The sequence below is a fragment of the Leifsonia sp. 71-9 genome, assembly GCF_001898805.1.
Lineage (GTDB): Bacteria > Actinomycetota > Actinomycetes > Actinomycetales > Microbacteriaceae > Leifsonia.
The window spans coordinates 67,347-124,190 of sequence record NZ_MKVJ01000019.1 but is presented as its reverse complement, the minus strand read 5'-3'; the positions used below and the strand labels follow the sequence as shown (position 1 = coordinate 124,190).

Annotated in this window: 52 protein-coding genes and 2 tRNA genes (2 of these 54 running past the window's edge); 40 read left to right on the top strand and 14 right to left on the bottom strand. The window is 71.0% G+C overall.

From position 1 onward, the window contains the following. The 3 genes from BGO91_RS14640 to BGO91_RS14630 all read left to right on the top strand — a co-directional run. Positions 1 to 369, top strand: the 3' portion of a protein-coding gene (locus tag BGO91_RS14640) for a DUF1801 domain-containing protein (RefSeq protein WP_290473471.1). The gene continues 75 nt to the left of window position 1, outside the view; the window shows 369 of its 444 coding nt (coding positions 76-444); its start codon lies off the left edge, out of view; it ends in the stop codon at positions 367 to 369. Positions 370 to 455: 86 nt separating this feature from the next. Then, positions 456 to 1,931, top strand: a complete 1,476-nt coding sequence (locus BGO91_RS14635) for a malate:quinone oxidoreductase (RefSeq protein ID WP_290473470.1) — start codon at positions 456 to 458, stop codon at positions 1,929 to 1,931. Positions 1,932 to 2,145: 214 nt separating this feature from the next. Continuing rightward, a complete protein-coding gene (locus tag BGO91_RS14630) occupies positions 2,146 to 3,768 on the top strand; it encodes an ABC-F family ATP-binding cassette domain-containing protein (RefSeq protein WP_290473469.1) in 1,623 nt (540 codons plus the stop codon). Between the two features lie 58 nt (positions 3,769 to 3,826). Here BGO91_RS14630 and BGO91_RS14625 read toward each other — a convergent pair whose 3' ends face one another. Then, on the bottom strand, positions 3,827 to 4,222 hold the full coding sequence (locus tag BGO91_RS14625) for a hypothetical protein (protein WP_290473468.1): 396 nt from the start codon (positions 4,220 to 4,222) through the stop codon (positions 3,827 to 3,829). Between the two features lie 61 nt (positions 4,223 to 4,283). On the opposite strand from BGO91_RS14625, the gene BGO91_RS14620 reads away from it, so the two are divergent. The 10 genes from BGO91_RS14620 (at position 4,284) to msuE (ending at position 15,107) form a co-directional block, all read left to right on the top strand. Then, positions 4,284 to 5,480, top strand: coding sequence for an Rv2578c family radical SAM protein (locus tag BGO91_RS14620; RefSeq protein ID WP_290473467.1), 1,197 nt, complete (start codon positions 4,284 to 4,286; stop codon positions 5,478 to 5,480). A gap of 187 nt (positions 5,481 to 5,667) precedes the next feature. Continuing rightward, positions 5,668 to 6,846: an ATP-binding protein gene (locus BGO91_RS14615; RefSeq protein ID WP_290473466.1), complete on the top strand. Its 1,179-nt coding sequence runs from the start codon at positions 5,668 to 5,670 to the stop codon at positions 6,844 to 6,846. Beyond that, entirely contained in the window at positions 6,843 to 8,072 is a 1,230-nt protein-coding gene (locus BGO91_RS14610) for a hypothetical protein (protein ID WP_290473465.1), read from the top strand. Before BGO91_RS14615 ends, BGO91_RS14610 begins: the two co-directional genes overlap by 4 nt. Then, complete coding sequence (locus BGO91_RS14605) at positions 8,069 to 8,743, top strand: response regulator (RefSeq protein WP_290473464.1); 675 nt, start codon at positions 8,069 to 8,071, stop codon at positions 8,741 to 8,743. Before BGO91_RS14610 ends, BGO91_RS14605 begins: the two co-directional genes overlap by 4 nt. A 29-nt stretch (positions 8,744 to 8,772) precedes the next feature. Next, positions 8,773 to 9,450 carry a thymidine kinase gene (locus tag BGO91_RS14600; RefSeq protein WP_290473463.1) on the top strand — a complete coding sequence of 226 codons (678 nt, stop codon included), beginning with the start codon at positions 8,773 to 8,775 and terminating at the stop codon, positions 9,448 to 9,450. A gap of 30 nt (positions 9,451 to 9,480) precedes the next feature. Further along, complete coding sequence (locus tag BGO91_RS14595) at positions 9,481 to 10,788, top strand: UDP-glucose/GDP-mannose dehydrogenase family protein (RefSeq protein WP_290473462.1); 1,308 nt, start codon at positions 9,481 to 9,483, stop codon at positions 10,786 to 10,788. 81 nt (positions 10,789 to 10,869) lie between these two features. Continuing rightward, positions 10,870 to 12,735: a DUF4012 domain-containing protein gene (locus BGO91_RS14590; RefSeq protein ID WP_290473461.1), complete on the top strand. Its 1,866-nt coding sequence runs from the start codon at positions 10,870 to 10,872 to the stop codon at positions 12,733 to 12,735. Positions 12,736 to 12,784: 49 nt separating this feature from the next. Further along, complete coding sequence (locus BGO91_RS14585) at positions 12,785 to 13,351, top strand: LPXTG cell wall anchor domain-containing protein (protein WP_290473460.1); 567 nt, start codon at positions 12,785 to 12,787, stop codon at positions 13,349 to 13,351. Positions 13,352 to 13,406: 55 nt separating this feature from the next. After that, positions 13,407 to 14,423, top strand: coding sequence for an LLM class flavin-dependent oxidoreductase (locus tag BGO91_RS14580; protein WP_290473459.1), 1,017 nt, complete (start codon positions 13,407 to 13,409; stop codon positions 14,421 to 14,423). A 90-nt stretch (positions 14,424 to 14,513) separates the two neighbouring features. Beyond that, a complete protein-coding gene (msuE, locus tag BGO91_RS14575; RefSeq protein ID WP_290473458.1) occupies positions 14,514 to 15,107 on the top strand; it encodes an FMN reductase in 594 nt (197 codons plus the stop codon). A 27-nt stretch (positions 15,108 to 15,134) separates the two neighbouring features. Here msuE and BGO91_RS14570 read toward each other — a convergent pair whose 3' ends face one another. The 5 genes from BGO91_RS14570 to BGO91_RS14550 form a co-directional block, all read right to left on the bottom strand. Next, a complete protein-coding gene (locus BGO91_RS14570) occupies positions 15,135 to 15,386 on the bottom strand; it encodes a hypothetical protein (protein ID WP_290473457.1) in 252 nt (83 codons plus the stop codon). A 9-nt stretch (positions 15,387 to 15,395) separates the two neighbouring features. Further along, a complete protein-coding gene (locus BGO91_RS14565; RefSeq protein WP_290473456.1) occupies positions 15,396 to 17,042 on the bottom strand; it encodes an MFS transporter in 1,647 nt (548 codons plus the stop codon). Between the two features lie 245 nt (positions 17,043 to 17,287). Next, a tRNA-Pro gene (locus BGO91_RS14560) sits at positions 17,288 to 17,364 on the bottom strand. A gap of 63 nt (positions 17,365 to 17,427) precedes the next feature. Next, on the bottom strand, positions 17,428 to 18,411 hold the full coding sequence (locus BGO91_RS14555) for a metallophosphoesterase (RefSeq protein WP_290473455.1): 984 nt from the start codon (positions 18,409 to 18,411) through the stop codon (positions 17,428 to 17,430). Further along, a complete protein-coding gene (locus BGO91_RS14550; protein WP_290473454.1) occupies positions 18,411 to 20,909 on the bottom strand; it encodes a transglycosylase domain-containing protein in 2,499 nt (832 codons plus the stop codon). Before BGO91_RS14550 ends, BGO91_RS14555 begins: the two co-directional genes overlap by 1 nt. 112 nt (positions 20,910 to 21,021) lie before the next feature. Here BGO91_RS14550 and BGO91_RS14545 point away from each other — a divergent pair, with 112 nt between their 5' ends. Beyond that, a complete protein-coding gene (locus BGO91_RS14545; protein ID WP_021765346.1) occupies positions 21,022 to 21,189 on the top strand; it encodes a hypothetical protein in 168 nt (55 codons plus the stop codon). After that, complete coding sequence (locus tag BGO91_RS14540) at positions 21,189 to 21,659, top strand: RidA family protein (RefSeq protein WP_290473453.1); 471 nt, start codon at positions 21,189 to 21,191, stop codon at positions 21,657 to 21,659. Before BGO91_RS14545 ends, BGO91_RS14540 begins: the two co-directional genes overlap by 1 nt. A 61-nt stretch (positions 21,660 to 21,720) precedes the next feature. On the opposite strand, the gene acs is transcribed toward BGO91_RS14540, so the two are convergent. Further along, entirely contained in the window at positions 21,721 to 23,670 is a 1,950-nt protein-coding gene (gene acs, locus BGO91_RS14535; protein ID WP_290473452.1) for an acetate--CoA ligase, read from the bottom strand. A gap of 336 nt (positions 23,671 to 24,006) precedes the next feature. Between acs and BGO91_RS14530 the strand changes: the two genes are divergently transcribed. From BGO91_RS14530 to BGO91_RS14510, 5 genes are all read left to right on the top strand, one after another. After that, positions 24,007 to 25,011, top strand: a complete 1,005-nt coding sequence (locus BGO91_RS14530; protein ID WP_290473451.1) for a TadA family conjugal transfer-associated ATPase — start codon at positions 24,007 to 24,009, stop codon at positions 25,009 to 25,011. Beyond that, a complete protein-coding gene (locus BGO91_RS14525) occupies positions 25,008 to 25,928 on the top strand; it encodes a type II secretion system F family protein (RefSeq protein ID WP_290473450.1) in 921 nt (306 codons plus the stop codon). The genes BGO91_RS14530 and BGO91_RS14525 overlap by 4 nt, the downstream gene beginning before the upstream one ends. A 114-nt stretch (positions 25,929 to 26,042) precedes the next feature. Beyond that, entirely contained in the window at positions 26,043 to 26,234 is a 192-nt protein-coding gene (locus tag BGO91_RS14520; protein ID WP_290473449.1) for a DUF4244 domain-containing protein, read from the top strand. A gap of 16 nt (positions 26,235 to 26,250) precedes the next feature. After that, entirely contained in the window at positions 26,251 to 26,592 is a 342-nt protein-coding gene (locus BGO91_RS14515) for a TadE family type IV pilus minor pilin (RefSeq protein WP_290473448.1), read from the top strand. Between the two features lie 53 nt (positions 26,593 to 26,645). After that, on the top strand, positions 26,646 to 27,017 hold the full coding sequence (locus tag BGO91_RS14510) for an Rv3654c family TadE-like protein (protein WP_290473447.1): 372 nt from the start codon (positions 26,646 to 26,648) through the stop codon (positions 27,015 to 27,017). Here the strand turns inward: BGO91_RS14510 and BGO91_RS14505 are convergent. Further along, complete coding sequence (locus BGO91_RS14505) at positions 26,993 to 27,244, bottom strand: hypothetical protein (RefSeq protein ID WP_290473446.1); 252 nt, start codon at positions 27,242 to 27,244, stop codon at positions 26,993 to 26,995. The genes BGO91_RS14510 and BGO91_RS14505 overlap by 25 nt on opposite strands. 246 nt (positions 27,245 to 27,490) lie before the next feature. On the opposite strand from BGO91_RS14505, the gene topA reads away from it, so the two are divergent. The 6 genes from topA (at position 27,491) to BGO91_RS14475 (ending at position 34,612) form a co-directional block, all read left to right on the top strand. Next, on the top strand, positions 27,491 to 30,310 hold the full coding sequence (topA, locus tag BGO91_RS14500) for a type I DNA topoisomerase (RefSeq protein WP_290473445.1): 2,820 nt from the start codon (positions 27,491 to 27,493) through the stop codon (positions 30,308 to 30,310). Next, the gene (gene tmk, locus BGO91_RS14495; RefSeq protein WP_290473444.1) at positions 30,307 to 30,924 is read left to right on the top strand and encodes a dTMP kinase; all 618 of its coding nucleotides are present in this window, start codon (positions 30,307 to 30,309) and stop codon (positions 30,922 to 30,924) included. Before topA ends, tmk begins: the two co-directional genes overlap by 4 nt. Before the next feature lie 38 nt (positions 30,925 to 30,962). Then, positions 30,963 to 32,129, top strand: a complete 1,167-nt coding sequence (locus BGO91_RS14490) for a DNA polymerase III subunit delta' (protein WP_290473443.1) — start codon at positions 30,963 to 30,965, stop codon at positions 32,127 to 32,129. Continuing rightward, a complete protein-coding gene (locus BGO91_RS14485) occupies positions 32,126 to 33,685 on the top strand; it encodes an alpha/beta hydrolase (RefSeq protein ID WP_290473442.1) in 1,560 nt (519 codons plus the stop codon). The genes BGO91_RS14490 and BGO91_RS14485 overlap by 4 nt, the downstream gene beginning before the upstream one ends. A 68-nt stretch (positions 33,686 to 33,753) precedes the next feature. Beyond that, a complete protein-coding gene (locus tag BGO91_RS14480) occupies positions 33,754 to 34,449 on the top strand; it encodes a TetR family transcriptional regulator (RefSeq protein ID WP_290473441.1) in 696 nt (231 codons plus the stop codon). A gap of 90 nt (positions 34,450 to 34,539) precedes the next feature. Next, positions 34,540 to 34,612: transfer RNA gene (locus tag BGO91_RS14475), tRNA-Thr, on the top strand. Positions 34,613 to 34,668: 56 nt separating this feature from the next. Here the strand turns inward: BGO91_RS14475 and BGO91_RS14470 are convergent. The 4 genes from BGO91_RS14470 to BGO91_RS14455 form a co-directional block, all read right to left on the bottom strand. Continuing rightward, positions 34,669 to 36,285, bottom strand: coding sequence for a PQQ-binding-like beta-propeller repeat protein (locus BGO91_RS14470; protein ID WP_290473440.1), 1,617 nt, complete (start codon positions 36,283 to 36,285; stop codon positions 34,669 to 34,671). Next, a complete protein-coding gene (locus BGO91_RS14465; protein WP_290473439.1) occupies positions 36,282 to 36,899 on the bottom strand; it encodes a sigma-70 family RNA polymerase sigma factor in 618 nt (205 codons plus the stop codon). Before BGO91_RS14465 ends, BGO91_RS14470 begins: the two co-directional genes overlap by 4 nt. Before the next feature lie 64 nt (positions 36,900 to 36,963). After that, on the bottom strand, positions 36,964 to 38,016 hold the full coding sequence (locus tag BGO91_RS14460; RefSeq protein ID WP_290473438.1) for an oligopeptide/dipeptide ABC transporter ATP-binding protein: 1,053 nt from the start codon (positions 38,014 to 38,016) through the stop codon (positions 36,964 to 36,966). Continuing rightward, a complete protein-coding gene (locus tag BGO91_RS14455; RefSeq protein WP_290473437.1) occupies positions 38,003 to 39,007 on the bottom strand; it encodes an ABC transporter ATP-binding protein in 1,005 nt (334 codons plus the stop codon). Before BGO91_RS14455 ends, BGO91_RS14460 begins: the two co-directional genes overlap by 14 nt. A gap of 167 nt (positions 39,008 to 39,174) precedes the next feature. Here BGO91_RS14455 and BGO91_RS14450 point away from each other — a divergent pair, with 167 nt between their 5' ends. Genes BGO91_RS14450 through BGO91_RS14420 form a run of 7 tightly spaced genes read left to right on the top strand, consistent with a single transcriptional unit; the run spans position 39,175 to position 47,045 of the window. Beyond that, positions 39,175 to 40,383 carry a membrane dipeptidase gene (locus BGO91_RS14450; RefSeq protein WP_290473436.1) on the top strand — a complete coding sequence of 403 codons (1,209 nt, stop codon included), beginning with the start codon at positions 39,175 to 39,177 and terminating at the stop codon, positions 40,381 to 40,383. Beyond that, on the top strand, positions 40,383 to 41,999 hold the full coding sequence (locus BGO91_RS14445; RefSeq protein ID WP_290473435.1) for an ABC transporter substrate-binding protein: 1,617 nt from the start codon (positions 40,383 to 40,385) through the stop codon (positions 41,997 to 41,999). Before BGO91_RS14450 ends, BGO91_RS14445 begins: the two co-directional genes overlap by 1 nt. A gap of 20 nt (positions 42,000 to 42,019) precedes the next feature. Continuing rightward, complete coding sequence (locus BGO91_RS14440) at positions 42,020 to 42,982, top strand: ABC transporter permease (RefSeq protein ID WP_021759300.1); 963 nt, start codon at positions 42,020 to 42,022, stop codon at positions 42,980 to 42,982. Beyond that, the gene (locus BGO91_RS14435) at positions 42,979 to 43,896 is read left to right on the top strand and encodes an ABC transporter permease (RefSeq protein WP_290473434.1); all 918 of its coding nucleotides are present in this window, start codon (positions 42,979 to 42,981) and stop codon (positions 43,894 to 43,896) included. Before BGO91_RS14440 ends, BGO91_RS14435 begins: the two co-directional genes overlap by 4 nt. Positions 43,897 to 43,930: 34 nt before the next feature. Further along, a complete protein-coding gene (locus tag BGO91_RS14430) occupies positions 43,931 to 45,103 on the top strand; it encodes a Xaa-Pro peptidase family protein (RefSeq protein WP_290473433.1) in 1,173 nt (390 codons plus the stop codon). Positions 45,104 to 45,117: 14 nt separating this feature from the next. Further along, on the top strand, positions 45,118 to 46,029 hold the full coding sequence (locus BGO91_RS14425; RefSeq protein WP_290473432.1) for an alpha/beta hydrolase: 912 nt from the start codon (positions 45,118 to 45,120) through the stop codon (positions 46,027 to 46,029). Continuing rightward, positions 45,963 to 47,045, top strand: coding sequence for an Lrp/AsnC family transcriptional regulator (locus BGO91_RS14420; protein ID WP_290473431.1), 1,083 nt, complete (start codon positions 45,963 to 45,965; stop codon positions 47,043 to 47,045). Before BGO91_RS14425 ends, BGO91_RS14420 begins: the two co-directional genes overlap by 67 nt. 82 nt (positions 47,046 to 47,127) lie before the next feature. Here the strand turns inward: BGO91_RS14420 and BGO91_RS14415 are convergent, their stop codons facing one another. Continuing rightward, a complete protein-coding gene (locus BGO91_RS14415) occupies positions 47,128 to 48,735 on the bottom strand; it encodes a hypothetical protein (RefSeq protein ID WP_290473430.1) in 1,608 nt (535 codons plus the stop codon). Beyond that, positions 48,732 to 49,325: a sigma-70 family RNA polymerase sigma factor gene (locus BGO91_RS14410; protein ID WP_290473429.1), complete on the bottom strand. Its 594-nt coding sequence runs from the start codon at positions 49,323 to 49,325 to the stop codon at positions 48,732 to 48,734. Before BGO91_RS14410 ends, BGO91_RS14415 begins: the two co-directional genes overlap by 4 nt. Positions 49,326 to 49,478: 153 nt before the next feature. Between BGO91_RS14410 and BGO91_RS14405 the strand changes: the two genes are divergently transcribed. The 7 genes from BGO91_RS14405 to BGO91_RS14375 all read left to right on the top strand — a co-directional run. Continuing rightward, positions 49,479 to 51,158 (top strand): D-alanyl-D-alanine carboxypeptidase, encoded by a 1,680-nt coding sequence (locus BGO91_RS14405; RefSeq protein ID WP_290473428.1) that lies wholly within the window; start codon positions 49,479 to 49,481, stop codon positions 51,156 to 51,158. A gap of 39 nt (positions 51,159 to 51,197) precedes the next feature. Continuing rightward, on the top strand, positions 51,198 to 51,779 hold the full coding sequence (locus BGO91_RS14400) for an isochorismatase family protein (RefSeq protein WP_290473427.1): 582 nt from the start codon (positions 51,198 to 51,200) through the stop codon (positions 51,777 to 51,779). Positions 51,780 to 51,894: 115 nt separating this feature from the next. Beyond that, complete coding sequence (locus tag BGO91_RS14395; RefSeq protein WP_290473426.1) at positions 51,895 to 54,096, top strand: efflux RND transporter permease subunit; 2,202 nt, start codon at positions 51,895 to 51,897, stop codon at positions 54,094 to 54,096. Between the two features lie 68 nt (positions 54,097 to 54,164). Further along, positions 54,165 to 54,938, top strand: coding sequence for a thiamine pyrophosphate-dependent enzyme (locus BGO91_RS14390; protein ID WP_290473425.1), 774 nt, complete (start codon positions 54,165 to 54,167; stop codon positions 54,936 to 54,938). Positions 54,939 to 54,972: 34 nt separating this feature from the next. Then, positions 54,973 to 55,725 carry an alpha/beta fold hydrolase gene (locus BGO91_RS14385; RefSeq protein WP_290473424.1) on the top strand — a complete coding sequence of 251 codons (753 nt, stop codon included), beginning with the start codon at positions 54,973 to 54,975 and terminating at the stop codon, positions 55,723 to 55,725. Positions 55,726 to 55,773: 48 nt separating this feature from the next. Further along, positions 55,774 to 56,268 (top strand): Lrp/AsnC family transcriptional regulator, encoded by a 495-nt coding sequence (locus BGO91_RS14380; protein ID WP_290473423.1) that lies wholly within the window; start codon positions 55,774 to 55,776, stop codon positions 56,266 to 56,268. Next, positions 56,261 to 56,844: the 5' end (the start) of an NAD-dependent succinate-semialdehyde dehydrogenase gene (locus BGO91_RS14375; protein WP_290473422.1), read on the top strand. It continues 880 nt past the right edge of the window; the window shows 584 of its 1,464 coding nt (coding positions 1-584); its start codon is at positions 56,261 to 56,263; its stop codon lies beyond the right edge, outside the window. The genes BGO91_RS14380 and BGO91_RS14375 overlap by 8 nt, the downstream gene beginning before the upstream one ends.

Sequence of the window (56,844 nt, the reverse complement as noted above, 5' to 3'; positions counted from 1 at the left end):
CAGCCCGTGTTCGACACCGTCGCCGCGGCCATGCCCGACGGCTACCGGCTCGGGGTCCAGTGGCGGATGCCCGGCTGGGTGGTCCCGCTGGAGACGTTCCCCGACACCTACAACCGGCAGCCGCTGGCCTACGTGAGTCTCGCCGCCCAGAAGCACTACACGTCGCTGTACCTGATGGCGCTCTACAGCGACTCGGCCGAGGAGCGCAGCTTCCGGAAGGAGTGGACGCGTGGCGGGAGGAGACTCGACATGGGCAAGAGCTGCGTGCGGTTCCGCACGCTCGCCGACGTCGACCTCCCGCTCGTCGCGAAGACGGTGGCCGCCTTCCCGGTCGCCCGGTTCGTCGCCATCTACGAGCGGGTGAACTGAGGCCGCCACCTGCTGATTGTCTCGACATCGAGATACTTTCCCCCGGGAAACCCGGGGATGCGCCGGGGGCACCGTAAGATCGTACGGTGAGCAACTCTCCCATCGACGTGGTCCTCATCGGCGGCGGCATCATGAGCGCGACGCTCGGAGCACTCCTGCAGCGTGTGCAGCCCGACTGGAGCATCCGCATCTACGAGAACCTGGGCGAAGTCGCCCAGGAGAGCTCGAACCCCTGGAACAACGCCGGAACCGGTCACGCCGCCCTCTGCGAGCTGAACTACATGCCCGAGGCGGCCGACGGCTCCGTCGACCCCGCGAAGGCGATCAGCATCAACGAGCAGTTCCAGCTCAGCCGCCAGTTCTGGGCGAGCCTGGTCGAGGCCGGCGACCTGCCCGCTCCCGAGACCTTCATCAACCCGACCCCGCACATGACGTTCGTGCGCGGCCGCGACAACGTGCGCTACCTGCGCCGCCGCTTCGAGGCCCTCAAGAAGCAGCCCCTGTTCTCCGACATGGAGTACTCGGAGGACCCGGCCGTCATCGGCGAGTGGACCCCGCTGCTCACCAAGAAGCGCAGCGCGAAGCAGCGCATCGCGGCGACGCGATCCACCTCCGGCACCGACGTCGACTTCGGCGCGCTGACCCGCGCCCTGGTCGACAACCTCGTCGCGAACGGCGCCGAGCTCGCCCTCAACAACCGCGTGCGGAGCATCAAGCGCACCAAGGACGGCCTGTGGCGCATCAAGGTGCGGCACGAGGTCGGCCACACCCCTCACGAGGTGCAGGCGCGCTTCGTGTTCGTCGGCGCGGGCGGCGGTGCGCTCCACCTGCTGCAGAAGGCCGGCATCCCCGAGATCAAGGGGTTCGGCGGCTTCCCGATCTCCGGTCAGTTCCTGCGCACCAGCGACCCGAAGATCGTCGCCCAGCACCAGGCGAAGGTCTACGGCAAGGCCGCCGTCGGCGCCCCGCCGATGTCGGTGCCGCACCTCGACACCCGTGTCGTCGACGGCCAGGCCTCGCTGCTGTTCGGCCCGTACGCCGGATTCAGCCCCAAGTTCCTCAAGACCGGCTCCTGGTTCGACCTGCCCGGCTCCGTCCGCGCCGGCAACCTCGGGCCGATGCTCGCGGTCGCCCGCGACAACGTCGACCTGATGAAGTACCTTGCGGGCGAGCTGCTCGCCAACCGCGCCAAGAAGCTCAAGGCGCTGCAGGAGTTCATGCCGACGGCGAAGGGCGAGGACTGGGAGCTCATCACCGCCGGCCAGCGCGTCCAGGTCATGAAGAAGGACGCGAAGAAGGGCGGCGTGCTGCAGTTCGGCACCGAGGTCGTCGCGGCCCAGGACGGCTCGATCGCCGGCCTGCTCGGCGCGTCCCCGGGCGCCTCCACGGCCGTCCCGATCATGGTCGACCTGCTGAAGCGCTGCTTCCCCGACCGCTACGACGGCTGGCTGCCGACCATCGAGAAGCTGATCCCGACGGTCGGGACCACGCTCAACGACCGGCCGGATGACGCCGCGCGCGTGCTGGCGGAGACCGCGGCGACGCTGAATCTCGTCCGGTAGTTCCCTGCGAGGGTAGACGGCGGCGCCGACGGCCTGTTAGGGTCGTCAGCGCTATGAAGTGATCACCTCCTTTCGTCCCGCGCCCGAGGCGCCGTCGACAGAGTGGGTGACCCTTCGATTCAGGTCATCGCGTTCATAGCGCTCGCGCGCCGCTCACGACGGACAACGCCCGGCGGGAATCCGGTACACCGGAGCGCTCGGAAGGCGGTTATCCATGCCTGCATCCACCACACTCACTCCGCTTCGCGCGGACGGCGTCTCGCTCAGCTACGGCGCGCGCCGCATCCTCTCCGATGTCTCCCTCACCGTCGCCCCCGGCTCGCGCCTCGGGTTGATCGGCGAGAACGGCGCCGGCAAATCCACTCTGCTGCGGCTGCTCGCCGGGGTGGAGTCGCCCGACGGCGGCACCATCCACCGTCCCGCACGGGTCGGCTTCCTGTGGCAGGAGGTCCGGTTCCGGCCGGACGACTCGCTCGAATCGCTCGTCGAAGACGCCCTCTCGGGCGTGCGGGAGATCGAACGGGAGCTGGAGGCCGCCGCCGCTGCCCTCACCGACGGCAACGACGGCGCCGCCGCTCGCTACGACCGGGCTCTCGAGGCCGCCGAGCGGGCGGAGATCTGGACGATCGAGGCTCGCCGCGACGAGCTCCTGGCCGGGCTCGGCGTCAGCGGCATCCCGCTGGCCCGGCGCCTCTCGGAGGTCTCGGGAGGCCAGCGCAGCCGGTTCGCCCTAGCGGCGCTCCTGCTCGGCAAGCCGGACGCGCTGCTGCTCGACGAGCCGACGAACCACCTCGACGACGCGGCCGCCGCGTTCCTCGAACGACGGCTGCGCGAGTGGCACGGGCCGGTGCTGTTCGCCAGTCACGACCGGGCGTTCCTCGACGCGGTGGCGACGGGCCTGCTCGACATCGATCCGGCGCGCGGCGGCCCCGTCGCGTTCGGCGGGGGCTACAGCGACTACCTCGCCGCGAAAGCGGCGGAGCGGGAGCGCTGGGAGAAGCAGTTCGCCGACGAGCAGGACGAGCTGGCTGCGCTGCGTTTCGCCGCCGACGTCACGGCGCGCTCGATCTCCTGGTCGGGCAAGGTGCGCGACAACGACAAGTTCGCCAAGTCGTTCAAGGGCGGCACGCTCGACAAGCAGATCAGCCGCCGGATCAAGAACGCGACGGGGCGCCGCGAGGAGCTCGAACGCACCCAGGTGCGCAAGCCGCCGCCGGTGCTCCGCTTCGGCGGGATCCCGTCCGGCTTCCAGCCGCTCGCCGAGGACGGCGGCCTGCTCGTGCACGCGCGCGGGCTCCGCATCCCGGGCCGGCTCGACGTCCCGTCGTTCGACGTGGCGCCGCAGTCGCGGGTGCTGGTCACCGGAGCGAACGGGGCGGGCAAGTCGACGCTCCTCGCTGCGGTGGCCGGCCGCCTCGAGCCGACGGACGGCTCGGTCGGGCGCCGGCGCGGGCTGCGCGTCGGACTGCTCGAGCAGGACGTGCGCTTCCCGGACCCGTCGGCCTCGCCCCGCGCCGTCTACGAGGCGGTGCTGGGGGAGCGACGGGCCGAGAGCATCCCGCTCGTCGGCCTCGGACTGATCGCCCCGCGCGATCTGGACCGGCCGGTCGGCGCGCTCTCCGTCGGTCAGCAGCGCCGGCTCGCGCTCGCGCTCATCCTCGCCCGGCCGCCCCACCTCTTCCTGCTCGACGAGCCCACGAACCACCTCTCGCTGGGGCTCGCGACGGAGCTGGAGGAGGCGCTGGGCGGGTATCCCGGCGCCGTCGTGGTCGCCAGCCACGACCGCTGGCTGCGTGCGCGGTGGGACGGGGAGGAGGTCGCCCTGCGCGCGGCGTGACGAGCACGGTCGTCCGAACCGGCTCCGGCCGGCCCACGGCGCGGCGGAGGTGCGCTCCTCAGAGCGTCTTCGCCGCGCCGTGGATCAGCGCACCTTGCAGGGCGACGCTCAGCGCGACGACGAACAGCAGCAGGCTCGCCACGAGACCGTAGGTGCTCGACCCCAGTGCGCTCACGACCGCTGTGATGCCGTTGCCGACGAAACCGATCGCGACGGTGAGGATCGTGAGCAGCAGGACAGGTCCCGCCGCCGCTCGGGGCGACGCGCTCCGTGCGACGTGGACGCCGAATCCACCGAGGAGGAACGCGATCAGCCCGAGGGCCACGGCGACGAGACCGGATCCCACCAGCGTGGGCTCGTACCGGGCTCCCCAGAACGCGGCGCCGCCGAGCGCGAGCAGGAGGACGCCGAAGGCGATGCACGGCGCGTCGTCACTCGACCGCCACCGTATCATCGCGCTGCACTCGTCCAGCGGAAGGCTTGACGATCATTCGAACATATGTTCGAATGAGGTCATGAGATGGAGCGGGCAGGAACTCACGGCGGAAGCACCGGCGGCGCTGCCCGGGCTCGCGCGGCTCAACAACCTCGTGCGCTCGGTGCGCACGCCCGACTTCGCGGGCATCACCTTCCACGAGGTGCTCGCGAAATCGGCGCTCAACAAGATCCCGGGCGGTGGCGGTCCGATGCCCTTCGGCTGGACGATCAACCCGTACCGGGGGTGCTCGCACGCGTGCGTCTACTGCTTCGCCCGCCCGACGCACACCTATCTGGAGCTCGACCAGGGCAAGGACTTCGACCAGGAGATCATCGTCAAGGTCAACGTGGCCGAGGTGCTGCGCAAGGAGCTGTCCCGGCCCAGCTGGGGGAGGCATCCCGTGGCGCTCGGCACCAACACCGACCCGTACCAGCGCGCCGAGGGCCGGTACTCCCTGATGCCCGGCATCATCGACGCGCTCGCCGACACGGGAACCCCCTTCAGCATCCTCACCAAGGGGTCGCTCATGCGTCGCGATCTCGACCACCTGGCGGAGGCGGCGAAGCGGGTCCCCGTCGATCTCGCGATGTCCATCGCGGTGTACGACGACGAGCTGCAGCAGTCGGTCGAGCCGGGCACGCCGACCACGAAGGCCCGGCTCGCGACCGTCACCGCGGTGCGCGAGCACGGTCTCGACTGCGCGGTGTTCCTGATGCCGATCCTGCCGTACCTCACCGACACTCGCGCGCACCTGGATGAGGCCCTGCGCCAGGCGAAGGAGGCCGGTGCGACGTCCGTGCTCTACACCGCCCTCCACCTCAAGCCGGGCGTGAAGGAGTGGTACTACCTCTGGCTCTCGAAGGAGCATCCCGAGCTGCTCCCGCGCTACCGGAGCATGTACGGTCGCGGCACCTACGCGCCCGCCGAGTACCGCAAGTGGCTGGCCGCACGGATCAAGCCGCTGATCCGGGCACACGGGCTCGAGCGGGGCGAGGAGGATCCGCTGACGGGCGGCGTGCGATCGTCGGCCCTCGGGATGCTGCGGGACACCGAGGGTGAGCGGCGCGTCGTGGGCGCGGCCAACGGTCGGGGCGCCGGCGCCGGCGGCGGCACCGCCGGCACCGGCAGCGGCTCGGTCGGCGGGGCACCCGCGTCGCACGGCGGGGCCCCGGATGCGGAGTCCCTCGTGGGGGCGTCGCTGCTGGCCGCGGGATTGCAGCCGACGCTGTTCTGAGCGCCGGGAGGGGAGGGCGCCCGGATGGGGTACAAGATTGGGGGACGTGCGGGGTACACGCGATGCCCGGCGGATGCCATAATTCCCGAGGGAGCCGGGACGATCCGACCCCTCCGGCCGGCGCCGGACCGCCCGCTCTCGCGAAAGGCATCGCGTGTCCCTCGGCCTACCCACCCACCTCTCGAGGGTGGCCAACTCGCGAGCACTCGCGACGGCGGCCCGCTGGGCGGGCCTCGTCTGCCTGGTGGCGGCGCTCGGGAACGCCCTCTTCTCGGGCTTCGGGCAGGGTGTGAGCGGAGCCTCATGGCTGACACTCGTGATGCTCCTGCCGATGGTCGCCCTGCTGGCGGTCCTCGCACTGCTCGCGCGCGGGCGCACCGTCGCCCTGACGATCGCCTACCTGGCCGTCGGGACGGTGTGCACCTACTTCTACGTGGTGGCGATCTTCCTCGGCACACCGGCCTACCGGGACACGAACCTGTTCGTCGTCGCCCTGCCGGTCGTCGCGATGACCCTGGTCGGGGGCACCGGCACCGGGGCCCTCGCCGGGATCCTCTGGGCCTCGCTCGGCTTCGCGCTCGCCGAAGCCGCGGTCCTGCTCGCCGCCGTCACGACGGACCGGGTGTTCACGACGGATGCGATCTCGCTCGGCGCGTACCTGCTCCTGGTGGGCGTCCTGGCCTTCGACGGACTCACCCGGGGCTCGCGGGGCCGCCCCCAGTCCGCCATCCACCGCGCCGTCCGCGACGTGCGCCTGGTGGAGCTGAGACGCTCGCTCATCGCCGACCTCGCCGCCGACACCCACGACACGGTGCTCAGCGAGCTGCTGGCCGTCTCGCGATCGGAACCGGGCCCGCTCCAGGAGCGCCTGCGCGAGCGCATCGCGGCGGACCTGGACGCGATCGGCCGCGGCCTCCCCTCTCTGAAGGAGTCGACCACCGCCGAGCCGATCGGCGACGACCCCTGGTACCGGAGCGACCTGCACCGTGCCATCGAGGACGCGCGCGACGAAGGGCTCGCGATCGACGTCTCGGGCGAGCGCGCCTCGATCGCGCGCCTCGACGAGACGACCCTCCGCGCCATCGGGCTGGCCGTCCGGCAGTGCCTCGTCAACGTCATCCGACACTCCGGCAGTGCCACGGCGGAGGTCGCACTCAGCATCTGCGACGACTCGCTCTCGGTGATGGTCGTCGACGGCGGTCGCGGCTTCGCGCCCGACTCCACCGCCGGCGACCGGCTCGGGCTGCGGCAATCGGTGCACGACCGCATCTCGCGCGTCGGCGGGACGGTGACCGTCTACTCCAGCGCCGACGTCGGGACGACGGTCATCATGGTCGTCCCGTGCGCTCCGGAGGTGGTGGCATGAGCGCCCCGCGCGGCATCGCCTCCGAGACCATCGTGCGCCTGCGCTCGGTGCCGGTCGAGCGGACGCCGCAGCGCCTGGATCCGCTGGGCGTGCAATCGGCCTGGCTCCTCGTCCCGCTGATCGGGGCGACCGCGATCGGCTACGCCATCACCTCGACGATCTGGCACCTCGACCAGCTCCGCTCCCCGACGCTCGCCGTGACGGCCATCGCCATCCTGGTGCTTGCCGTGGCCGTGGCCGCGGTGCGGACGCACCCCGGACTCGCACCGTTCGGGCGCTGGTCGCACGTGGCCGTGATCGGCCTGGCGATCGTCGCCGCCTGCCTCTTCGACGCATCCGTCTGGGGCCGCAACCTGCGCATCCAGGACGACTGGGGGCAGATCGCGATCGCCCTCCTGCTGATCGCGATGCCGCTCTACCGACCGGTGCTCGAGGTGCTCGCCGTCGCCCTGGCGGGTGCGGTGGTGGTCGGCGCCCTCGCCGCCCTGCAGGCCGGGACCCTCGCGATCCACACCGGACCGATCGTCTACGCCACCGTCGCCGCGACGCCGGTCCTGGCGCTCGCCGCCGGGGGAGCGGGCTACGCCTGGACCATGACCGGCGAGACCCTCCGTTGGCGGGAGGTCGCCCGCGCCGGCCAGGAACGCCTCGAGGGCGAGCTGCGGGAGACGGCGCAGCGCCAGGTCGCCCAGGAGAGCGCGGCGTCGTTCGAGGAGATCGTCCCCTTCCTCAGCGGCCTCCTCGCCCGCGGCGAGATCACCGGGGCCGACCGCGACCGGGCGACCGCGCTCGCGTCCGGGCTCCGTGCGCTGGCGGTGTCGTCGATCGAGCGCACCTGGCTCGACGAGACCGTCGAGCTCGCCTTCGCCGGTCGGGACCACGCAGACGGCGCGGCCGCCGCGAGCCGCGTCCACGACCGCGTGCACGACCCGGACCGGCTGGACCGAGTGCTCACGGATGAGCAGCGGGCCATCGTCTCCGCGCTCGTCGCGACCGTCTCGGAGCTCCCCGGCCTCGACCCCGCGAGCTTCCGGATCGACGTCGCCGACCCCGAGCACCCCTCCTTCCTGCTCACCGCGCGCGTCGCGCAGCAGCGGCGCGAGATCCGGCGCGAGCTCGTCCCCTATCTCAGCGCCCTCCGCTCCGTCTCGATGGAGACGGGCCTGCGCGTGCGCGCGGGCGAGCTGGCGCTCCGATTCGCCTATCCTGGAAGCCGCAGATCATGAGCACCACCCCCGCATCCCCCGTCCCCGCGCCAGCACGGCTGGCGATCCTCGACGACCACGAGATCCTCCTCGACAGCCTCGCCACCTGGATCGAGAAGAACGCCCCCGAGTTCGACCTCGTCCTGCGGGCGGGCAGCTGGATCGAGCTCGTGCACAGCGACGCGTTCCCCACGGACCTCGTGATCATGGACCTCCAGCTGCGCGAGTCCGTCTCGATCGGCGCGCGCGTGCGCACCTGCCGGGCGGCGGGTGCCAAGGTCATCGTCCTGAGCGCGGTCGACACACAGGAGGACCGCGACGCGGCCCTCGCGGCCGGCGCCCTCGCCTACGTGACGAAGTCCCAGCCGATGAGCGAGTTGCTCGCCGCCGCCCTGGCCGCCATCGGCCGCGGCGGAGACCGGGGGACCCCGGCGCCCGAGCTGGTCTGGCGCCCGCGCCCGATCATCCCGGAGGCCGCCCGTCCCCGCCTGAGCGACGGCGAACGGCAGGCCCTGGTGCTCTACGCCGACGGCCGCACGACCTCCGAGGTCGCGAAGGCGATGAACGTGCAGTACGAGACGGCCAAGACCTACCTGCGCCGCGTCCGCGAGAAGTACGGCAAGGCCGGGCGCCCGACGAGCTCGCGCGCCGACCTCATCCGCCGCGCCGCCGAAGACGGGTACCTCACCTGACACTCGTCGGCGCCGTCTAGGATCGATCCGTGGCAAAACTGTATTTCCGCTACGGCGCGATGAACAGCGGCAAGAGCACGGCGATGCTTCAGGCGGCCTACAACTACGAAGAGCGTGGTCACCGTGTGCTGCTCGCGAAGCCGGCGATCGACACGAAGGGCGACATGGGCATCCTGTCGCGCCTCGGGGTCACCCGCGACGTCGACTTCCTGATCGCGCCCGAGACCGACGCGTACGGCAAGTTCCAGCAGCTTCGCGAGCGCACGATCAAGCGCTACGACACGGATGTGAGCGCGCTCCTCGTCGACGAGGCGCAGTTCCTGACCGAGACCCAGGTCGACGACCTGCTGCGGATCGCCCTGCTCGAGGGCATCCCGGTGCTCGCGTACGGCATCCGGACCGACTTCCAGACGGTCGCGTTCCCCGGCAGCAGACGCCTGCTCGAGGTCGCGCACAGCCTCGAGGAGCTGAAGACGATCTGCCGGTGCGGGCGCAAGGCGATCTTCAACGCGCGCACCGTCGACGGCGTCTTCGTCTTCGACGGCGCGCAGGTCGCGATCGACGGCGTGGACGTCGGCTACGAGTCCCTCTGCGGCAACTGCTACCTGCAGGAGAGCCGGGGCGTGCTCAACAACGGTCGGCGCCACTGGCCGGTGGGCACGTCGGCGACCGTGTACGACAGCGAACCCGACCCCGATTTCACCTGAGCGACCGCACGCGCGGCGAGAAGAGGCGACATGCGTATTTCCGTGATCGGCTGCGGCTACCTGGGCGCGGTCCACGCCGCATCGATGGCCGACCTCGGGCACGAGGTCGTCGGCATCGACGTCGATGAGGCGAAGATCGCCGAGCTGTCGGCGGGGAGGGCCCCCTTCTTCGAGCCGGGGCTGCCCGAGGTGCTGACGTCGGCGACGGCGAGCGGCCGGCTGCGCTTCACCACCGACCTGGCCGCCGCGGAGGACGCGGACGTGCACTTCGTCGCCGTCGGGACGCCGCAGAGCGCGGACGGCGACGCCGCCGACCTCCGCTTCGTCGACGCGGCCTTCACGGCGCTGCTCGACCATGTGAAGCCCGGCGACGTGCTGGTCGGCAAGTCCACCGTTCCCGTCGGGACGGCGACGCGGCTGGCGGCCCTCGTCTCCGAACGCGCCCCCGAGGTCACGCTCACCTGGAACCCCGAGTTCCTGCGCGAGGGCTTCGCCGTCCAGGACACCGTGAGCCCCGACCGCCTGGTCTACGGCGTGCCGTCCGGTCCGGCGGGGGAGCGCGCGGCCGGCATCCTCGACGAGGTGTACGCGAAGGCCGTCGCGGCCGGAACGCCGGTCATCGTGACGGACTACGCGACCGCCGAGCTCGTCAAGGTGGCGGCCAACGCGTTCCTCGCGACGAAGATCTCGTTCATCAACGCGATGGCGGAGATCGCGGAGGTCACTGGCGCCGACGTCACCCAGCTCGCGGACGCCATCGGGCACGACGCGCGCATCGGCCGCCGCTTCCTCAACGCCGGCGTCGGCTTCGGCGGCGGGTGCCTGCCCAAGGACATCCGCGCCTTCACCGCGCGCGCCCGCGAGCTGGGCCGCGGCGAGGCCGTGGAGTTCCTCGCCGAGGTCGACAAGATCAACCTGCGCCGTCGCGACCGGGTGGTGGAGCTGGTGCGCGAGGAGGCGGGCGAGCTCGCCGGCCTGCGGGTCGCCGTGCTCGGGCTCGCGTTCAAGCCGCACTCCGACGACATCCGCGACTCGCCGGCCCTCGACGTCGCGGTGCGACTGGCCGATGCGGGGGCGATCGTGACCGCGACCGACCCCGAGGCGATCCCCAACTCGCGTCGGCGCGCGCCCCAGCTCGGCTACGCGGAGACCGCCGAGGAGGCGGCCGCCGGGGCCGACATCGTGGTGCTCATCACGGAGTGGCCGGAGTTCCGGGGTCTCGACCCGGTCGCTCTCGGCGAGATCGTCGGCGAGAAGCGCGTGATCGACGGGCGCAATGTGCTCGACCCGGCCTCCTGGCGTGCGGCGGGCTGGTCGTACCGCGGCCTCGGCCGCTAGCGCCGGAGGGCGTCGACCGGCGCGGCCGACCCCCTCGTTTCGGGGGATGCCAAAAAGTGAGGATTTGTTACATTTGATCCCATGGTGACCGGTCTTTCGCAGGAGGAGGCGCCGCCCCTCCCGGCGGAGCCCGCACCTCCCCGTCGACGGCGCCGCCGTCGGCTGACGATCTGGATCGTCGTGGCCGTGCTCCTCGTCATCGCGGCCCTGGCCGCCTGGATCGGCGTCCGCGGCTTCCTCGCGCGGCAGGAGCTCAACGCGGCGTTGCCCGCTGCGCACAGCATCCAGCACGCCATCGTGGCCGGGGATCTCGCGAGCGCGCGATCGTCGGCGGTCACGCTCGAGAAGCACGCGTCCTCCGCCGCCGCGCTGACCAGCGACCCCGTCTGGCGCGCCGTGGAGATCGTGCCGTGGGTGGGGCCGAACCTGACGGCGGTGCGCACGGCCGCGGGCGCGACCGAGCAGGTCGCCTCCCGGGTCATCCAGCCCCTCGTCGGAGTCGCCGCATCCGCGGACCCGCGGAGTCTCGCGGTCACCGGCGGCCGAGTGGACCTCGCGCCGCTCATCGCGGCGCAGCCGGTCGTGGCGAAGGCGCAGGCGGCCTTCCATGGCGCGGAGAAGGAGCTGGCGACGGTGGACGCCTCCGCCACCATCCAGCCCGTCGGCTCGGCGGTCGAGCGGCTGCGCACCCTGTTCGCCGAGGCGACGCCGGCGGTGGACGCCGTCGGCAACGGCGCGAAGCTGCTGCCCGCCATGCTCGGCGCGGGCGGCGCCCGCGAGTACCTGCTCGTCGCCCAGAACCCCGCGGAGTTGCGAGCGACGGGCGGCCTCATCGGGTCGGTCGCCCTCATCCGGGCGGATCACGGCGCGATCTCCCTGGTCGCTCAGCAGGCGGGAACCTCGATCGGGCCGTGGACCGAGCCGGTCGCCTCGATCCCGGAGGGGCCGACGGGGCTCTTCGGCCCGCTCGTCGGGCGGTACCTCCAGGACGTCAACTTCACCCCCGACTTCCCGCTCGCGGCCTCCACCGCGTCCCGGATGTGGACACTGAAGAACGGCGGGACCGTCGACGGCGTCATCACGATGGATCCGGTGGTGCTCGCGGCCGTGCTCCATGCCACGGGACCGATCGCGCTCCCGAGCGGCGACACGCTCACGTCGGCGAACGCCGTCCACCTCCTGCTGAGCGAGGTGTACCAGCGCTACGTCGATCCGCATCAGCAGGACGCGTTCTTCGCCTCGGCCGCGGCGGCGGTGTTCCAGCGGGTCGCGGCGGGCGGCATCGACGGCTCCGCCCTCGTCTCCTCGCTGGCCGCCGCCGGCTCGTCGCACCGGCTCCTGATCTGGAGCGCGCATCCCGAGGAGCAGGCGGTCCTCGCCTCGACGACGCTGGCGGGCGGCCTCCCCATCTCGACCGCGTCGACCGCGGGCATCGGCGTGTACTTCAACGACGCGACCGGTTCCAAGATGGACTACTACCTGCACACCTCGGTGGCCGCGGGGGCCGCGGTCTGCCGCGCCGACGGCAAGCCGACCACCCGGATCGCGGTGACGCTCGCGAACCGCGCGCCCGCGGACGCGGCGACGTCGCTGCCGGCGTTCGTCACCGGGGGCGGGCTGTCGGGCGTCGCCCCGGGTCTGATCCAGACCCGGGTGGTCGTCTACGGGCCGTCCGGCGGGCTCGTCGCGGGCACCACGAAGGGCAGCGCGGTCGACTCCACCGTCTCGGGGACCGACCAGGGCAGGCCGGTGGCCGTCCTGACGGTGACGCTGGCGCCGGGGGAGCAGAAGACCGTGGAGGTGGACTTCCTCGGGGTGAAGCAGACCGGCACGCAGGTGGCCGTGACCACGACGCCGACGCTCCCCGGAACGGGTTCCACCCCCGATGTGGGGACAGAATCCACCACCGGTTCGATTGCCGTGGACTGCGCCGGCGGAGTAAAGTGAGGATTAATCAAATTCCCGACGTCGAAGCCGGGCGGCGAAAGGCGTGGCCATGCTCAAGAAGATCCTCGCGGCGGCAGCCGTGACCGCGGCGGTGCTGCTCGCAGCGCCCACCGCGGCGAATGCCGTCGACTATACGCAGGGCTCGCCCTGCCAGTTCGACACGGCCGTCGCCCACGCGGGCGACACCGTCCACCTGGTCTGCCAGCCCGGCACGTGGGCGTCGCAGGAGTTCATCGACTGGACCGGCTCCGGATCCGACGGCGCGAGCATCACGCTCGCGGTCTTCAAGGCCGAGACCAGCAGCGTCCACTTCGCGAAGCAGTCCAACGCCGACGGCAGCGACCTGCTGTCCGTGACGCTCCCGGCCGACGCGGTCGGCGTCTACTCCTTCGTGGGCGTGGGGCGCACGAGCAACCACGAATGCCCCGCCTCCGTCACCGTCCTCCCCGCCGACTCCGCGGCCACGGTCTCCGACCCGTCCTCCTCGTCCTCCGGCCTCGCCGACACCGGCTCGACCATGGCGATCTGGGCCATCTGGGTCGGCGGCGGACTGCTGGCAGCCGGTCTGGTGACCGTGTCGGTCGTCTTCTGGGCACGCAAGGTCCGCCAGTCCTGAGCGATCGGACGGCGCGGGATGGAATGACATCCCGCGTCGCCCGGTTGGCTTCAGTGTGACGAAACGCAGCATCCCCCTCTCCGTCCTCGACCTCGCCAGCCGCCCCGCCGATGGCACCAACGCCGACGCGGTCGCCGGCACCGTCCGGCTCGCGCAGGCGGCCGAGGCGCTCGGCTATGACCGGTTCTGGGTCGCCGAGCACCACGGGATGCCGGCCATCGCCTCCAGCGCCCCCGCCGTGCTGATCGCGGGCGTCGCCGCCGCCACCGAGCGCATCCGCGTCGGCTCGGGCGGAGTGATGCTCCCGAACCACGCGCCGCTCGTCGTCGCCGAGCAGTTCGGCACGCTGCGCGCCCTCTACGGCGACCGCATCGACCTCGGGATCGGGCGGGCGCCCGGCACCGACGGCGCCACCGCGATGGCGCTGCGACGCAGCGAGCAGGGTCTCGGCGTCGACGACTTCCCGCAGCAGCTGCTCGACCTGTTCGGCTTCTTCTACGGCGGCATGAGCGACGCGAACCCGCTCCACACGATCACCGCCGTCCCCGGGCTCGGCGACGCCCCGCAGGTCTGGCTGCTCGGATCCAGCGGTTTCAGCGCCCAGGTCGCCGCCGCCCTCGGCCTGCCGTTCGCCTTCGCCCACCACTTCGCCGGCGAGAACACCGAGGCGGCGCTCGACCTCTATCGGTCGAAGTTCGAGCCGAGCGACCTGCTCGACCAGCCCCACACGATGATCGCCGTGAACGTCGTCTCGGACGAGGACCCGCAGACGGTCCGCGCCCTGTCCCTCCCGGGCCAGCTCTCCTTCCTGCGCATGCGCCAGGGGCAGAAGCCGCAGCCGGTGAGTGTGGAGGAGGCGCTGGCGTACGACTTCAGCCCGCTCGAGGAGGAGTTCATCGCCGCCCGCAACGCCCGCCAGGCGATCGGCACGCCCGACGAGGTGCGCGCACGTCTCGACGCCCTGCTGGGCTCGACGGGCGCCGACGAGCTGATGGTGTCCTCCGGCGCGGCGACCGTGGAGGGCCGGATCCGCTCGCTCGAGATCGTCTCGGAGCTCTACCCGGCTGCATGACGGTGCGTGACGCCGGGGGAGGAGTCCCGCGCGCCACGCGAGTAGCGTGAGGGCGTTCCCGAGCCGAAGTCACACGAAGGCGGTCCCCGCATGGCACACGTCCCCACGGTCGTCGGAGTGAGCGGCAGCCCCACTCATCCCTCCCGCACCACCGTCCTGGTGGACGAGGTCGCGCGGTCGTTCGCCGAAGCGGTCGGCGGCACGCACCGCACGATCGAGCTCGCGCCCCTGCTGGGTCAGCTCGGTGCCGGGCCGTTCCGGTCGCACCTCGGACCGGAGGTCGTGGAGGCACTGGAGGCCGTGGAGGCGGCGGATGTCATCGTCGTCGGGTCGCCCGCGTACCGCGCCACCTACACCGGCCTGTTCAAGCTCTTCTTCGACCACATCGGCCAGTACGCGCTCGTCGACAAGCCGATCGTGCTCACAGCCACCGGCGGCAGCGATCGCCACGCGCTCCTGGTCGAGCACCAGATGCGCCCGCTCTTCGGCTTCTTCCAGTCGCTCACGCTCCCGCTGGGCATCTACGCCGCCGAGAGCGACTTCGCGGACTACGCGATCACCTCGGAGGACCTCCGCGGCCGCATCGACACCGCGGTCAACCGCACCGTCCCGCTGGTGCGCGCCCACATCGATCCCGACTCGCGCTACGCCAACGTGGAGTTCGCCCGGCCCGACGCCTTCTGAGGTCTGCTCGCCGCGGTGCGGCACCCCTCAGCGTGGCGGATGCGCCGCCTCGAGGAGGCGGGCGAACGCGTCGAGCCGGTCCGCGTTCTCCCGGTCGTAGAAGAAGCTCAGCTGCGGACCGCTCTCCGGTGTGATCGTGACGAGCTTCTTGCTGCGCTGGAGCACCGGCCGGAAGGCGAGGTGGAAGCGCTGGGCGTCGGTGAACCCGAACACCTCGAGCACGCGGCCGTCCAGCGTCAGCAGGGTGGTCGGGTTCGCCCAGACCTCGTGCGTCTCCATGGGGGCAGCCTACCGAGCGCCGGTGTCGTGCCGCTCCTCTTTTCGTCCCTTCCGCTCCGTGCGGGCGGGCCGTTCCGGCGGGTCCGACGGGAGTCCGCGCGAGAACACCAGCGAGATCAGGGTGATCGCCGTCAGACCGAAGAACGCGACCCGCAACGACGACACCTGGGCGTCGCGGTAGATGCCGGCGAGGGTCTGCGCGTCCGCGGTCGACAGGCCGGCGTCCGTGGCGATCTCGTCGACGCTCGTCGCCGGCACGATCGCCACGCCGCCCTCGGTCCGCTGCTGGACCTCGGACTGCACCGACGGCGGCAGCGAGCTGGCCGCGACGCCCGACGTGAACGAGGTGGCGAGCGCGCCGATCAGCACCGAGCCGATCAGAGCGGTGCCGAGCGACGAGCCGAGATTCTGGAACACGCCCTGCAGCCCGCCGACCTCGCTCGTCTGCGTCTCGTCGACGCTCGACATGTTGACGTTCCCGAGCTGCGACGCCAGGAGGCCGAGCGCGGCGCCCGTGAGGAACATCCCGGCCGCGAAGAGCCAGCTCCGGAGGTCTGTCGTCACCGACCCCAGCAACAGCAGAGCGCTCCCGACGAGCACGACCTGACCGACCAGCACGATGCGCCGCGGCGACCAGCGCCGCGACAGCGTCGTGCCGACGATCGAGAACAGGATCAGCGCGATCGACAGCGGGAACACCTTGATCCCGGTCTGCAGGGCGTCCAGGCCGAGCGTCATCTGCAGGTAGACCGGCACCATGAAGAACAGCCCCGCTGTCACCGCGTACTGCGCACCCAGCACCGTGAGGCCGCTGCGCAGCCGTCGGATCGAGAACACCTCCACGTGCACCAGCGGCGGCCTCCCGGCCCGCACCAGCTGCTTCTGGCGGCGGACGAAGCCCCAGATCAGCACCGCGCCCAGCAGGATCAGCCACGCGGTGGGCGAGATGCCGAACGGGGCGATCGTGACGCCGCCGATCTCCGGCGGCTTCAGCGGCAGGATCCAGCCCCAGACCTTGCTCTGCAGCATCCCGAACACGACGAAGACGAGCCCCGCGGCGGAGAGCAGCACGCTCCACAGATCGATCCGGGCGGGCTGCCGCCCGATCGGATCCGGGATGGCGCGGGTGAAGACGACGACGACCGCCATGATCACGACCTCGCCGACGAACACGTAACGCCAGTCGAAGTACGTGGTCACGAACCCGCCGATCAGCGGCCCGGCCGCCACCGCCGCCCCGGAGACGGCACCGATTACGGCGTAGGCGGTGATCCGGTCGCGACCCTGGTAGCTGCCCGCGATCAGGGCGGCGATCGCCGGGATCACCAGCACCGCGCCCAGCCCCTCGACGACCGACCAGCCGAGGAACAGGATCCCGATGTTCGGCGCCAACGCCGTCGTCAACGAACCCACCGCGTAGACGATCGACCCGATGACGAACGCACGCCTGCGCCCCCACACATCGCCGAGCTTCGCCCCCACCAGCATGAACGCCGCCATCGTCAATGTGTAGAACGTGATGGCCGCCTGCATCGCGGTCACGGTCGTGTGCAGGTCCGCGACGACCGTCGAGATGGAGACGTTCATCACCGTGCCGTCCAGCACCATGACGAACTGCGCACTGCCGAGGATGAGGACGACGGACCACTTGCGCATACCGCCACCAGCTTCCTCACTCAGAGCATCGTGGGGCCAGTATTCACCATCGCGCGCGACGTGGCAGGGGAGAAGACGAACTATCCGGTCGGGGTGCACCCTCCCGCTACCCCGAACGCCGCCTCACGCTTCGCGTTCAGCGGCGCCCGGGGCCCCTCGCGGCAGGGGCCGGGAAGACGCCAGCGATAGACAGCAAAAGGGAGAGACCAGTTCGCTTCGCGAACCGATCTCTCCCTTTTGCTATCTGGTCGGGGTGACAGGATTTGAACCTGCGGCCTCTTCGTCCCGAACGAAGCGCGCTACCAAGCTGCGCCACACCCCGATGGCCTTGAAGGCCTCATCTAGGATACACGAGCGCGAGGGGTGCTGATGACCACCGGGGGCGTCACGCCGCCGCGGTCAGCGTCACCAGCGTCGCCTCCGGACGGCACGCGAAGCGCACCGGCGCATAGATCGACGTGCCGAGGCCGGCGGAGACGTTGAGGAACGCCGAGCGGAAGGCGTGACGCCAGATGCTCAGGCCCTTGACCTGCTTGCGGGGGATGTCGCAGTTCGTGACCAGCGCGCCGTAGCCGGGCACGCAGACCTGGCCGCCGTGCGTGTGGCCGGCGAAGATCATGGCGGCGCCGTAGGTGACGAATGCGTCCAGGACGCGGCGGTACGGGGCGTGCACGACACCGAGCGTCACCGTGGGGCGCGCGACCGTGGGGGCATCCTCCGGCCAGGTCGCGTCGTCGCTGTACGGGTCGTTCTCGCGGAGCTCGTCGAGCGCACCCGGGATGGCCTCCACGCGGTCGAAGCGGATGTGCGGGTCGTTGACGCCGAACAGCTCCAGGTGCGTGCCCCGGACGTCGAGGGAGCCGGCCGCATTGTTCAAGTCGAGCCAGCCGAGATCACGCAGATACGCCGTGAGCGACGCGTTGTCGAGTCGCGGCGCGGTGGAGCCGTTCCTCTTCGAGGGGCCCGCGAAGTACTTGAGCGGGTTCTTCAGCTGGGGGCCGAAGTAGTCGTTCGAACCGTGCACGAACACGCCGGGCGTCCCGCGGAAGGCGTCCAGTGCGGCGCGGACGCCGACCAGGCCGTCCTCGTGGCTCAGGTTGTCGCCGGTGTCGACGACGAGGTCCGGCTTCAGAGCGGCGAGTGAACGCACCCACTCCTGCTTGTCGCGCTGCCACGGCGCCATGTGCAGATCGGAGAGGTGCAGCACCCGGATCGGCTCCGAGCCGGCGGGCAGCACCGGCACCGAGACCTCACGGAGCGTGTACGCGCGGCGTTCGATGAGCGACCCGTAGGCGAACGCGGCCGCTCCCGCCGCGCCGAGCACCGCCAGCGCGGTGCCCAACGGGCGGAGGGCGGTCCCGCGAGCCACTAGCCGTTTCCGCCGGGCGTGGGTGCTGAACCGGGAGCCGCGGCGACGGTGAGGGTGATCTGGGTCCCCTGTTTCGCGGGCGTGTTCGCGGCGGGTTCCTGGGTCTGCACGACCGCATCCCCTCCGCCGCTTCCGGAGATCTTCACGCTGAACCCGGCGCCCGTGAGCGCCTTCTGCGCGTCGGAGGCTTTCTGGCCGACCACGTTCGGGACGGCGACCAGGGAGCCGTTACTGGTGAAGATCGTCACCACGGTGCCCTTGCCCACCGGGCTGCCGGCGGCAGGATCGGTGGCTGAGACGGTGCCGTTCGGCTGGACCGAATCCTGGGGGCCGCCGTCGGCGCTTTCGAGGCCGAGACCCTTGAGGACGTTCTTCGCCTCGTCCGGGGACTTGCCCGCGAGGTCCGGAATCGTGATCTGGACACCGCGGACGAGCTTGTCCGGCGCCGCCGGGAAGTCGTCGCCGCCGTACTTGCCGACGGCCGCCGACATCATGGCGCGCTGCACAGCCGTACGGGCGATCGCGGGAGTGGTCCCGTGCGTCGGGTAGATGCGGCGCATGTCCTGGTGGCCGGTGATGTTGCCGACCCAGTACGCGCCGGCGACCTTCGTCGTGGCGGCGACGAGCCAGAGCTGCTCGTTGCCGTCCGTCGTACCGGTCTTGCCGATCATGTCCTTGCCGGTGGTGTTCATCCCGGCCGCGGTTCCGCTCTGGACGGGGCCCTGAAGCGCCTTGGCCATGGTGTTCGCCACCGTCGGGTCGACCGACTGCGTGCACTTGGTCGCGGGAGGTGCGACCTCCTTGCCGCTGCCGTCGATGATCTTGTCGATGGCGATGGGGGAGCAGGTGAGGCCGTTGTTGGCGATGCCGGCGAAGGCGGTCGCCATGGTCAGCGGCGCGATGTTGTTCGTGCCGAGTACCGACGCGGGGTCGGAGTTCAGCTCGGCGTTGGTGGCGGTGTGGACGCCGAACGCCTCGGCGTCCTTCTTGATCTCGCACAGGTCGAGCTGCGAGGCCATCGACACGAAGGCCGTGTTGATGGAGTTGGTGGTCGCGTTCTGCGCGCTGCGCTGACCCTCTTCACCGCCCGAGTCGTTGAGCGGCTTGTAGGAGCCGGTCCAATCGCCCGTGCACGAGTTCTTGAACTTCGTGTAGGTGCGGACGTTCGCGTTCACGGTCTCGTTCAGCGAGTGACCCTGCTTGAGCCACTCGGCAAGCGTGAACACCTTGTACGTCGATCCGACCTGGAAGCCTCCGGAGCCGCCGTAGGCGTAGTCCGTCGCGTAGTTGATCGCGCTGAAGGAGCCGTCACCCCCTGCGGCTTCCTCCGGGTCCTGCGTGTAGTTCTTGTTCTGGGCCATGTAGAGCACACGTCCCGTGCCCGGCTGCACGCCGACGAGCACGCCGCCGAGGTCGACCTTGTAGCTCTTTGGCACATACGAATCGAGCGTCGACTCGGCGACCTGCTGCAGGTCGAGGTCGAGGGAGGTGTAGATCTTGTAGCCGCCTCGGTTGAAGTTCGCCGCGCGGGTGTCCTCGTCCTTGCCGAAGGTCGGGTCGTTGAGGATGATCTTCTGCACGTAGTCGCAGAAGTACGCCGAACCGCCCGCGGTCTGGCAACCGCGCACCGAGGGAGTGATCACCGGCTCGATCGGGGTCTTGATCGCCTCGTCGAACTGGGCCTTGGTCACCTTCTTGTACTGGTACATCTTCTGCAGGATGTAGTCGCGGCGCTCCTTGTTCTTGGCGTAGCCGTTGGCGGCGCCGTTGGTCTCGGAATCCGGGTTGTCCAGCTTGAGCGAGGTGGGCTCGTTCACGATGGCGATGAGGCTGGCCGACTGCGCGGGGGTGAGCGCCGCAGCGGTCGTGTTGAAGTAGTAGCGCGCCGCGGCCTCGATGCCGTAGACGGAGCCGCCGAAGCCGGCGATGTTGAGGTACCCGACGAGGATCTGGTCCTTCGTGTACTTCTTCTCGAGCCCGATGGCGTACTTCATCTCCTTGACCTTGCGGTCGGGGCTGACGCCGGTCGACTCGTCGACGCAGGTCTGGTACGCCTTCTTCTGCTCCGCGGTCTTGACCGGCATCGCCTCGCACTTCTGCAGCAGCACGTTCTTCACGTACTGCTGGGTGATGGACGAGCCGCCCTGCACGCCGCCGCCGGAAACGGTCGACAGCACACCGCGCATGGTGCCCTGGATGTCGACGCCGCCGTGGCTGTAGAAGCGGGGGTCCTCACCGGCGATCGCCGCATCCTTGGCGGCCTGGGAGATCTGGCCGAAGGTCACGGGGAGGCGGTTCTGGGAGTAGAAGGTCGCGAGAGCGCGGTCGGAGCCGTCGGCGTTCTTCGCGTAGATGGTGGTCGGCTGGGCGAGGGTGCCGATCTCGAGGTACTCGGGAAGGCCCTCGAACACGCCGATGCCGTTGTTGGCGGCCATGCCGGTCACGGCGATCGCCGGCGTGACAGCGGCAGTGACCAAGAGCCCCGCGACGGCGCTCATCCCGAGGAATCCCCCGAGTGCGCCGAGCATAACTCTAGCCCGTGGTTTTTTCGCAGACATAGGATCAGAGTAGGTGATCAACCTGATAAACGCCCCGAACGCAAGGAGCACGATGCCGCGCTGGGAATACCTCACGACGCCCCTGATGATCCACAACACCGCCGCGATCCTCAACAACTGGGGTTCGGAGGGGTGGGAGCTGGTCCAGGTGGTGACCGGTCCGGAGGGCGGTCTGGTGGCCTACCTCAAGCGCCCCGTGACCGACGGGGCGGACGCCTGATGGCCGCCGTCGAGGCGCGCCTGGCCGAACTCGGGATCGACCTCCCGAGCGTCGTGCCGCCCGTCGCCGCGTACACGCCCGCCGTCGTCGACGGCAACCACGTCTACACCTCCGGCCAGCTGCCGATGGTCTCGGGTGCGCTGCCCGCGACCGGCAAGGTCGGCGAGGGGCACGGCCTGATCCCGGCCGCGGACGCCAAGGAGTACGCCCGCACGAGCGCCCTCAACGCCCTCGCCGCGGTCAAGAGCGTTCTCGGCTCGCTCGACCGGGTCACCCGCATCGTCAAGGTCGTCGGCTTCGTCGCCTCCGACCCGGCGTTCACCGGTCAGCCCGGCGTCATCAACGGCGCCTCCGAGGTGCTCGGCGAGATCTTCGGCGAGGCCGGTGTCCACGCCCGGTCCGCGGTCGGCGTCGCGGTGCTCCCGCTCGACTCGCCCGTCGAGGTCGAGATCGTCGTCGCGTTCGAGTAGAGCTCCCGGAACGCGAGAAGGGGCGGTGCCGCGCGGCACCGCCCCTTCGTCGTCTCCCCGGTTAGGAGAGCTTGCTCTGGATGGAGCTCATCACCGCGGTGTCGGCGAGCGTCGTCGTGTCGCCGACCTCGCGACCCTCGGCGACGTCCTTCAGGAGGCGGCGCATGATCTTGCCGGAGCGCGTCTTGGGCAGTTCGGTGACGACGAAGATGTCGCGCGGGCGGGCGATCGCCCCGATCTGCTCGGCCACGTGCTTGCGCAGCTCGGCCGCCACGTCGATCGACTGGGCGGTCTCGAGCTGGTTCTCCTTGATGATGACGAAGGCGACGACGGCCTGACCGGTCGTCTCGTCCTCCGCACCGACCACGGCAGCCTCCGCCGTCAGAGGATGGGCGACGAGCGCCGACTCGATCTCCGCGGTCGAGAGGCGGTGACCCGAGACGTTCATCACGTCGTCGACGCGGCCCAAGAGCCAGATCTCGCCGTCCTTGTCGTAGCGGGCCCCGTCGCCGGCGAAGTACTTGTCGCCGAACTTCGACCAGTAGGTCTCCACGAAGCGGTCCGGGTCGCCCCAGATGCCGCGCAGCATGCTCGGCCACGGCTCCGTGACGACGAGGAGGCCGCCCTGATCCTTGCCGACCTCGACGCCCGCCTCGTCGAGGATGGCGATCGAGACACCCGGTAGCGGAACCTGCGCGCTGCCCGGCTTGAGCGTGGTGACGCCGGGCAGGGCGGAGATCATGATGGCGCCCGTCTCGGTCTGCCACCAGGTGTCGACGATCGGCGTCTCGCCGCCGCCGATGACATCCCGGTACCACATCCACGCCTCGGGGTTGATGGGCTCGCCCACCGAGCCGAGCACGCGGAGGCTCGAGAGGTCGAAGCGCTGCGGGTGCTGGCGCCCGAGCTTCATGAACGAACGGATGGCGGTCGGAGCGGTGTAGAAGATCGAGACCTTGTACTTCTCGATGATCTCCCACCAGCGGCCGGGATGGGGGGTCTCCGGGGTGCCCTCGTACAGCACCTGGGTGGCGCCGTTGGCGAGAGGCCCGTAGACGACGTAGCTGTGGCCGGTGATCCAGCCGACATCCGCGGAGCACCAGTACACGTCGCTCTCGGCGTGCAGGTCGAAGACGTTCTTGTGGGTGAACGAGGCCTGCGTCAGGTAGCCGCCGGAGGTGTGGAGGATGCCCTTCGGCTTGCCGGTGGTGCCCGACGTGTACAGGATGAACAGCGGCTGCTCGGCGGGGAAGGCCTTGGCCACGTGATCCGCGTCGACCTGGGCGATCTCGTCGTGCCACCAGAGGTCGCGACCGTTCGTCCACGCCACGTCGTTGCCGCCGCGCTTGACGACGAGGACGTGCTCGACGGTGCTCTCCGCACCGGTGAGGGCGGCATCCACCGCGTCCTTCAGCGGGAAGACGCGGCCCTTGCGCCAGCCGCCGTCGGCGGTGATCACGAGCTTCGCCTCGGCGTCGTCGATGCGCGAGCGCAGGCTCTCGGCGCTGAAACCGCCGAAGACGACGGAGTGCACCGCGCCGATGCGCGCCACGGCGAGCATGGCGATGACGGCCTCGGGGATCATCGGCAGGTAGATGGCGACGCGGTCGCCCGCCTGGATGCCGAGGCTCGTCAGCAGGTTGGCGGCCTTCTTCACCTCGGCGGTGAGCTCGGCGTAGGTCAGCGAGACGGAGTCGCCCGGCTCGCCCTCCCAGTGGATCGCGACGCGGTCGCCGTTGCCGGCCAGCACGTGACGGTCCAGGCAGTTGTACGCGACGTTGAGCTCGCCGTCGTCGAACCACTTCGCGAACGGAGGGTTGGTCCAGTCCAGCGTGCGGGTGAACGGCTTGTGCCAGTGGAGGAGCTCACGGGACTGGTCGGCCCAGAACCCGAGCCGGTCCTCGGAGGCGCGTTCGTAGAGATCGGCTGTCGCCACGGCGTTCGCGGCGAACTCCTCGCTCGGCGAGAACCGTCGGGCTTCATGCAGCAGGTTGTCGATTGTGTTGCTCATGGGGAGGCTGTTCGCTCCTTTGCGATGCTGATTGTTCTGTCGTGGCGCGACAATGCCTGACTCTACAACCTCGCGAAGACCTCCCTCACGGAGACTTGCGTTTGCATTGATTCTGCGTAAACTTGGACCCGGCCGAATGTAAATTCGTGCGTGCGGCGCAAACGATTCCCCCCAATCCTGCGCCGCAGTGGCCGCACCTGTTCCCCCCAATAGGTGCGGCCCCCCTTTTTTAACGCTCTGTTACGCCGCTCGCCCCCGCTGCTGTGGGAAACCGGCTTCTCCACAGATCGGCCGGACTGCCGTCTCCACCGGCGAAACCTCGGCTTGGCTCGGGGGATGTTCACCGAATCACGAGCACATCCGTCGGACGCGCCCGGCCTGTGGGAGACCTTCGGCGTCCTGACGCCGTACCTCCAGCGTCCCGGCATCACCGACCTGTTCATCACCGCGACGGGCGAGTTGTGGTGCGACGGAGGTCCGGGCGGCCTCCAACGCATCGACGACTGGCACGCGGACGAACCGGACGTGCGCCGCCTCGCGGTGCAGCTGATCGCGCGGGGCGGTCGGCACATCGACGAGGCGACGCCGTTCGTCGACGTCCGTCTGCGCGGCGGGGTGCGGGTGCACGCGGTGCTGCCGCCGGTGTCGACCGGCGGCACGCTGCTGTCCATCCGCATCCCGAGCGCCGACGTCATGACGCTGCACGAGCTGGCGGCGGCGGGCTCGCTCAGCCCGCCGCAGCGCGCACTCCTCGAGCGGGCCGTGGCCGCCCGCACCAATCTGCTCGTGACCGGCGCGGGCGGTGCAGGCAAGACAACGCTGCTGGCTGCCGTGCTCGCGCATGCGCCGCCGACGGAGCGGATCGTGGTCATCGAGGACGTCGCGGAGCTCCGCATCCCGCACCCGCACGTCGTCGGACTCCAGTCGCGGCAGCCGAACCTGGAGGGCGCGGGAGGGGTGGATCTGCGCCGCCTGGTGCGGGAGGCGCTCCGGATGCGCCCGGACCGCCTGGTCCTCGGGGAGTGCCGCGGCGACGAGGTGCGCGATCTGCTGGCCGCGCTCAACACCGGGCACGACGGCGGGGCGGGCACGCTGCACGCGAACTCGCTCCTCGACGTCCCGGCTCGCCTCGAAGCGCTCGGGGCGCTCGCCGGGCTGGGCGAGCGCGCGTTGGCACGCCAGGCGGTGAGTGCGATCGGGCTCGTCGTCCATGTCGAACGCAGCGGGACGAGGCGGCGCGTCGCCGGCTTCGGCCGGCTGGTGACCGGCGAGGACGGCCGGCTCGGCATCCGGCCGCTGCCCGCCGGAGCAGACGATGCCGACCGGGGAGGCGGGGGATGAGCGTGGCGCGGGATGGCGAGGAGGAGGCGGATCGGATCGCGTCCGCCGCCGAGGCGCTGGCCGTGCTGCTCGACGCCGGCATCGCACCTCCCTCGGCCTGGCGGCACGTCGGACGGGCGAGCCCGCACCCGCTCATCCGGCGGGTGGTGGCGCTGGTCGAGGCGGGGGCGCCCGTCGAGGACGCGCTCGCGAGGGAGGCGGGCGGCTCCGGACGCGACGACGGCGTGTCCGCGCTCGCCGCCGCGTGGATCGTCGCGGTCGCCGCGGGATCGCCGCTGAGCCCGGCGCTCCGGGGCGCCGCCGCGGCACTGCGCGACCGGGCCGAGGTGGCGCGGGAGGTGGAGGTCGCCCTCAGCGGGCCGCGCTCGACGGCGCGGCTGGTGGGCTGGCTGCCCCTGGTCGGCATCGGGTTCTCGCTCCTGCTCGGCGTCGACGTGCTGGGCGTCCTGACCGGCACTCCCGTCGGGGTCGGTCTGCTCGGGGTCGGAGCGATGCTGGCGGTCGCCGGGCGGCTGTGGACGGCGGCCCTCGTCCGGCGCGCCACGCCCCGGGGCGGGATTCCCGGGCTGGAGGAGGAGCTCATCGTGATCGGGGTCGGTTCGGGGCTCTCGATCGAGCGGGCCCGCCGGCTGGTCGCCGAGGCGAGCGACAGGCTGGGGCTCGACACGGCCGACGGCGCCGCCGTGGACGAGGCGCTGGAGCTGGCCGAACGCGCCGGAGCGCCGGCGGCCGAGCTGCTCACGTCGGCAGCGCAGCAACGCCGCCGCTCAGCGCGAGCGTCGGGGCGCCGAGCCGCCGCCGACCTCGGGGTGCGGCTCCTCCTCCCGCTGGCGCTCTGCGTGCTGCCGTCCTTCCTCCTTCTGGGAGTCGCCCCGATGGTGCTCGGTCTCATCTCATCCACCGTCGAGGGCTTCTGACATGTTCTCCACCGATCCATGATCTCCGGCCCGTCGCGTCGGCGCTCGCCGAAGGATGGAAGCACGCACCGCATCGAACGAAGCGGGCGTTCGAACAGAGGGGGAACGATCGACATGGACGGATGGGGACGAAGGCGACTGCGAGAGGCGCTGCACGATGAGAAGGGAGCAGCGACGGCGGAGTACGCGATCATCACGGTGGCCGCGGTGGGCATCGCCGGACTCCTGGCGCTCGTGCTCCGCAGCGACGAGGTCCGCGGCCTGCTCACGGAGCTGGTGCATCGTGCTCTCACCGTCGCCGGCTGAGGGCGAACGCGGCAGCGTGACGGCGGAGTTCGCCGCCGCCCTCCCCGCTGCGCTCGTCTGCCTGGCGGTCGGCATCGGCGCGGTGCAGGCGGGCGGCCAGCAGCTCCGGCTGATCGATGCGGCCGCGGTCGATGCGAGGCTGCTGGGTCGTGGAGATGCCGCCCGCGGCATGGGCGCGCATTCGGTGCCGGGGCTCGAACGAGCGATCGCGCGGGAGCAGGGGATGGTGTGCGTGACCCTGTCAGCACCGAGCACGGTGCTGGGCCTCGGCGCGGCGGGACTCCGGATCGGCGGCCGCGCCTGCGCGCTGGACGAATCCGCGAACGCTCCGAACGGTCAGGACGGGGGAGCGGGATGACGGCGAAACGGGCCTTAGAGGGCCGAGGGAGCCGAGAGGACCGAGAGAGTGGAGTGGACCGAGAGAGTGGAGAGAAGGGCGGGGCGAGCGTGCTGGTGCTCGCGATCGTGGGGGCGCTCACGGCGGTGCTCGTGGCGACCCTCGCTGTGGGCGGCGTCTCTGTCGCCCACCGGCGAGCGGCCGTCGCCGCTGACTTGGCCGCGCTCGCCGCGGCGGACGCCGCGGTCGGTCGGGTCGGCGGCGAGCCGTGTGCGGTCGGCGCGCAGGTGGCGGCGGCGAACGGGGCGGACCTCGACCAGTGCGCGGTGGAGGATGTCCAGGTGCTCGTCGGCGTGGGCGTCGCCCTGCCCGGAGGGGCGCGCGTCGCCGGCCGGGCTCGTGCCGGACCGGCGGGGGCGGATCAGTCGAACAGGGTCTCGCGGTAGCGGTAGCCCACCGCGCTCGGCCGGTCGGCGTTCGCGTCGGACGATGCGTACTCGGTGTCCGTCCCGGACACCCGGATATAGAGGTAGCGCTTTCCGCCGCCGGAGGCGGTGATCTCCAGGCGGGGGCGCGGGTCGCCGGAGGGGAGGAACTCGGTGGTGATCGTCTTGCCCTCGAGAGGGCCGTCCGTCAGCTTGGCGGTGTACGTCGTCAGTGATGTCGTTGCCATGCCTCCATTGTCCTCAGCCCACCCTCCGCCGCAAGAGATCATCGGGTCGAGGTGCCTGCGCCCACGGCGAACGGGGCACGTCGGATTAGGCACACCGTCGGGCAAGGTGTGTATGGTTTGCCTGTTGGGCCGTCCGGCCCACGCTCGTCCGGCTTTGCGCCGAGGACCGGGCTCCGCGGGCAAATCGCGGGAGCGTGCTACCGACATCGGTCGGGGCGACATCGTCGTACATATAAGAGGAGTCAGGTGCCTGACACGAAGAAACTCGTCATCGTCGAGTCTCCGAACAAGGTGAAGTCGATCGCCCAGTATCTGGGCGACGGATACGAGGTGATGGCCTCCGTCGGTCACATCCGCGACCTGATCGAGCCCAAGAACCTGCCGCCGGAGCTCAAGAAGGGGTCGCTCGGGAAGTTCTCGGTCGACGTCGAGAAGGACTTCGAGCCGTACTACGTGGTCTCCGACCAGAAGAAGAAGACCGTCGCCGACCTCAAGCGCGCGCTCAAGAACGCGGACGAGCTCCTGCTCGCCACTGATGAGGACCGCGAAGGAGAGGCCATCGCCTGGCACCTCATCGAGGTGCTCAAGCCGAAGGTCCCCGTCAAGCGGATGGTCTTCCACGAGATCACGCGCGAAGCCATCGAGAAGGCGCGCGACAACACCCGCGAGATCGACACCGCCCTCGTCGACGCCCAGGAGACCCGCCGCATCCTCGACCGCCTCTACGGCTACGAGGTGTCGCCGGTGCTCTGGCGCAAGGTCGGCCCCGGCCTGTCCGCCGGCCGCGTCCAGTCCGCCGCCACCCGCCTCGTCGTCGACCGCGAGCGCGAGCGTCTCGCGTTCGTGCCCGCTTCGTACTGGGGTCTGACCGCCCAGCTCGCTCCGGAGGACGCCACTTCCTTCCAGGCCCGCCTGGCCCGCGTCGACGGATCCCGGGTGGCGACCGGACGCGACTTCGACGACCACGGCCGTCTCACCTCCGACGCCCGCACGCTCGACGAGGACGCCGCGCAGGCGCTCGCCGCGGCCATCCGCCGGCCGAGCACGGTCGTGGCCGTCTCGAAGGTCGACTCCAAGCCGTACTCGCGCCGGCCGGCCGCGCCGTTCACGACCTCGACGATGCAGCAGGAGGCCGCCCGCAAGCTCCGCTTCTCGGCCCGCCAGACGATGAGCGTCGCGCAGACGCTCTACGAGAACGGCTACATCACCTACATGCGCACCGACTCGGCGTCGCTGTCGCAGCAGGCGACGACGGCCGCGCGCAACCAGGCGGCGAAGCTCTACGGACCGGAGACGGTGCCGGACAAGCCGCGCACCTACGCGTCGAAGAGCAAGAACGCGCAGGAGGCCCACGAGGCCATCCGCCCGTCCGGCGAGGTGTTCCGCACCCCCGCCGAGCTCGAGAAGGTGCTGCGGGGCAACGAGTTCCGCCTCTACGACCTCATCTGGAAGCGCACCGTCGCCTCGCAGATGGCCGACGCCAAGGGGCAGACGGCCTCGGTGACCGTCGAGGCGACGATCACCGAGGGGACGCTCGACGGAACCGTCGCCGAGTTCACCGCCAGCGGCACCGTGATCACCTTCCGAGGCTTCCTCAACGCGTACGAGGAGAGCAAGGACGAGGAGCGCAACTCCTCCGACGCCGCAGAGGCGAAGCTCCCGCCGCTCGAACCGAAGCAGGTGCTCGCTGTCGCCGAGGTCGAGGCCGACGGACACGAGACCACGCCGCCCCCGCGCTACACGGAGGCGAGCCTGGTGAAGACGCTGGAGGAGCTCGGCATCGGCCGGCCGTCCACGTTCGCCAGCATCATCTCGACCATCATCGACCGCGGCTACGTCACGCAGCGCGGCCAGGCGCTCGTGCCCAGCTGGGTCGCCTTCTCGGTGGTCCGGCTGCTGGAGGAGTACTTCGGCGACCTGGTGCAGTACGACTTCACCGCCGAGATGGAGGACGACCTCGACCGGATCGCCGACGGCGCCGCCGAGCGGGTCGACTGGCTGAACAGCTTCTACTTCGGCAGCGACAAGCACAAGGGCCTGCGCCGGGTGATCGACAACCTCGGCGAGATCGACGCGCGCAGCATCAACTCGATCGCCATCGACGACGGCGTGACCCTGCGCATCGGCAAGTACGGGCCCTACCTGGAGGTGGCCGAGGCGGACGCCGCCGAGGACGCCACTCCGCGACGCGTGAACCTCCCGCCGGAGCTCGCACCGGACGAGCTGACCCCGGCCAAGGCGCACGAGCTGATCGACGCACCGGTGCAGACCGACCGCGTGCTCGGCTCCAACCCCGAGACCGGCAAGATCGTGCTCGCGAAGGACGGCCGGTTCGGCCCGTACGTGACCGAGGCGGACCCCGAAGAGGACCCGCAGGCCGACGCGAAGACCGGCGAGGTCGTCGAGAAGAAGAAGCCGGCGAAGAAGGCTTCGGCTCCCAAGCCGCGCACGGCCTCCCTCTTCAAGTCGATGGACATCGCGACCCTCGACCTCGAGACGGCCCTCAAGCTGCTCGACCTCCCGCGGGTGGTCGGGACGGACCCCGACAGCGGCGACGAGATCCAGGCGGCCAACGGCCGCTACGGCCCGTACCTCAAGAAGGGCACGGACACCCGCTCGCTCACCAGCGAGGACGACATCTTCACGATCGACCTCGCCGGCGCGCAGGAGCTCTTCGCGCAGCCCAAGTACGGCAACCGGCGGGCGTCCAGCGCGCTCAAGGAGTTCGACGCCGACCCGGTCAGCGGCAAGCCGATCAAGGTCAAGGACGGCCGGTTCGGGCCGTACGTGACCGACGGCGAGACCAACGCGACCATCCCGCGCGGCGAGACGGTCGAGGAGGTCGACTTCGAGCGCGCCGTGCAGCTGCTCGCCGACAAGCGTGCCAAGGGCCCGGCCAAGAAGGCTCCCGCGAAGAAGGCGACCACTCGCAAGGCGCCGGCGAAGACCACGGCGGCGAAGACCACCGCGGCCAAGACCACGACGGCCAAGAAGGCCACCACCGCGGCCAAGAAGACCACCACGGCGGCCAAGAAGACCACCGCGGCGAAGCCGGCGGCCGAGTGAGCGGGCTCTTCATCACGCTCGAGGGCGGGGACGGGGTCGGCAAGTCCACGCAGGCCGCGCTCCTGACCGAGTGGCTCGAATCGCAGGGGCGCACGGTCGTGCGCACTCGTGAGCCCGGCGGCACGGACGCCGGGGTCGAGATCCGCGAGATCGTGCTCCACCATCGCGGTGACATCGCTCCGCGCGCCGAGGCACTGCTGTACGCGGCAGACCGCGCGCATCACGTGGCGACCCTGGTCCGTCCAGCCCTCGAGCGGGGCGAGGTGGTCGTCCAGGACCGCTACATCGACTCTTCCGTCGCGTACCAGGGCGCGGGCCGCGTCCTCGGCGGCGACGAGGTGCGCGATCTCTCGCTCTGGGCCACCGAGGGCCTGCTGCCGGACCTCACCATCCTGCTCGACCTCGACGAGACGGCCGCCCGCGCCAGACTCGACACGTCCCGCACCCGGTACGACCGGCTGGAGGCGGAGCGTTCCGAGTTCCACGCCCGCGTGCGGGCGGCGTTCCTCGAGCTCGCGGCGGGGGAGCCGGAGCGCTTCCTCGTGGTGGACGCGTCGCGCCCGATCGACGAGATCGCGGCCGACATCCGCCAGCGCCTCGATGGCCGGGTCTGACCGGGCCGGTGTCCGCCGTGGACGCTAGCCTGGAACGCATGGCGGTATGGGATGACCTGACGGGGCAGGACGACGCCATCGCCGTCGTCCGCGCCGCCGCCGAGGGCGCCGACGCCCGCAGCATGACCCACTCCTGGCTCATTACCGGGCCGCCCGGATCGGGGCGCTCCAACCTGGCGTACGCGTTCGCCACCGCCCTGCTCAGCCCGGGCACGCCGGACGGCGACCTCGCGGCCCGCCGTCAGGTGGAGGCGCGGACGCACCCCGACCTCGCGGTGCTCAGCACCGAACGCGTCATCATCTCCATCGACGAGGTGCGCACCCTGGTGTCGAGCTCCCAGTTCGCGCCGTCCGTCGGCCGGTACCGGGTGATGGTCATCGAGGACGCCGACCGCATGAGCGAGCGCACCTCCAACGTCCTGCTGAAGGCGCTGGAGGAGCCGCCCGAGCGGACGGTCTGGATCCTGTGCGCCCCCAGCGACGCGGATCTGCTTCCGACGATCCGCTCGCGCGTCCGGACCGTGCGGTTGAAGGTGCCCAGTGTGGCCGACGTCGCTGCGCTCATCGAGCGCCGCGACGGGGTGGATGCCGCGACGGCCGAACGCGCGGCGCGGCACGCCCAGAGCCACATCGGCATGGCGCACCGCCTCGCGACGAACGAGGAGGCTCGCCGCCGCCGCTCCGAGACCCTCACGCTGGCCCTCGGCATCCGCTCCGTCTCCGGCGCCGTCCTCGCCGCCGCCTCCCTGCTCGAGATCGCCGGCGCCGACGCGAAGGCGATCACCGAGGAGCGGGACGCGGAGGAGCGCGAGCACGCCCTGCGCTCGCTCGGCGTCGAGCCGGGAGGGACGGTGCCCCCGGCGCTGCGCGGCCAGCTGCGTCAGCTGGAGGAGGACCAGAAGCGACGGGCGACACGCAGCCTCCGCGACGGGATCGACCGCATCCTGGTCGACCTCCAATCCCTCTACCGCGACGTGATGATGCTGCAGCTCGGCAGCGCCAGCGAGCTGGTGAACCTCGAGCTGCTGGAGCGCCTGGAGGCTCTCAGCGCCCACACGACTCCCGCCGATACGCTCGCGGCGATGGACGCGGTCCAGACGGCCCGCGAACGGATCGACGGCAACGTCGCGCCGGCGCTCGCGCTGGAGGCGATGCTCACGACCATCCTTCGCGGCACCGCCGCGCGAAAGGGGACCGACCTGTGACCACCCGTTCGGCCCGTCCCGGCGCCCGGCGCCGCTCCCTGTGTCTGGCCTCCGTCGCCATCGCCGCGGTCGCGGCGCTCACCCTCTCCGGATGCGTGACCTGGTTCATCCCGCCGAAGACGGCCGCGACCTCCACGCCGGTGCAGGAGAACGTCTCGGCGGCCCTCAAGCCGTTCTACGACCAGGTGCTGACGTGGAGCGACTGCTCCGGCGGCATGCAGTGCACCACGGCCAAGGCGCCGCTGAAGTGGGACGACCCGTCGGCGGGCGGGATCGAGCTCGCCCTCATCCGGCAGAAGGCGAAGGGCACCAAGCAGGGCTCTCTGCTGGTCAACCCGGGCGGCCCTGGCGCCTCCGGCAACGACTTCGTGAAGGACAGCGTCGGCTACGCGACCGACAGCACCCTGCAGGACCACTTCGACGTCGTCGGCTTCGACCCCCGCGGCGTCGGGCGCTCCACGGCGGTGACGTGCTACGACGCGAAGCAGATGGACGGCTACCTCTACGACATCACGCCCGGCGTGCGCGGATCGGACGAGTGGATCGCGGCCAATACCGCGTCCTCGACGGACTTCGGCGCCGCGTGCGCCAAGAACACCGGATCGCTCCTCGACGAGGTCGACACCGTGAGCGCGGCCCGCGACCTCGACCTCCTCCGCGCCGTCCTCGGCGACACGAAGCTCAACTACCTCGGCTACTCCTACGGCACCTATCTCGGCGCGGTCTACGCCGACCTCTACCCGGGCAAGACCGGCCGGCTGGTGCTCGACGGCGCCCTCGACCCCGCGGCCAGCAACTTCGACGTGACGAAGGTGCAGGCGCAGGGCTTCGAGAGCGCCCTGCGGGCGTACCTCGCGGACTGCGTCACCCAGAAGGACTGCCCCTTCAACGGCACCGTGGACGACGGGATGAAGACCATCTCCGCCCTCCTGGCGTCCGTCGAGAAGAGCCCCATCCGCAACTCGGACGGCCGCGAGCTCGGCGCGAACACCCTGGTGACGGCGATCATCTACCCGCTGTACGACGCGAAGGCCTGGTCGTACCTCAGCCAGATGTTCGAGTCGGTCATGCGGGGGAGCGCCTCCGTCGCCTTCACCCTGGCCGACGCGTACAACAGCCGCGACAGCGACGGCACCTACTCGGACAACTCGACCGAGGCGTTCATGGCGATCAACTGCCTGGACTACTCGTACGACGCCGACCCCGCGACGATGCGCTCGCAGGCGGCCGAGCTCGCCAAGGACGCGCCCGTGATCGGGCCGTATATGGCGTACGGCGACATCGGCTGCGCCACCTGGCCGTACAAGACGACCGTGAAGCGCGGCCCGATCGCGGCGGCGGGCTCCGCGCCGATCCTCGTCGTCGGCACGACCAACGACCCCGCGACCCCCTACGTGTGGGCGAAGAACCTCGCGAGCGAGCTGCAGAACGGCCACCTCCTCACCTACAAGGGCGAAGGCCACACGGCGTACAACAAGTCGAACTCGTGCGTGAACACCACCGTCGACGACTTCCTGGTGAAGGGGACGCTGCCCTCCGCCGGCAAGACGTGCTGACCGTGTCCGCGGCGTCACACTCGCTCGATCGAGTGGTGCAATTTTGCAGAGGATGAAATAATCTGCGTGTGACTGTGGCACCTGACTCAGCGGTGGATCCCGAACTCGGCCTGCGCGAGCGGAAGCGGATCGCCACCCGGCGCGCCATCCAGCTCGCCGCGCTCACTCTGACCAGCGAGCGCGGGTTCGACCGGGTCACGATCGACGAGATCAGCCATGCCGCCAACGTCTCGCCGCGCACCTTCTTCAACTACTTCCCCTCCAAGGAGACGGCGATCATCGGCGAGCTCCCCGAGCTGCCGCACGAGGACGACGTCGAGCGGTTCATCGCCGCCGGACCCGAGGAGCCCATCCTTCACGGGATGAGCCTGCTCCTGATCGCCGCGATCGACGGCGGCGAGCTCGGCGAGCCCGACCCGGCCGCACCCGGTGAGACGGCGGCGAGCCTGCAGGAGATGCACACCCTCCGCCGCGCCCTCCTGAAGGACAACCCGGAGCTCTTCGCCCAGCGCATGGCGAGCATGCACAAGTTCGAGGACGCCCTCAGCGCCGTCGTGCAGCGCCGCCTCGCCCACGACGACCCGGCTCTCGCCGAGGACGCGGAGGCGCTGCACCAGCGCGCCCGCCTCGTCACCTACGTCGCGTTCGCCGGCATGCGCCACGCCTGGTCCTGCTGGGCCGACCACGGCGGCGTCGAGCCGCTCGCCGACCGCCTCCGCAGCTCCTTCGACCAGCTGCAGGCGCTCGGTTCGCAGGTTCACTGATCCGTCTGGCCGTCCCTTCCCGATGGTCGTGAACACCCCGCCGGATCGGGTAAGCTATCTGACTGTGCGCCGAGCGGAAGCCCGGCCCACGCCGCCCTAGCTCAGTCGGCAGAGCATCTCACTCGTAATGAGAAGGTCAAGGGTTCGATTCCCTTGGGCGGCTCCGAAGAGACACGAACGGCCCGCGGAGAACCGCGGGCCGTTCGTCGTTTTCCGGCTTCAGCCGATCGACTCCAGGTGGTTGCCGTCGTTGGTGACGAGGTAGCCGCCGGAGAACCGCCAGGACTCCCAGAGCCGGCGCGGACGGGTCCAGAGGACGTTCCCGGTCGCCATGTCGGTCGCGATCCCCGCCGAGGCGTCCTGGGGGTCGTACGTGTAGGAGTTGCGCGTGCCGAGGAGCTGGGTGAAGCCGTCGCCGCGTGTGTTCGCGACAGGGGCGCCTGTCGTGCGATCGAAGGAGCAGGTCTGACCACCGACGGAGGTCACGATCGCGTCACGCGCATCCTGGACAGTGCCGATGCCCCCCGTCGTCTGGGGACCGCAGCCCGTCGCCGTCGCGCTCCAGCGCGCGGTTCCCGTCGCCTGATCGTAGAGCGTGACGGTGTCGGCGCCGGTGACCACGAACAGCCCGGAGTCGGTCCCACCACGTGATCCAGCGGCCTGCGCGCCGGCCGTCGCGACGGCTTGCGCTATCGTCCCGGGCGGCGCGGCCGTCGTCCACACCTTCGCGCCGGTGGCGTCGAAGCCGGTGAGTTCCCGGGGAGCCCCGTCCAGGCCGCCGGTCTGCGTGACGTAGACCGACCCGAACGTGTCGACATTGTTGAGAGCGCTCGATTCGGTCACGGCGCCGCTGACGGAGTCCACCATGGCCGTGAAGGATCGCGAGTCCTGGCCGTACCCTCTGCCGTAGCTGATGGGGATGGCCGTCGCGCTGTCGACCGCGGGGAGGAAGTCGACGAGGTTGCCGTTGACGGTCGTCGACCACTTCGGATGCGCGGGATCTCGCGGGTCGATCCGGCGGAGCGACGGAGTCGACGACTCCGAGCCGTCGGCGCCGCGCTGCGCGTCGACGATGAGCAGGTCGCCCGACGCGTCGCCGACGGTCGTCGCATCGCGGGCGAGTGAGAACCGGGGGATGCCCGGATCGAAGGGAGCGACGGTCTGGCCGGTGGTGAGGTCGAGCACCTCGTGGGGGCCGTAACCGGGGTTGCCGTAGGCGATCACCGCGCGTCCCGAGGTGCCGAGGACCCGCAGCGTCGTCTGCAGGCTCAGCTGGTCGGGAGTGAAGGCCCACTCGCGGGTCCAGAGCTTCGTCCCGTGCTCGGTGTCGACGAGCGTGAGCGCGATGTCCTCGTCCGTATCGTAGATGCAGTCGGATCCCTCGTACTCCTTGGGCCGGATGCCGCTGAGATAGAGCGCACGCCCGTCGGAGAGGTCCCAGCTCGTGAGCATCGTGCACTCCGTGTTCGTACCGGCGAGGTCCAGGCTCCACGAGGGGGAGGCCGGGAGGCCGGACACATCGTGCGGCGCGATCGGAGTCGACTGGACGACCGGGCGCGTCGTCGGGGTGGGCGTCGGCGTAGGTGTGGGAGTGGGTGTCGGCGTCACGACGGGTGTCGGCGGTGCCGGAGCCGGCTCGGGGGCGCCGAAGTGGAGCACCCCGGACAGCGCGAGGGCGGCGGTCCCCCCGGCGAGAGCGAGCGCGACGCCCGTGAGGGTCGCGACCAGGGCGAACGTGGCCGGACGGCGGCGGATCGTGGTCGAGTCGACGGTGTCGATGAGCAGGGCGCGGATCTCCGCGCTGCGTGTGGGGTCGAAAGCGGATGACGTGGTCATTCTGCACCTCCTTCGAGGGCGGGGCGGCCGGCGGCGATCTCCGTCGCTGCGGGGTCGAGTCCGGCGAGGGTGAGGTCGCCCAGCCGGCGCTTGGCGCGGGACAGGCGTGATTTGACGGTGCCGATCGGCACCCGGAGCGTCGCGGCGACGTCGGCGAGCGGCATCTCCTCGAGGATGCAGAGCGTGATCACGTCCTGGTCGCGCGGAGGGAGGCCGGCGAACGCCGAGCGCACGGCCGCGTCCCTCCCGCGGTTGTCGAGGGCGTCGTCGACGTCCGGTGTGCTGTCCGGCTGCGGGGCGGGCTGCGAGAGCTTCGAGAGCGCATTGCGGTACCGGCGACTGCTGCGCGTGTGGTTGCGCACGGTGTAGTTCGTCGTGACGAGCAGCCACGCGATGATCGACCCGTCGACCATGCGCACCGCGTCCCGCCGGCGCCAGGCTTCGAGGAAGACCACGGCGGTCACGTCCTCGGCATCGTGCCGGGCCCCCAGCAGGCGCAGCGCCTGCCCGAAGACGCGATCGCGGTGCCGGTCGAAGAGCGAGGCGAACGACGCCGAGTCGCCCTCACGCGCTCTCGACCAGGCCGCGGCCTCGTCGAATCGTTCTGTGTCCATATCCCCTAATGTCCGGTCGCGAAGCGCGGTTCCATCTTCGTGCACGACCGGACGGGGAGGCGGTTCACCCCGCCAGCACGGCCTCCTCGGCGTGGTGGCACGACACGTCGCGGACCGGGATGCCGGGGCCGGACAGGGCGTGCAGCGGGGGGACGATCGTGCGGCATTCGTCGGTGGCCATCCAGCAGCGCGGGTTGAAGCGGCAGCCGGCGGGCGGGTCGACGGGCGACGGGGGTTCGCCGCCGAGGATGCGCCGCTGCGACAGCCGGCCGCGGCCCTCCCGGGTGGCGGTCGGGGTCGCCGACAGCAGGGCCTGCGTGTAGGGGTGGGAGGGGTGATCGTAGATCGCGTCGGTGTCGCCGATCTCGGCGATGCGGCCGAGATACATGACGGCGACGCGGTCGGCGATGTGGCGGACGACCGAGAGGTCGTGCGCGATGAAGACGATCGAGACGCCGAGGCGGCGGCGGATGTCGCCGAGGAGGTTGATGACCTGCGCCTGCACGGAGACGTCCAGGGCGGAGACGGGCTCGTCGCAGACGAGGACGTCGGGGTCGAGCGCGAGCGCCCGGGCGATGCCGATGCGCTGGCGCTGACCGCCGGAGAACTGGTGGGCGAATCGGCCGAGCATGTCCTCGCCCAGGCCGACGAGCTCCAGGAGCTCGACCGCGCGGGCGCGCCGGTCGGCCCGGTTCATGGCGTGGGCGGCCGCGATGGGCTCGGTGACGATGTCGAGCACGGTCATGCGCGGGTCGAGGGAGGCGTACGGGTCCTGGAAGATCATCTGCACGCCCTGGCGCAGGTGCTTGCGGTCGCTCAGCCGGCCGCGGCCGACGTCGCGGCCGCGGTAGGTGAGCGTGCCGTCGTCCGGGCGCTCCAGCCCGACGAGCATGCGGGCGAGAGTGGACTTGCCGCAGCCGGACTCGCCCACGATGCCGAGCACTTCGCCGGCGTGCAGCTCGAGGCTGACGCCGTCCACCGCGGAGACGGTGGCGGGGCGCAGGCGGGAGCCGGAGGCGAAGCGGCGGGCGAGACCGGAGGCGCCGAGCACGACCTCACGGGGGTCGTCCTCCGGGCGGGGGAGCACGGCGGCGGGGCGGGGGTCAGACGAGTTCACCGATGAGCTCCTCGGATCGGAGGCAGGCGGCGCGCCGGCCGATGGCGACCTCCACGAGGGGAGGCCGGGTGGTCGCGCAGGCGTCCACGGCGAGGTGGCAGCGCGGGTGGAACGAACAGCCCCGCGGCACCCGGGCCGGGCTGGGCGGGGAGCCGGGGATGGTGAGCAGGTCCGATCCGCGCTGGGCCGCCTGCGGCACGGAGCGCAGCAGGGCCTCGGTGTACGGGTGGGCGGGATGCGCGAAGACCGTATCGGCGCTGCCGCTCTCGACGATCCGCCCGGCGTACATGACGGAGACGTGGTCCGCGACCTCCATGACGACGCCGAGGTCGTGCGTGATGAGCAGGATGCCCATCCCGAGCTGGTCGCGCAGCGAGCCGAGCAGGTCGAGGATCTGCGCCTGCACGGTCACGTCGAGAGCGGTGGTCGGCTCGTCGGCGATCAGCAGCTCGGGGTCGAGGGCGATCGCCATGGCGATCAGGATGCGCTGCCGCATGCCGCCGGAGAACTGGTGCGGGTAGTCGTCGACGCGGCGGGAGGGGGCCGGGATGCCGACGAGGCCGAGCAGGTCGACCGCGCGGGCGCGGGCCTGCCGGCGACTGGCCCGGCGGTGCACGCGGAACAGTTCGCCGATCTGGTCGCCGATCGTCATCACGGGGTTGAGGGCGGAGAGGGCGTCCTGCAGCACCAGGGCGATGCGCTCGCCGCGGAGCCGCCGCCGGCCCTCCTCGTTCAGGGTGAGGAGGTCGACGTCGCCGAGCCGCAGCTCGTCGGCGGTGACGCGGGAGTACTCGTCGCCGAGTCCCATGATCGCGCGGGCGGTCACGGACTTGCCGGAGCCGGACTCGCCGAGCAGCGCGACGAACTCGCCGCGGCCGACGCTGATGTCCACCTCGCGCACGGCCGGGATGTCCGGGCCGGAGCCGGTGAACGCGACGGAGAGGTTGCGTACCCGCAACACCTCGTCGCCGGAAGGGTTCGTAGTGTCCACGCTGACATCCTTGCATGTGAGTGATTTCCGGAATGTTTCAATTGGGAAACAGATTTGCCGAATTTTCAAACACATGTTGACACAGATGCCGGATATCGGCGAGATTGTGTCGTACTGCGCCAGGTGCGCACCGCGACCACCACCTCACCAGGAACGAAGGAGAAAGCGTGCTCGACCCCTCCCCGCGCTACACCGGCTACACGGCCTACGACTACCTCGAGGCCGGCAAGGACTACCGGGAGTTCCGCTACGCCCAGCAGATCGGCCGCGTGCCCGCCTACGCCGGACTCGGCCTCAGCGACGCCCAGGCGGAGCGCACCACGCGCCTGCTGACCGAGTCCACCGTCATCTCGCTGCACGACCACGTGCAGGTCTTCCCCGAGGACATGACCCAGCTCCGCGACCACATCCGCCAGGGCCGCGAACCAACCGGCTACGAGGGGCTCAGCCGCTCGGGCATCACGGCCGTCTTCGACAACGGGATGGACGGCACCTGCTGCATCTCGAGCGACGCGGGCTGGAAGTACCAGGACGTGCTCTTCGACCTCGGCGTGCGCATGGCGGACCTCGCGCACCAGGACTTCGTCATCAAGGGCGAGACGATCAAGGACATCGAGTACGCGGCCGCGACCGGCCGCATCGCGCACGTCTTCGCACTCGAGGCCTCCACGATGATCGAGAACGAGGTCGACCGGCTCGACGTGCTCTACGGCTTCGGCGTGCGCCAGATGGGCATCGCCTACTCGGAGGCGAACACCCTCGGTTCCGGGCTCAAGGAGCGCGGCGACGGCGGCCTCACCTACTTCGGCGAGCGCGCGGTCGAGCGGATGAACAAGCTCGGAATCGCGATCGACGTCTCGCACTCGGGCGACCGCACGGCCGTGGACGCGATCAAGGCCTCCACCAAGCCGACCTTCATCACCCACGCGGGCGCCCGCGGCCTCTGGCCGACGAACCGCATGAAGACGGACGAGACGATCATCGAGTGCGCGAAGCGCGGCGGTGTGATCGGCATCGAGGCGGCGCCGCACACCACGCTGTCCCCGGCGCACCCGCGCCACTCGCTGGAGTCGGTGATGGACCACTTCCAGTACTGCGTCGACCTGGTCGGTCTCGAGCACGTCAGCTTCGGCCCCGACACGCTCTTCGGCGACCACGTCGGCCTGCACGACGCCTTCTCGTCCAACCTGTCCCTCGGGCAGGCGCACGGGACGGTCGACTACGAGAAGGTCGAGTACGTCGACGGCCTCGAGAACCCGGCCGAGGAGTTCTACAACATCATCGGCTGGCTGGTGAAGCACGACTACTCCGACGACGAGATCCGCGCCGTCGTGGGTGGCAACACTCTGCGGGTCCTGAAGGAGGTGTGGGTCTGATGCGCCCACGGAAGATCGCACTCGCCGCTGCGGTGCTCGCCGCGTCGGCGCTCGCCCTGAGCGCCTGCGCCCCGAGCGCCCCGCCCGCCGCCTCCACGGCGACGGCCGGATCGCAGACGCTCTCGGTGGCCACCACCACCGACGTCGTGAACTACAACCCGCTCGTCGGCAACAGCCGCAGCGACTACTGGATCACCAACCTGATGTACCCGCACCTCCTGAGCATCGCGAACGACGGCTCGAAGGAGCCCCAGGTCGCGACCAAGTGGGGCTACGTGGACGACACCACCGGCTTCTACGACATCCGCGACGACCTGAAGTGGAGCGACGGCGAGCCGCTGACCGCCGAGGACGTGGCCTGGACGATGAACGCGGTCAAGAAGGACAAGCCCTCCGGCACCTTCTACGGCCAGCTCACCAACCTCGACACGGCGACGGCCGTCTCGAAGACCCGGGTCGAGTTCACCCTCACCAAGCCGGACTCGTCGATCGTCGAGGAGATCGGCTTCTGGGGCAACATCGTCCCGAAGCACGTCTTCGAGAAGGCGGAGTCGGTGGCGACGTTCCCGAACGACGGCAGCGACGGCGGCTGGGTCAGCGCCGGCCCGTACAAGCTGACCAAGGTGCAGATCGGGCAGAGCTACACGCTGGAGCGCGTGGAGGACTACCCGCTGGTCGAGGGCGGCACCCCGCTGTCCGCCTCGGTCGTCTACCGCGTGTTCCCGGACATCAACACCGAGATCCTGGCGCTGCAGAGCGGCGAGGTCGACGTGATCGCCAACGCCCTCCCGCCGGCGCAGGTCGCCAAGCTCAAGGCGACGAGCGGCATCGCCGTCGAGGAGGCCGTCGGCCTCGGCTACGCGCACATGACCTACAACATGAACAACGCGGACCTGGCCAAGGTCGAGGTGCGGCAGGCGCTCGCGCACGCCGTCGACTACGACGCCATCCGCAAGGTCGTGCTGCAGGGTCAGGCCGTCTCGACCGGCTCCAGCCCGCTGATGCCGGTGCTGAAGGACTACTACGACAAGTCGATCAAGGAGTACGCGTTCGACACCGACGAGTCGCGGACGCTGATGGAGAAGGCGGGCTACACCGCCGGCTCCGACGGCATGTTCCCGCTGAAGTTCCGCCTCATCTACTCGCTGCAGGACAGCGTCACCAGCCAGTGGGCGACCCTGGTGAAGGACAGCGCGGCGAAGGCGGGCATCGCGATCGAGCTGCAGGGCACGGAGCGCAACACGTACCTCGCGATGACCAACAAGGGCGACTTCGACATCTACGCCGGCAACTTCGCCATCATGGACGACCCGGTGACGAACATGACGCTGGCGTACCTGCCCGGCGGCGCCATCAACTACACCTACGTCGACGACGCGAAGCTCAACGACCTGATCGCCCAGGGCACCGCGACGACCGACAAGGACGACAAGGTGAAGCTGATGCGCGAGGCCGCGAAGATCGTGCGGGACAACGTGTACGACAACATCATGTACACGCAGAACCTGTACTTCGCCCACAGCTCGAAGTGGACCGGGTTCGTCTCGAAGCCCAGCGAGCTGCTCTCCATCGTCAACCCGGTGTCGCTGGCCAGCGCGCACCCGGCCGGCAAGTAACCGAAAGCAGGGAGACCCGCGTGTCCCGGTTCCTGTTCCTCCTCCCACGGCTCGGCCGGGGTCTGCTCACGATCTGGTTCGCCGTGACCGTGACGTTCCTCCTGCTGCGCCTGCTGCCCGGAGATCCGGCGCTGGCCGTCGCCAGCCCGAACATGACCGAGGATGCGCGGGCCGCCCTGCTTCAGCAGTACGGCCTCGACCAGCCGATGATCGTGCAGTACGGCATCTACCTGTGGCAGCTCGTCCAGGGCAACCTCGGGGTGTCGTTCACGCAGTCCATCCCGGTGCTGGATGTGCTGATGCAGCGCCTGCCCTGGACGCTGCTGCTCACCGGCACGGCGCTCGTGGCCACGGTGGTCGTCGGCATCCCGCTCGGGGTGCTGGCGGCCTCCCACCGCGGGCGGTTCCTGGACCGGCTGGTGCAGATCGTGGGCGTGACCGGCCAGTCCATCTTCGTCCCGAGCATCGGCGTTCTGCTGCTCTTCGTCTTCGGGCTCATGCTCGGCTGGCTGCCGATCGGCGGGGCGTACGATCAGGACGCCTACGGGCTCGCCTGGTACGGGAGCGTGGCGACGCACCTCATCCTGCCGGCGCTCTCGCTCATGCTCGTGCAGCTCGGCTCGTACGTGCTCACGATGCGCTCGACGCTCATCGACGCGCTGGGGGAGGACTACACGACGCTGGCCCGGGCGAACGGACTGCCCTACCGCCGGGTGCTCTGGAAGCACGCCCTGCGCAACGCGCTGCTGCCGACCACCACGCTCATCGGCCTGCAGCTGGGCTTCCTCGTCGGCGGGGCGGTGCTCACCGAGACCGTGTTCGCCTACCCCGGCATCGGGCGCGGCATCTACGAGGCCGTCACCCAGCTCGACTTCCCCGTCCTCCAGGGCGCGTTCCTGATGCTCGCGATCACGGTCGTGGTCGCGAACATGATCACGGACACCGTCTACGGTTTCCTCGACCCGAGAGTGAAGAAGGCATGACGACCGACGCGACCGTCCAGAACGCGGCGACCGTCACCGAGGAGGCCGTCGGGCTCGAACCCGTCGCCCTCGGCAACGGCCGCGCGAGCGCCCAGACCTGGAAGGCCTTCCGCCGGGAGCCGCTCGGGATGCTGGCGCTCGGCGTGCTCATCCTGCTCACCATCGTCGCGATCGGCGCCCCGCTGATCGCCCCCTATCCGCCGAGCTACGGCGACCCCGTGCTCGCGGCCCCGAGCTTCGCGCACTGGTTCGGCACGGACAGCCTCGGCCGCGACGTGTTCGGCGAGGTGGTCTGGGGCTCGCAGCAGAGCATCCTGGTGGCCGTCGCCGCCTCGGCCATCGCCATCGTCGTCGGGACGCTGATCGCCGTGGTCGGCGCGTACTTCCAGCGGCTGGACGGGTTCATCAGTGTGCTGGTCGACCTCACGCTGTCGCTCCCGGTGCTGCCGCTGATGATCCTCATCGCCGCCCTGGTCGGCCCGAGCACCGGCACGATCATCCTCGTGGTCGCCGCGTTCTCGTGGCCGGAGGTCACGCGGCTGGTGCGCTCGCAGGCTCTCACGGTGGTGCGCCTGCCGTACGTCGACGCCGCGCGGCTCATGACGACCTCCCCGCTGTGGATCATCGTCCGGCACGTCGTCCCGGCCGTCACGCCCGTCATCGTCGTCTCGGTCGTGGTCACGGCCTCGCGTGCCGTCCTGTCGGCCGCCGGGCTCGCCTTCCTCGGCCTCGGCGACCCGAACGTGTGGTCGTGGGGCCGCATCCTCTACGAGGCCCAGCAGTCGGGCGCGATGTCGAGCGCCTGGTGGCTGACCCTGTTCCCCTCCATCGCCATCCTGCTGCTCGTGCTCTCCGCGACGCTGCTGTCGATCGCGTACAACGACGCCCGCAACCCGCGGTCGCGTCGCCGCTGACCGCCGCACCGACCAGACGATCCGAAGGAGGACCGTGTTCACCACCCGCCTGAGCGCCGACGCGCTCGACCGGCTGCAGGAGCGCGTGCGCGAGCGCATGCGCTCCGCCGGACTCGACGCGCTGCTGACCGACGCGCCCGAGGACGTCGCGTACCTCACCGGCTTCTTCCACCACCCCTGCGAGCGGCCGGTCGCCGTGTGGCTCGGCGCCGACGGCGGTGCCGTGCTGCTCGTCCCCGAGCTGGAGCGCGAGAACGCCGAGCGACAGGAGGCGCGCGCCGAGATCGTCTCGTACGCCGAGTTCCCGGGCGTCGTGCCTCCGTTCCGCGCCCTCGCCTCCCGGGTGGGCCGCGCGGGCCGGGTCGGCTACTCGACCGGCATGACCTGGGAGCGCCAGCACGCCGCCTTCGCCGAACTGACCGTGGCGGAGGCCCTCCCCACCCCGATCGTGACCGTCGCCCGCTACCTCAAGCTTCCCGAGGAGGTCGCGCTGCATGCGGAGGCAGCGCGGATCACCGACCTGATGCTGGAGGCGGGCGTCGCCCTGGTGCGCGAGAGCATCACGGCGGGCGCGACCCTGCCGACGGAGGCCGAGCTGGCCTCGCACGTCGGCGGGGTCGGCGTCTCCACGATGTACGAGGAGCACGACGACGTGATCGTCGTCTCACCGCTCGCGGGCGGTCTGGTCTACGCGGGCGCCAACTCCGCCTATCCGCACGGCCTGCCCTCCGGATACCGGCTGCAGCGGGGCGACACCTTCATGCTCTCCCTCGGCTGCGCCGTCGGCGGCCGCTTCGTCGAGGGCGAGCGCACCTTCGTGCTCGGCGAGCCGAGCGCCGAGCAGCGCCGCTACCACGACGCCGTCCGGCTCGCGCAGGAGGTCGGCGGCCGCGCCATCCGCCCGGGTCGCGCGTGCCGCGACGCCAACCGCGACTGCCTCGACGTGATCCGCGACGCCGGGCTCGGCGACTACCTGCGCCACCGGCAGGGTCACGGCATCGGCCTCGGGATGCACGAGCCGCCGTGGCTCGAGGACGGGGACGAGACGCCGCTCGAGGCGGGGATGATCGTCTCGAACGAGCCGGGGATCTACCTCCCCGGCCACGCCGGCTACCGCATCTCGGACAGCATGCTGGTGACGCCGGACGGCGCCCGCCCGCTCACCGCGTTCCCCCGCGATCTCGATTCCTGCACCATCGCACTCTGAAGAAAGGACCCACCGTGACCGGAAACCAGGACGTCTCCCCGGAGTTCGCCGCCGCGACCACCACCGCCGAGTTCGTGGAGATCAACGGCAACCGCCTCGCCGTGGAGGTGCTCGGCCCGGAGGGCGCGCCGGTCATCATCACGCATCACGGGGCCCCCGGCCTCGGTTCGCGCGCCGAGCCGCGCGCCAGCTTCGGGCGGCTCGCCGACGACTACCGCGTCGTCGTCTTCGACGCGCGCGGGTCGGGCGAGAGCGAGGGAGCGGGGGAGTTCAGCCACGAGCAGTGGGCGGCCGACATCGACGGCCTGCGCGAGTGGATCGGCGCCGAGCAGATCATCATGGCCGGCGGCTCCTACGGCGGGTTCATGTCGATGGAATACGCCATCCGGTACCCGGACCGCGTGCGCGCGCTCGTCCTCCGCGACACCGCGCCGGACAACACCCACTCGGAGCTGTCCCGCGCCAACGCGCTCGCCTCCGACCGCGTCACGGTCGACATGGAGAAGTTCGACCGCATCGACGAGGGCCGGGTACGCGACGACGACGACCTGCGCGACTGCTGGCGCGAGATCCTCCCGCTGTACGACTTCGTCTACGACCCGGAGGCCGTCGAGCGCAAGGTCGCCGCCACCCCCTACCGCTACGAGGCGCACAACTACGCGTTCTCCCAGAACCTGCCGAACTATGATCTGAAGGGGGCTCTCCCCGGGATCAGCGCGCCGACCCTGGTCACGGTGGGCCGCACGGACTGGATCACCCCGGTCTCGTGCAGCGAGACGATCGTCTCGCTCATCCCGGGCGCGCGTCTGGCGATCTTCGAGAAATCGGGGCACTCGCCGCAGATCGAGGAGGCGGAGGAATGGACGGCCACCGTACGCGGCTTCCTGCACCAGGTCGCGCCGCCCCGGTCGGGCACGGCCGCGTGAAGGCGCTCGACACCCTCGACGAACTCGACCGCAAGATCATCGTCGCCCTGCAGCACGACGGGCGCGCCAGCTGGACCGCGATCGCCGACATGGTCGGCAGCTCGACCGCGACGGTCGCTCGCCGCGGTCAGCAGCTGGTCGCCGACGGCGTGGTGCGCATCGCGATCGTCCCCGCTCTCGGCAGCTCCGGGCAGGTGGACTCGTTCCTCGTGCGCCTGAACTGCCGGCCGGGCACGCAGCTGGAGGTGGCGGCCGCCCTCGTCGCGCACGAGGACGTCCGGTTCCTCACCCTCGTGACCGGCCAGTACGACATCATGGCCGAGGTCGTGGTGACGGGAGGCGCCGCGCACTACCCGAAGCTCATCCAGTCGCTGCAGTCGATCGCCGGCATCAAGCGCTGGCGCAGCGACATCATCATGCACGTCTACAAGGTGCGGCACGACTGGAGCAGGCAGCTCTACGCCGAGACCATGAAGCTGCCTGCCGAGGCGGAGAAGACCTCCCTCATCGACCCGGAGTACTGCGAGCCCGCGCACTTCGACGACGCCGACCGCCGCATCCTCACCGAGCTGCGCGAGGACGGCCGGGTGACCTTCCAGGCGATCGGCGACAAGACGGGGATGAACGAGTCGAGCGTGCGGCGCCGGTTCGACCGCCTCCGCGCGAAGGGCTGCGTCGACATCCTGACGCTCGTCCCCGCGGCCGCGCTCGGGATGGGCGCGGAGACGCTGCTCCTCGTCCGGGTGGCCCCCGCGCGGCTGGAGGCCGTGGCCAACGCGCTGTCGGAGTACCCGGCCGTGCGCTACCTGGCCGCGATCCTGGACGACAACTCGCTCTTCTGCGAGCTGATCACCCCATCGGTCGCCGAGCTCAACGACTTCATCTCCCACACCCTGTCGGCGCTGGAGGGCGTCGAGGGCTGGACCGGCGCGATGGAGCTGCTGTACCTCAAGCGCGGTTTCGTGGAGACGCCGTGGTGGCGCACGCAGGTCGGGGTCGGCGCGCTCGACGGCTGACGCGACAGCGGCTCCCCGGGACGTTCGCGTGCCGTCGCGCGGCCGCATTCGTCCCGGGGAGCCGCCGTCGCTCCGCGGCCGCTCAGCCGATCGACGCGATCCGGTTGCCGTGGAGGCGGACGAGGTAGCCGCCGGCGAAGTCCCAGTACTCCCTGCTGTCCAGGTCGACGGTCCAGAGGACGCGGCCGGTCGCTCGGTCGTAGGCGGTTCCCACGCGGGTCTCCCAGGAGGTCGCGTAGGTGTTCTTCGGCCCGAGCGAGTCGAGCGGCGACGCCGGGACGCCGAGGTCGGGGAGCGCCTTCCCCGTGGTGCGGTCGATGGCGCATCCGGTCGAGTCGCCGAGCTGGAGGGTGAACGCGTTCCGCGCCGTGTCGGCGAGGGCGGAGACGACGCCGCGGCCGATCGACGCGCTGCACGCCCCGGGGGCGGAGGTCCAGACCGTGTCGCCCGACAGCTGGTCGATGACCGTCACGCCCGCCGCATCGGCGATCGCGAACTGGCCCGCCTGCGCGAGGTCCGTCTGCCCGGCTCCCGCGGGGCTCGCCACGGTGCTGACGGGGACCAGGGCTGCGCCCGGGGCGACGTGCCGCGTCCACACCGCCGTCCCGGATCCGTCGAGCGCGGTCACGTCGGACGAGCCGTTCGCCGCGCCCGCCGCCCAGAGGGTGACGAGGCTCGACGTCAGCCTGTAGTCGGTGAACTCCGGGTGCCGGGTGAAGGCGCCCGACGCGAGATCGATCGTCCCGAACACCTGGGTGTTCGGGTCGTTCGCCAGGTAGTAGTACGCCGGAAGGACCGATGCGTCGCTGGTCCCCGGCGCGACGACCGGGCCGGTGCCGTCGACGGGAGTGGTCCACCGCGGGGCGGACGCGTCCATCGGGTCGACCCGCGAGATCGTGCCGGGAGTCCCGCGGGTCGGATCGCTGGACACCACGAGATCGCCGGAGTCGTCCGGCACCGCCACGCCGTAGAGCAGTGCACGGGCGTCGTAGGTGGCCAGGGTCTGCCCGGTGTTCAGGTCGATCACGTCGTGGGCGCCCGATGTGCCGTCGGTGGAGGTGAACATCGCGCGTCCGGACGTGCCGAGGAGCTGGAAGCGCGTACCCGCGAAGCCGCCGTCGCGATCGGACGTGTAGCTCCACTCCCGCTTCCAGAGGACCTCGCCGTCGGTCGTGTCGACCATGGTCAGGCCGACGCGCTCGTCCGTGTTCTCGGTGCACGCACCGCCGCCCTCGTACTCCTTGGGCCGGGCGCCGGAGACGAACACGCTGAGGCCGTCGGCCACGCTGTACGCCTGCGGATTCATCCGGCAGCCGTCGTCGATGCCCGGGAGGTCGATGGACCACCTCGTCCGGTCGGCGAGCGTGTCCACGTCGTGCCGGGCGATCGGCCCGGACTGCACCCGGATGCGCGGGGCCGTCGGCGTGGTGGTCGGCGTCGGCGTCGGCGTGATGCTCGGCGTGGGTGTGATCGGCACGGGGACGGGGTCCGGCGCGCCGAAGTGCAGGGCGCCCGTGAGGGCGAGGGCGGCGGTTCCGCCGGCGAGGAGCACGGCGGCGCCGACGAGTCCGCCGAGGAGGGCGAACCGTGTGCGCGAGGGACGCGCGGGAGCGGTGGCGACGGTCTCGTGGAGGATGTCGCGGAGGGCGGCGCTGCGCGCCGGGTCGAAGACGGGGCCGGTGGTGGTCATTCTGCACCTCCTTCGAAGGCGGGGTGGACCGTGTCGGGGATGAGCGCGAGGTCGCCGAGGCGGCGCTTGGCGCGGGAGAGCCGGGACTTGACGGTCCCGACGGGGACGCCGAGCGTGCGTGCGGCGTCGGCGAGCGGGAGCTCCTCCAGCACGCAGAGCGTGATGACGTTCTGGTCGGCGGTGGAGAGGGTGCTGAACGCATCGCGGACGCGACGGTCGCGCTCCTGGTTGTCGAGGTCGTCGGCGACGTCGTCGGCATGGTCGGGCTGGTGCGCGGGTTCGGGCATCCGGGCGAGCGCCTCGCGGTGGCGGCGCTTGCTGCGTTCGAGGTTGTGGACGGTGTTGTTCGCCGTGACCAGCAGCCACGCGATGATCGAACCGTCCACCACCCGCACGGCGTCGCGGCGGCGCCAGGCCTCCAGGAAGACCATGGCGGTGACGTCCTCGGCATCGTGCGGCTGCCGCACCAGGCGCAGCGCGTGGCCGAAGACGCGGTCGCGATGCGCGTCGAAGAGCGACGTGAACGCGTCCGGATCCCCGTCCCGCGCCCGGGACCAGGCGTCGGCCTCGTCCGTTCCAGCGTTGTTCATATCCTCTAGTGTCCGATCGGCGGAAAAGGTTCCATCCGAGCGTCCGGACCCCTGGGATCAGGCTAAGCGAGGTCTCCTCCCGCCGAGCGAGCACCCTCCACCCGTGGCCCCCTGACGGGTGACGCTCCCAGAAAATGCAGGTAGCATACCCGGATGCACGAATCGGACCAGCCCGACTCCGGTCTGCCGAACGGCACCGAGTCAGACCCGTCGATCCCGTCGACCACCCCCGCCCCCTCCCTCGATCAGGATGCCGCAGCGCCCGACGCCGGCGTCCCCGCCGACGCGCCCGCGACCCGTTCCGAGCGACGCTCGGCCGAGCGCGAAGCCGCCGCGACGACGGGGTCGACTCCCGCGGGGAGCCCGCGCACCGGCGTCGCGGCGGGTCTCGCGGGCGTGACCGCCGGCATCATGACGGCCATCCGCAAGCACCCCCGCACCTGGATCGTCGCCGGCGGAGCCGCCGCCATGATCGTGCTCGGCACCGGCAGCGTCGCCCTCGGCGCGACCGTCGGCTCGCCGGCGTCCGCGGCCGTGGCGCCGAGCCCGAGCGCGTCGGCCACGAAGACGCCGACCCCTACCCCGACCGCCACGGTCGACCCGGCACGGCCCGTCCCCGCCGCGCAGCCGGCTGCGAGCCGCATCCGCACGTGTTCGGTCGCCGGCCTTGCGCAGGACGGCCGCCTCGGCAACCTCGAGGCCCAGGTCGTGAACGCCAAGACGGGCGAGGTGCTGTTCGACCGCAACGGCGGCACCCCCGGTCCGACCGCTTCGGTCATGAAGACCGTGACCTCCGCCGCGGCCCTCGCGACCCTCGGCCCCGACTACCGGGTCTCGACGACGGTCGTGGCCGGCAGCACTCCCGGCCAGATCGTGGTGGTCGGCGGCGGCGACGTGACGCTGTCACGGCTGCCCGGCGGCCAGGGCGCGTTCTACACCGGCGCCCCGTCCATCCAGGATCTGGCGAACCAGGCCAAGCAGGCGATGGGCGGGCAGCCGATCACCTCCATCGTCGTCGACACCTCCCTCTTCGGCGGCCCGGTGTGGCAGCCCAGCTGGGACGAGAACGAGGAGCGCGTCGTCGAGGGGTCGACCCCGTACATGACCGCCCTGATGGTCGACGGCGACCGCGACAACCCGGGCGCCGTCGAGTCCCCGCGCAGCACCGACCCGGTCGGCCGCGCGATGCAGTACTTCCAGCAGTACCTCGGCACGAGCGTCCCGGTGACCGAGGGCACCGCGCCCGCCGGCGCCCGCCAGCTCGCGGCCGTGCAGTCGCAGCCGGTGACGACGCTCATCCAGCAGGCGATGAAGTACTCCGACAACACGATCATGGAGGAGCTCGCCCGCCTCGTGTCGATCAAGAACGGCGCCGGCAACACCTTCGACGCCGAGAACGCCGGCGTGCTCGCCGGGCTGAAGGGCTACGGGATCGACACCGCCGGCCTCCACATCGCCGACGGTTCGGGGCTCAGCGCGAACAACGCCGTGCCCCCGTCGTACATGACCCGGCTCTTCATCAAGGTGCTCAACCGCGAGAACGGCCTCGGCGTGATCTACGACGGCCTGCCGGTCTCCGGCCAGTCCGGCACGCTCGGCCCGGGATACAACCGGTTCACCGGAGCCAACTCCGCCGCCCAGGGCGCGGTGCACGCCAAGACCGGCTGGATCGACAACGGCTACACGCTCTCCGGCATCATCGACTCCGCCGACGGCACCCCGCTCACCTTCGCCGTGTACGCTCTCGGCAACGTGGGCGACAATGCCAAGCAGGCGATCGACACCCTCGTCACCGGCGTGTACAAGTGCGGCGACAACCTGTCGAACACCTGATCGGCCATTCCGAACCCTGACCAGCCGAGGGAGGCCCGCATGGGCAAGGCGCTGTTCATCATCGACGTGCAGAACGACTTCACGGAGGGCGGCGCGCTCGGCGTCGCCGGGGGAGCGGCCGTCGCCGAACGCCTGACCCGGTACCTGGCCGAGCACGGCGACGAGTACACGATCGTCCTCGCCAGCCGCGACTGGCACGACGGCGACACCGACAACGGCGGCCACTTCGCCACGGCGGCCGAGCCCGACTTCGTCGACACCTGGCCCGCGCACTGCGTCGCCGGCACGGCCGGGGCCGAGTACCACCCCGCGCTCGACACCTCCCGGGTCGACTACCACGTGCTCAAGGGCCAGGGCGTTCCGGCGTACTCGATCTTCGAGGGCCGCACCGAGGCCGGTTCGACCGTGCACAATCTGCTCGACGAGCACGGCATCGACACCGTCGACGTCGCGGGGATCGCGACCGACTACTGCGTGCGGGCGTCGGCGCTCGACGCGCTCGCCCAGGGCCAGCACGTGCGGGTCCTGACCGGACTGGTGGCGGGCGTCGCCGCCGAGTCCTCCGACGCCGCCCTCGCGGAGATGGCGCATGCCGGCGCGGAGCTCGTCGCCGCCTCCTGACGCGCGGCTCCCCGCCGTCCTCGCCCACCCCGGATCGCCGATCCGGGGTAGTGTGGCGTCGGCGTGAACTCGGCGCTAAGCTGATTACTAACTTGGCTAGCTAATTGGAGATGACGTGACGGAGCCGACGAAGACCCAGGCGCGGCCGCCCCTCTGGCTGCGCATCGTGCTGCCCACGGTCCTCATCCTGGTCTGGCTGGTGCTGGCAGGGCTGGGCGGCCCCACCTTCGGCAAGCTCTCGGGCGTCTCGAGCAACGACCAGGCCGCGTTCCTGCCGGCCAGCGCCGAATCCACCGCCGTCCAGGACTGGCAGCAGAAGTTCACCGACTCCAACGCGATCCCGGCGATCGTGGTCGTGCGCTCCGACAGCGCGATCCCGTCGTCCGCGCTCGCCGACTACGCCGCGCTGGGCGCGAAGCTCGGCGAGGTGAAGGGCGTGCAGGCGCCCGAAGGCGACCAGACGACCAGCGTCGCCGGCCCCATCCCGTCGGAAGACGGCCTGGCGGTCGAGTTCATCGTCCCCATCGCCGACTCGGATTCGGTCAAGACCGTCGTCGCCGACCTGCGCACGACGCTGCACGACAACCTCCCGAGCGGCACCCAGGGCTGGGTCACCGGCCCCGCGGGGCTGACCGCCGACCTGGTGAACGCCTTCGGCGGCATCGACGGTATCCTTCTGCTCGTCGCGGTCGCGGCCGTCTTCGTCATCCTGCTGCTGGTCTACCGGGCGCTGCTGCTGCCGTTCCTGGTGCTGCTGACCTCGGTGTTCGCGCTCTGCGCCGCGATCCTCGTCGTCTACTTCTTCGCCCTCTGGGGCTGGATCAAGCTGAGCGGGCAGAGCCAGGGCATCCTGTCGATCCTGGTCATCGGAGCGGCGACGGACTACTCGCTCCTGATGGTCGCCCGCTACCGGGAGGCGCTGGAGCAGGTCGACTCCCGCTGGGTCGCCATCCTCCGGGCATGGAAGGCGGCGCTGGAGCCGATCGCGGCCTCCGGGGCGACCGTCATCCTGGCCCTGCTGTGCCTGCTCTTCTCCGACCTCAACTCGAACAAGAGCCTCGGGCCGATCGCCGCGATCGGCATCGTGTTCTCGCTGCTCGCCGCGCTCACCCTGCTGCCCACGCTGCTCGCCGTGTTCGGCCGCGCGTCGTTCTGGCCGTTCCGGCCGAAGGTCATCGGCGAGCACGACCACCGGCACGAGCACGAGGCGGGCCCCCGCATCGCGGGCCTCGAGGGCATCCGCGGCATCTGGCTGCGCGTCGGGCGACTCATCGCCCGCCGCCCGCGCGTCACCTGGCTGGTGTCGTTCGTGCTGCTCGCCGCGTGCGCGCTCGGCCTCACGCAGCTCAAGGCCAACGGTGTGGAGCAGACCGACCTCGTGCTCTCGCAGTCCGACGCCGCCGACGGCCAGAAGGTGCTCGCCGAGCACTTCGACGCCGGCTCCGGCTCGCCCGTGCTCATCGTGACCCGGGAGGCGCACGCGGACGCCGTGCTCGCCGCGGCGAAGAAGACCGACGGCATCGCCACGGCCACCCTCTACGCCGGCAACGTGCGCCCCGCGCAGTCCGGGGCCCCGGCCGACCCGATCGTGAAGGACGGCCGCGTGCTCGTGCAGGCGACCCTCTCGGCCGAGCCGGACTCGGCCGCCGCCGAGCAGGTCGTGCGCACCCTGCGCTCGACGCTCCCCGCGGAGGACCCGGACGTGCTCGTGGGCGGCGTCACGGCCATCGCGCTCGACACGAACGACACCGCCCAGAGCGACCTCGCCAAGATCATCCCGATCGTGCTCGGCGTGATCCTCCTCATCCTGATGCTCCTGCTGCGCTCGATCCTCGCGCCCGTGCTGCTCATCGGCAGCGTCGTGCTCTCGTACGGGGCGGCGCTCGGCGTCTCGGCGCTCGTGTTCAACCACGTCTTCGGGTTCCCGGGAGCGGACGCGACCGTGCCGCTCTTCGGCTTCGTGTTCCTCGTCGCGCTGGGGGTGGACTACAACATCTTCCTGATGACCCGGGTACGGGAGGAGTCCCTGCGGATCGGCAGCCGCCCCGGGATCCTGCGCGGCCTCGGCGTCACCGGGAGCGTCATCACCTCGGCCGGCATCGTGCTCGCGGCGACGTTCGCGGCCCTCGCGGTCATCCCCATCCTGTTCCTGGTGCAGATCGCTTTCATCGTCGCGTTCGGGGTGCTGCTCGACACGGTGGTCGTGCGGACCCTGCTCGTGCCCGCGCTGTCGTACGACATCGGCCGCGCGATCTGGTGGCCGTCGCGGCTCGCGAAGAGCACATTGCACAGCGAAAGGGCCGGAGTCGGCGACTAGCTGGACAATCTGACGGGCGATTCCCGCCCGCGTTGCCCGGTCCGCGCCGGTGGGCGAGAGTGGTCGCCATGCCTTTGACCACCCTCGAGACGGTGACCGTCGCGCCCGTGGGCCTCCCGGCACTCCTGCGCCGCCTCTACCGCACCCTGGCGACCGTCCGCCGCATCGACGCGGGCGCCCGGGTGCTGGAACGCCGCGGGGACCTGCCCGGGTACCGCTCCGTTTCCGGTCGCGAGGCCGTCCAGGTCGGCAGCGCGGCCGCCCTCGACCCGGCGCGCGACCTCGCCTTCCCCGCCGCGCGCGACCTCGGCGTCGCCGTCACGACGGGCGCCGACGCCTCCCTCGCCCTGCAGTCCCGCCTCGCGCGCGCCGCCGACGGCTCCCCGGTCACACACGCGGTCGCCTGGGCGCTCGGCGCCAAGCTCGACCGCACGGGCGGCGTCGCCCTGGTGCTGCTCGGCCCGGGGAGCACGGCCCGCGAGATCGACGAGGCGATGACGACGGCCGCCGTCTCCCGGCTGCCGGTCGTCTTCGTCGGGGCGGCTGGATCCTCCCGCGTGCAGGGGATGCCCGTGCAACTGGTCGACGGAGCCGATGCCCTCGCCGTCCACGACGCCACCGTGCGCGCGCTCGACCGCGCCCGTCGCGGAGGCGGCCCGAGCGTCGTCGAGCCGGTCCTGGCGGAGCCCGGAGCCTGGTCCGGCCGCGATCCGCTGCTCGTGTGCGAGCAGCTCCTGCGCGAGACGGGAACCGTCGACGACGACTTCTTCGCCGAGGCCGCCGACACCGTCGACACCCTGGCCGACGCCGTGCTCGGCCGGGTCCGCACCGCCCGAGCGTGACGCGCGCCACTCGGCGGAGGGGGAGGATGGGGGCATGACCGGTCCCGTCCGCCTCCACGTCACCCGCCACCCCGGCCCCGATCCCGTGCTGCTCGTGCACGGCTTCGCCACCACCGGCGCGTTGACCTGGGAGTCGACGGGCTGGGTGGAGGCGCTCGCCGCAGCGGGACGCGGCGCCCTCGTCCCCGATCTGCGCGGGCACGGCGGCAGCGAGGCTCCGCACGAGCCCGCCGCCTACTCGCCCGCGCTCCTGGCCGCCGATCTGCGCGCCGTACTCGACGCGGAGGGGCTCGGCACGGTCGATGTGATCGGCTACTCGATGGGCAGCTGGGTCTCGCTCGCGCTCGCCGGGCTGGTCCCCGAGATCCCGGCGGGCCGCGTGCGCCGGTTGATCGTCGGCGGGATCGGCACCGTCGAGCAGTTCGGCCACTGGGGCATCTCGGCCGTCCAGGCGGTCGTGCGCGACGGCGTGGAGATGCCGGCGGCCGAGTTCCCGCTCGGGCCGCTGCTGGCCTCCCTTCGCCGCGCGCCCGGCGTCGACACCGAGGCCCTGGCCGCGTGCGTGCAGGGGATGGGGACGCATCCGCTCCCGCTCGGGCCGACCGGGTTGCCGACCCTCCTCGTCGCGGGGGAGATCGACCCCGTCGCGGAGGACGCCGAGGCGGCGGCGGAGATCCTGGGCGCCCGCCTCGTGCGTGTGCCGCGTCGCGACCACATCACCACGCTCAGCGCGCGCGCCTTCAAGCAGGCTGCCCTCCCGTTCCTGGGGATTCCCGCCAGCCTGTAGGAAGCCGCCCGTGCGGGTCGTACGATGTGCGAGGACCGAAGGAGGCCGATGATCGACAAGCTGGACGCCGACCTGATCGCGCTCCTGACCGAGGAACCGCGGCTGGGCGTCTTCGAGGCCTCCCGCCGGCTGGGCGTCGCCCGCGGCACGGTGCAGGCCCGGCTCGACCGGCTGCAGCGCTCCGGCGTGGTGAAGGACTTCGCGCCCACCATCGACAGCGAGCGGCTCGGCTATCCGGTCACGGCCTTCGTCACCGCCGAGGTGGCGCAGGGCGATGGCCGGGTGACCGTCGTCGACCACCTGCGCGGCATCCCCGAGGTGCTCGAGGTGCACACGATCACGGGGCCGGGCGACCTGCTGATCCGCGCGGTCGCGCGCTCGAACGCCGACCTGCAGCGGGTGATCGACCTGGTCGTCAGCGGCCCCGGCATCACCCGCACATCCACCGTCATCGCATTGGCCACCACCATCGACCACCGATCGGTGCCGCTGGTGCAGTCGGCGGTGACGGACGACAACGGAGAGGAACGACGCTATGGATGAGAAGGCCCTGCTCGACCGGGTCCCCGACGGACTGTTCATCGGAGGGGAGTGGACGTCCGGTTCGGCCGGCACCCTGCCGGTCTACGACCCGGCGACCGGCGACCTGATCAAGACGATCGCCGACGCCTCCCCTGAGGACGGCGCGCGTGCTCTCGACGCCGCCGTCGCCGCAGCGGACGACTGGGCCGCCACCGCGCCCCGCGCACGCGGTGAGATCCTGCGCCGCGCGTTCGACCTGCTGCAGGAGCGCCGCGACGAGTTCGCTCTGCTGATGACGCTCGAGATGGGCAAGCCCCTGGCGGAGGCGAGCGGCGAGGTCACCTACGGCGGCGAGTTCCTCCGCTGGTTCTCCGAGGAGGCCGTGCGCATCGCGGGCCGGTACGGCACCAACCCGGAGGGCACCGGGCGGATGATCGTCTCCCAGCATCCCGTCGGCCCGTGCTTCCTGATCACGCCGTGGAACTTCCCGCTCGCGATGGCGACCCGCAAGATCGCGCCGGCACTCGCGGCGGGTTGCACCGTGGTCGTCAAGCCGGCCGCGCTGACGCCCCTCACCACCCTGTACTTCGCCCGGTT

Coding starts and splice junctions, on each gene's coding strand:
- acs (WP_290473452.1), bottom strand. CDS start 23,670: ATGAGCAACACAATCGACAACCTGCTGCATGAAGCCCGACGGTTCTCG.
- msuE (WP_290473458.1), top strand. CDS start 14,514: ATGGCACACGTCCCCACGGTCGTCGGAGTGAGCGGCAGCCCCACTCAT.
- BGO91_RS14380 (WP_290473423.1), top strand. CDS start 55,774: ATGATCGACAAGCTGGACGCCGACCTGATCGCGCTCCTGACCGAGGAA.
- BGO91_RS14445 (WP_290473435.1), top strand. CDS start 40,383: ATGCGCCCACGGAAGATCGCACTCGCCGCTGCGGTGCTCGCCGCGTCG.
- BGO91_RS14625 (WP_290473468.1), bottom strand. CDS start 4,222: ATGATACGGTGGCGGTCGAGTGACGACGCGCCGTGCATCGCCTTCGGC.
- BGO91_RS14565 (WP_290473456.1), bottom strand. CDS start 17,042: ATGCGCAAGTGGTCCGTCGTCCTCATCCTCGGCAGTGCGCAGTTCGTC.
- BGO91_RS14390 (WP_290473425.1), top strand. CDS start 54,165: ATGCCTTTGACCACCCTCGAGACGGTGACCGTCGCGCCCGTGGGCCTC.
- BGO91_RS14420 (WP_290473431.1), top strand. CDS start 45,963: ATGGACGGCCACCGTACGCGGCTTCCTGCACCAGGTCGCGCCGCCCCG.
- BGO91_RS14620 (WP_290473467.1), top strand. CDS start 4,284: ATGAGATGGAGCGGGCAGGAACTCACGGCGGAAGCACCGGCGGCGCTG.
- BGO91_RS14550 (WP_290473454.1), bottom strand. CDS start 20,909: ATGAGCGCCGTCGCGGGGCTCTTGGTCACTGCCGCTGTCACGCCGGCG.
- BGO91_RS14410 (WP_290473429.1), bottom strand. CDS start 49,325: ATGAACAACGCTGGAACGGACGAGGCCGACGCCTGGTCCCGGGCGCGG.
- BGO91_RS14605 (WP_290473464.1), top strand. CDS start 8,069: ATGAGCACCACCCCCGCATCCCCCGTCCCCGCGCCAGCACGGCTGGCG.
- BGO91_RS14590 (WP_290473461.1), top strand. CDS start 10,870: ATGGTGACCGGTCTTTCGCAGGAGGAGGCGCCGCCCCTCCCGGCGGAG.
- BGO91_RS14570 (WP_290473457.1), bottom strand. CDS start 15,386: ATGGAGACGCACGAGGTCTGGGCGAACCCGACCACCCTGCTGACGCTG.
- BGO91_RS14470 (WP_290473440.1), bottom strand. CDS start 36,285: ATGACCACGTCATCCGCTTTCGACCCCACACGCAGCGCGGAGATCCGC.
- BGO91_RS14630 (WP_290473469.1), top strand. CDS start 2,146: ATGCCTGCATCCACCACACTCACTCCGCTTCGCGCGGACGGCGTCTCG.
- BGO91_RS14465 (WP_290473439.1), bottom strand. CDS start 36,899: ATGGACACAGAACGATTCGACGAGGCCGCGGCCTGGTCGAGAGCGCGT.
- BGO91_RS14595 (WP_290473462.1), top strand. CDS start 9,481: ATGCGTATTTCCGTGATCGGCTGCGGCTACCTGGGCGCGGTCCACGCC.
- BGO91_RS14400 (WP_290473427.1), top strand. CDS start 51,198: ATGGGCAAGGCGCTGTTCATCATCGACGTGCAGAACGACTTCACGGAG.
- BGO91_RS14520 (WP_290473449.1), top strand. CDS start 26,043: ATGGACGGATGGGGACGAAGGCGACTGCGAGAGGCGCTGCACGATGAG.
- BGO91_RS14415 (WP_290473430.1), bottom strand. CDS start 48,735: ATGACCACCACCGGCCCCGTCTTCGACCCGGCGCGCAGCGCCGCCCTC.
- BGO91_RS14585 (WP_290473460.1), top strand. CDS start 12,785: ATGCTCAAGAAGATCCTCGCGGCGGCAGCCGTGACCGCGGCGGTGCTG.
- BGO91_RS14545 (WP_021765346.1), top strand. CDS start 21,022: ATGCCGCGCTGGGAATACCTCACGACGCCCCTGATGATCCACAACACC.
- BGO91_RS14540 (WP_290473453.1), top strand. CDS start 21,189: ATGGCCGCCGTCGAGGCGCGCCTGGCCGAACTCGGGATCGACCTCCCG.
- BGO91_RS14505 (WP_290473446.1), bottom strand. CDS start 27,244: ATGGCAACGACATCACTGACGACGTACACCGCCAAGCTGACGGACGGC.
- BGO91_RS14385 (WP_290473424.1), top strand. CDS start 54,973: ATGACCGGTCCCGTCCGCCTCCACGTCACCCGCCACCCCGGCCCCGAT.
- BGO91_RS14435 (WP_290473434.1), top strand. CDS start 42,979: ATGACGACCGACGCGACCGTCCAGAACGCGGCGACCGTCACCGAGGAG.
- BGO91_RS14405 (WP_290473428.1), top strand. CDS start 49,479: ATGCACGAATCGGACCAGCCCGACTCCGGTCTGCCGAACGGCACCGAG.
- BGO91_RS14610 (WP_290473465.1), top strand. CDS start 6,843: ATGAGCGCCCCGCGCGGCATCGCCTCCGAGACCATCGTGCGCCTGCGC.
- BGO91_RS14490 (WP_290473443.1), top strand. CDS start 30,963: ATGGCGGTATGGGATGACCTGACGGGGCAGGACGACGCCATCGCCGTC.
- BGO91_RS14530 (WP_290473451.1), top strand. CDS start 24,007: ATGTTCACCGAATCACGAGCACATCCGTCGGACGCGCCCGGCCTGTGG.
- BGO91_RS14525 (WP_290473450.1), top strand. CDS start 25,008: ATGAGCGTGGCGCGGGATGGCGAGGAGGAGGCGGATCGGATCGCGTCC.